Annotated in this window: 47 protein-coding genes, 1 pseudogene and 1 riboswitch (2 of these 49 running past the window's edge); of the genes and pseudogenes, 35 read left to right on the top strand and 13 right to left on the bottom strand. The window is 64.8% G+C overall.

Annotated elements, in window-relative coordinates:
- The 3 genes from aceA to BLU88_RS00700 form a co-directional block, all read left to right on the top strand.
- Positions 1 to 248: the 3' portion of an isocitrate lyase gene (gene aceA / locus BLU88_RS00710; RefSeq protein ID WP_092009125.1), read on the top strand. 1,063 nt of this gene lie to the left of the window's left edge; 248 of the gene's 1,311 nt are visible here — the last part of the coding sequence; its start codon lies beyond the left edge, outside the window; its stop codon occupies positions 246 to 248.
- Positions 249 to 493: 245 nt separating this feature from the next.
- Positions 494 to 2,101, top strand: coding sequence for a malate synthase A (aceB, locus tag BLU88_RS00705; protein ID WP_092009123.1), 1,608 nt, complete (start codon positions 494 to 496; stop codon positions 2,099 to 2,101).
- Positions 2,102 to 2,249: 148 nt separating this feature from the next.
- Positions 2,250 to 2,639 (top strand): universal stress protein, encoded by a 390-nt coding sequence (locus BLU88_RS00700; RefSeq protein ID WP_092009121.1) that lies wholly within the window; start codon positions 2,250 to 2,252, stop codon positions 2,637 to 2,639.
- A gap of 86 nt (positions 2,640 to 2,725) precedes the next feature.
- Here the strand turns inward: BLU88_RS00700 and BLU88_RS00695 are convergent, their stop codons facing one another.
- Positions 2,726 to 5,725, bottom strand: a complete 3,000-nt coding sequence (locus BLU88_RS00695; protein ID WP_092016979.1) for an FAD-binding and (Fe-S)-binding domain-containing protein — start codon at positions 5,723 to 5,725, stop codon at positions 2,726 to 2,728.
- Positions 5,726 to 6,084: 359 nt separating this feature from the next.
- Between BLU88_RS00695 and BLU88_RS18255 the strand changes: the two genes are divergently transcribed.
- The 6 genes from BLU88_RS18255 (at position 6,085) to BLU88_RS00665 (ending at position 11,878) form a co-directional block, all read left to right on the top strand.
- Entirely contained in the window at positions 6,085 to 6,237 is a 153-nt protein-coding gene (locus tag BLU88_RS18255) for a hypothetical protein (protein WP_167356841.1), read from the top strand.
- 526 nt (positions 6,238 to 6,763) lie between these two features.
- Complete coding sequence (locus BLU88_RS00685; protein WP_092009116.1) at positions 6,764 to 7,786, top strand: inositol monophosphatase family protein; 1,023 nt, start codon at positions 6,764 to 6,766, stop codon at positions 7,784 to 7,786.
- Positions 7,787 to 7,953: 167 nt separating this feature from the next.
- Complete coding sequence (locus BLU88_RS00680) at positions 7,954 to 8,943, top strand: siderophore ABC transporter substrate-binding protein (RefSeq protein ID WP_092009114.1); 990 nt, start codon at positions 7,954 to 7,956, stop codon at positions 8,941 to 8,943.
- On the top strand, positions 8,943 to 9,977 hold the full coding sequence (locus BLU88_RS00675; RefSeq protein ID WP_092009112.1) for an ABC transporter permease: 1,035 nt from the start codon (positions 8,943 to 8,945) through the stop codon (positions 9,975 to 9,977). The genes BLU88_RS00680 and BLU88_RS00675 overlap by 1 nt, the downstream gene beginning before the upstream one ends.
- 6 nt (positions 9,978 to 9,983) lie before the next feature.
- On the top strand, positions 9,984 to 11,126 hold the full coding sequence (locus tag BLU88_RS00670; RefSeq protein ID WP_092009110.1) for an iron chelate uptake ABC transporter family permease subunit: 1,143 nt from the start codon (positions 9,984 to 9,986) through the stop codon (positions 11,124 to 11,126).
- Positions 11,123 to 11,878, top strand: coding sequence for an iron ABC transporter ATP-binding protein (locus tag BLU88_RS00665; protein WP_092009108.1), 756 nt, complete (start codon positions 11,123 to 11,125; stop codon positions 11,876 to 11,878). Before BLU88_RS00670 ends, BLU88_RS00665 begins: the two co-directional genes overlap by 4 nt.
- Before the next feature lie 271 nt (positions 11,879 to 12,149).
- On the opposite strand, the gene BLU88_RS00660 is transcribed toward BLU88_RS00665, so the two are convergent.
- Positions 12,150 to 12,602, bottom strand: a complete 453-nt coding sequence (locus tag BLU88_RS00660; RefSeq protein WP_157688908.1) for a MarR family winged helix-turn-helix transcriptional regulator — start codon at positions 12,600 to 12,602, stop codon at positions 12,150 to 12,152.
- A 98-nt stretch (positions 12,603 to 12,700) separates the two neighbouring features.
- On the opposite strand from BLU88_RS00660, the gene BLU88_RS00655 reads away from it, so the two are divergent.
- The 15 genes and pseudogenes from BLU88_RS00655 to BLU88_RS00585 all read left to right on the top strand — a co-directional run bounded on the left by BLU88_RS00655 (position 12,701) and on the right by BLU88_RS00585 (position 27,824).
- Positions 12,701 to 13,801 (top strand): substrate-binding domain-containing protein, encoded by a 1,101-nt coding sequence (locus tag BLU88_RS00655; protein ID WP_092016976.1) that lies wholly within the window; start codon positions 12,701 to 12,703, stop codon positions 13,799 to 13,801.
- An 88-nt stretch (positions 13,802 to 13,889) separates the two neighbouring features.
- A complete protein-coding gene (locus tag BLU88_RS19090) occupies positions 13,890 to 14,153 on the top strand; it encodes an FmdB family zinc ribbon protein (protein ID WP_092009106.1) in 264 nt (87 codons plus the stop codon).
- Positions 14,154 to 14,273: 120 nt separating this feature from the next.
- Positions 14,274 to 15,520: pseudogene (fmdA, locus tag BLU88_RS00645) on the top strand (formamidase).
- Positions 15,521 to 16,089: 569 nt separating this feature from the next.
- A complete protein-coding gene (locus BLU88_RS00640) occupies positions 16,090 to 17,145 on the top strand; it encodes a hypothetical protein (RefSeq protein WP_092009104.1) in 1,056 nt (351 codons plus the stop codon).
- Positions 17,146 to 17,738: 593 nt separating this feature from the next.
- Complete coding sequence (locus tag BLU88_RS00635; protein ID WP_092009102.1) at positions 17,739 to 18,041, top strand: urease subunit gamma; 303 nt, start codon at positions 17,739 to 17,741, stop codon at positions 18,039 to 18,041.
- Positions 18,041 to 18,658: an urease subunit beta gene (locus BLU88_RS00630; protein ID WP_092009100.1), complete on the top strand. Its 618-nt coding sequence runs from the start codon at positions 18,041 to 18,043 to the stop codon at positions 18,656 to 18,658. Before BLU88_RS00635 ends, BLU88_RS00630 begins: the two co-directional genes overlap by 1 nt.
- Complete coding sequence (locus BLU88_RS00625) at positions 18,651 to 20,363, top strand: urease subunit alpha (RefSeq protein WP_092009098.1); 1,713 nt, start codon at positions 18,651 to 18,653, stop codon at positions 20,361 to 20,363. The genes BLU88_RS00630 and BLU88_RS00625 overlap by 8 nt, the downstream gene beginning before the upstream one ends.
- 8 nt (positions 20,364 to 20,371) lie before the next feature.
- Positions 20,372 to 21,109, top strand: a complete 738-nt coding sequence (locus BLU88_RS00620; RefSeq protein WP_092009096.1) for an urease accessory protein UreF — start codon at positions 20,372 to 20,374, stop codon at positions 21,107 to 21,109.
- Positions 21,087 to 21,968, top strand: coding sequence for an urease accessory protein UreD (locus BLU88_RS00615; protein ID WP_092009094.1), 882 nt, complete (start codon positions 21,087 to 21,089; stop codon positions 21,966 to 21,968). Before BLU88_RS00620 ends, BLU88_RS00615 begins: the two co-directional genes overlap by 23 nt.
- Positions 21,969 to 22,081: 113 nt before the next feature.
- Positions 22,082 to 22,819, top strand: a complete 738-nt coding sequence (gene ureG / locus BLU88_RS00610) for an urease accessory protein UreG (protein ID WP_092009093.1) — start codon at positions 22,082 to 22,084, stop codon at positions 22,817 to 22,819.
- A 95-nt stretch (positions 22,820 to 22,914) separates the two neighbouring features.
- A complete protein-coding gene (locus tag BLU88_RS00605) occupies positions 22,915 to 24,507 on the top strand; it encodes an ABC transporter substrate-binding protein (protein WP_157688906.1) in 1,593 nt (530 codons plus the stop codon).
- Complete coding sequence (locus tag BLU88_RS00600; RefSeq protein ID WP_092009089.1) at positions 24,474 to 25,502, top strand: ABC transporter permease subunit; 1,029 nt, start codon at positions 24,474 to 24,476, stop codon at positions 25,500 to 25,502. The genes BLU88_RS00605 and BLU88_RS00600 overlap by 34 nt, the downstream gene beginning before the upstream one ends.
- A complete protein-coding gene (locus BLU88_RS00595; RefSeq protein ID WP_092009087.1) occupies positions 25,499 to 26,281 on the top strand; it encodes an ABC transporter permease in 783 nt (260 codons plus the stop codon). The genes BLU88_RS00600 and BLU88_RS00595 overlap by 4 nt, the downstream gene beginning before the upstream one ends.
- Positions 26,278 to 27,204, top strand: coding sequence for an ATP-binding cassette domain-containing protein (locus tag BLU88_RS00590; protein WP_092009085.1), 927 nt, complete (start codon positions 26,278 to 26,280; stop codon positions 27,202 to 27,204). Before BLU88_RS00595 ends, BLU88_RS00590 begins: the two co-directional genes overlap by 4 nt.
- The gene (locus BLU88_RS00585; RefSeq protein ID WP_157688904.1) at positions 27,201 to 27,824 is read left to right on the top strand and encodes an ATP-binding cassette domain-containing protein; all 624 of its coding nucleotides are present in this window, start codon (positions 27,201 to 27,203) and stop codon (positions 27,822 to 27,824) included. The genes BLU88_RS00590 and BLU88_RS00585 overlap by 4 nt, the downstream gene beginning before the upstream one ends.
- Here the strand turns inward: BLU88_RS00585 and BLU88_RS00580 are convergent.
- On the bottom strand, positions 27,803 to 28,309 hold the full coding sequence (locus BLU88_RS00580) for a hypothetical protein (protein ID WP_092009081.1): 507 nt from the start codon (positions 28,307 to 28,309) through the stop codon (positions 27,803 to 27,805). The two genes, BLU88_RS00585 and BLU88_RS00580, sit on opposite strands and share 22 nt — an antisense overlap.
- Positions 28,310 to 28,490: 181 nt before the next feature.
- Between BLU88_RS00580 and BLU88_RS00575 the strand changes: the two genes are divergently transcribed.
- Positions 28,491 to 30,368: an amidohydrolase gene (locus BLU88_RS00575; protein WP_092016974.1), complete on the top strand. Its 1,878-nt coding sequence runs from the start codon at positions 28,491 to 28,493 to the stop codon at positions 30,366 to 30,368.
- 282 nt (positions 30,369 to 30,650) lie between these two features.
- Here the strand turns inward: BLU88_RS00575 and fabG are convergent, their stop codons facing one another.
- The 4 genes from fabG to BLU88_RS00555 all read right to left on the bottom strand — a co-directional run bounded on the left by fabG (position 30,651) and on the right by BLU88_RS00555 (position 35,624).
- Entirely contained in the window at positions 30,651 to 31,460 is an 810-nt protein-coding gene (fabG, locus tag BLU88_RS00570) for a 3-oxoacyl-ACP reductase FabG (RefSeq protein WP_092009079.1), read from the bottom strand.
- Between the two features lie 30 nt (positions 31,461 to 31,490).
- Positions 31,491 to 32,654 (bottom strand): acyl-CoA dehydrogenase family protein, encoded by a 1,164-nt coding sequence (locus tag BLU88_RS00565; RefSeq protein ID WP_092009077.1) that lies wholly within the window; start codon positions 32,652 to 32,654, stop codon positions 31,491 to 31,493.
- Between the two features lie 109 nt (positions 32,655 to 32,763).
- Positions 32,764 to 33,978 (bottom strand): CaiB/BaiF CoA transferase family protein, encoded by a 1,215-nt coding sequence (locus BLU88_RS00560; protein ID WP_092009074.1) that lies wholly within the window; start codon positions 33,976 to 33,978, stop codon positions 32,764 to 32,766.
- 347 nt (positions 33,979 to 34,325) lie between these two features.
- Complete coding sequence (locus BLU88_RS00555) at positions 34,326 to 35,624, bottom strand: DUF1990 family protein (protein ID WP_092009072.1); 1,299 nt, start codon at positions 35,622 to 35,624, stop codon at positions 34,326 to 34,328.
- 182 nt (positions 35,625 to 35,806) lie between these two features.
- On the opposite strand from BLU88_RS00555, the gene BLU88_RS00550 reads away from it, so the two are divergent.
- The 8 genes from BLU88_RS00550 to BLU88_RS00515 all read left to right on the top strand — a co-directional run bounded on the left by BLU88_RS00550 (position 35,807) and on the right by BLU88_RS00515 (position 46,581).
- Positions 35,807 to 36,625 (top strand): SDR family oxidoreductase, encoded by an 819-nt coding sequence (locus tag BLU88_RS00550; protein ID WP_092016972.1) that lies wholly within the window; start codon positions 35,807 to 35,809, stop codon positions 36,623 to 36,625.
- A gap of 133 nt (positions 36,626 to 36,758) precedes the next feature.
- A riboswitch (glycine riboswitch) is annotated at positions 36,759 to 36,878 on the top strand.
- A gap of 162 nt (positions 36,879 to 37,040) precedes the next feature.
- The gene (gene gcvP / locus BLU88_RS00545) at positions 37,041 to 39,974 is read left to right on the top strand and encodes an aminomethyl-transferring glycine dehydrogenase (RefSeq protein WP_092009070.1); all 2,934 of its coding nucleotides are present in this window, start codon (positions 37,041 to 37,043) and stop codon (positions 39,972 to 39,974) included.
- Entirely contained in the window at positions 39,974 to 41,236 is a 1,263-nt protein-coding gene (locus BLU88_RS00540; RefSeq protein WP_092009068.1) for a glycine cleavage system aminomethyltransferase GcvT, read from the top strand. Before gcvP ends, BLU88_RS00540 begins: the two co-directional genes overlap by 1 nt.
- A gap of 111 nt (positions 41,237 to 41,347) precedes the next feature.
- On the top strand, positions 41,348 to 41,746 hold the full coding sequence (gcvH, locus tag BLU88_RS00535) for a glycine cleavage system protein GcvH (RefSeq protein WP_197678158.1): 399 nt from the start codon (positions 41,348 to 41,350) through the stop codon (positions 41,744 to 41,746).
- A 237-nt stretch (positions 41,747 to 41,983) separates the two neighbouring features.
- On the top strand, positions 41,984 to 43,456 hold the full coding sequence (locus BLU88_RS00530) for an L-serine ammonia-lyase (RefSeq protein WP_092009066.1): 1,473 nt from the start codon (positions 41,984 to 41,986) through the stop codon (positions 43,454 to 43,456).
- A gap of 695 nt (positions 43,457 to 44,151) precedes the next feature.
- Positions 44,152 to 44,547 (top strand): diaminobutyrate acetyltransferase, encoded by a 396-nt coding sequence (gene ectA / locus BLU88_RS00525; protein ID WP_231939510.1) that lies wholly within the window; start codon positions 44,152 to 44,154, stop codon positions 44,545 to 44,547.
- Positions 44,548 to 44,708: 161 nt separating this feature from the next.
- Entirely contained in the window at positions 44,709 to 46,001 is a 1,293-nt protein-coding gene (gene ectB, locus BLU88_RS00520) for a diaminobutyrate--2-oxoglutarate transaminase (RefSeq protein WP_092009064.1), read from the top strand.
- Positions 46,002 to 46,173: 172 nt separating this feature from the next.
- Positions 46,174 to 46,581, top strand: coding sequence for an ectoine synthase (locus BLU88_RS00515; RefSeq protein WP_039206215.1), 408 nt, complete (start codon positions 46,174 to 46,176; stop codon positions 46,579 to 46,581).
- A gap of 187 nt (positions 46,582 to 46,768) precedes the next feature.
- Here BLU88_RS00515 and BLU88_RS00510 read toward each other — a convergent pair whose 3' ends face one another.
- Together BLU88_RS00510 and BLU88_RS00505 are read right to left on the bottom strand one after the other, a co-directional pair.
- Positions 46,769 to 47,068, bottom strand: a complete 300-nt coding sequence (locus tag BLU88_RS00510) for a hypothetical protein (RefSeq protein WP_092009062.1) — start codon at positions 47,066 to 47,068, stop codon at positions 46,769 to 46,771.
- A 114-nt stretch (positions 47,069 to 47,182) separates the two neighbouring features.
- Entirely contained in the window at positions 47,183 to 48,676 is a 1,494-nt protein-coding gene (locus tag BLU88_RS00505) for an alanine/glycine:cation symporter family protein (protein WP_092009060.1), read from the bottom strand.
- A gap of 339 nt (positions 48,677 to 49,015) precedes the next feature.
- On the opposite strand from BLU88_RS00505, the gene BLU88_RS00500 reads away from it, so the two are divergent.
- On the top strand, positions 49,016 to 49,876 hold the full coding sequence (locus BLU88_RS00500; protein ID WP_092009058.1) for a glycerophosphodiester phosphodiesterase: 861 nt from the start codon (positions 49,016 to 49,018) through the stop codon (positions 49,874 to 49,876).
- A gap of 26 nt (positions 49,877 to 49,902) precedes the next feature.
- Here the strand turns inward: BLU88_RS00500 and BLU88_RS00495 are convergent, their stop codons facing one another.
- Positions 49,903 to 50,901 carry a hypothetical protein gene (locus BLU88_RS00495; RefSeq protein WP_092009056.1) on the bottom strand — a complete coding sequence of 333 codons (999 nt, stop codon included), beginning with the start codon at positions 50,899 to 50,901 and terminating at the stop codon, positions 49,903 to 49,905.
- Positions 50,902 to 50,989: 88 nt separating this feature from the next.
- Here BLU88_RS00495 and BLU88_RS00490 point away from each other — a divergent pair, with 88 nt between their 5' ends.
- A complete protein-coding gene (locus BLU88_RS00490; RefSeq protein WP_092009054.1) occupies positions 50,990 to 53,407 on the top strand; it encodes a thioredoxin domain-containing protein in 2,418 nt (805 codons plus the stop codon).
- Positions 53,408 to 53,453: 46 nt separating this feature from the next.
- Here BLU88_RS00490 and BLU88_RS00485 read toward each other — a convergent pair whose 3' ends face one another.
- The 3 genes in view from BLU88_RS00485 to thiC are tightly spaced (at most 48 nt apart) and all read right to left on the bottom strand, a layout consistent with a single transcriptional unit that may run on beyond the window.
- Entirely contained in the window at positions 53,454 to 55,235 is a 1,782-nt protein-coding gene (locus BLU88_RS00485; protein ID WP_092009052.1) for an ABC-ATPase domain-containing protein, read from the bottom strand.
- 44 nt (positions 55,236 to 55,279) lie between these two features.
- Positions 55,280 to 56,056: an amidohydrolase family protein gene (locus tag BLU88_RS00480; protein ID WP_092009050.1), complete on the bottom strand. Its 777-nt coding sequence runs from the start codon at positions 56,054 to 56,056 to the stop codon at positions 55,280 to 55,282.
- Positions 56,057 to 56,104: 48 nt separating this feature from the next.
- Positions 56,105 to 57,671, bottom strand: partial view of a phosphomethylpyrimidine synthase ThiC gene (thiC, locus tag BLU88_RS00475; protein WP_092009048.1) — the 3' portion only. It continues 242 nt past the right edge of the window; 1,567 of the gene's 1,809 nt are visible here — the last part of the coding sequence; its start codon lies off the right edge, out of view; it ends in the stop codon at positions 56,105 to 56,107.

Raw genomic sequence — 57,671 nt, 5'->3', positions numbered from 1 at the left:
CCCTGGCCGGCTTCCATGCTCTCAACTACTCGATGTTCGATCTGGCCCACGGCTACGCCCGCGAGCAGATGACCGCCTACGTCGACCTGCAGGAGCGCGAGTTCGCTGCCGAGGAGCGCGGATACACCGCGACCCGTCACCAGCGTGAGGTGGGCACCGGCTACTTCGATCTGGTGTCGACCGCGCTCAACCCCGAGTCGTCGACCACCGCGTTGGCCGGCTCCACCGAAACCGCTCAGTTCAACTGAGCCGCACCGGGTTCTCACCCCGCTGACCAGCGGGGATGAGTCCGCCAGAGACCCGGGGCGGATCGGCGATGTTTTCACGGGGTTTACATCGCCGATCCGCTCCGTCACACCACAGACGATTCGAAGGACCCCGCCGCGATCCCACCGGAGCGCTCACGATCACGGATGAGCCGCCTCGGCGAGGATCACCCACAGACCCAAGCCACACATTCCAGGCACACACTACGACGGGTGAGGAGAAGCCCATGTCTTACATCAAGATCAACGCGCCGCTCGAAACCGGCTTCGGCACCGTCCTTTCGGAGCCTGCTCTGACGTTCATCGCCAAGCTCCACGACGAGTTCGCCGGCACCATCTGCGACGTGCTGCGCACGCGCCGGGCCCGAGCCGCCGAGATGAACGGCGGAACCCTCCCCCGTTTCAAGCCTGAGACCGCCCGCATCCGTGCCGACCGCTCCTGGTCGGTCGCAGGATCCGCCGGCGCGCCCGGCCTGGAAGACCGCCGTGTGGAACTCACCGGCCCGGTCACCGAAGACGAAGTCGTGGCAGCGCTGAACTCGCAGGCCAAGGTGTGGCTGGCCGACCTCGAAGACGCCACGAGCCCCACCTGGGCCAACGTCATCGGCGGACAGGTCAACCTCTTTCGCGCCATCCGCGGCCAGCTGCCCGGAATCACCAACGACAATCAGCCGACCATCGGACTGCGTCCCCGCGGTTGGCACCTGCCCGAGAAGCACCTGATCTACGTCGATGACAACGGAGCCGAGTTCTCGGCCTCCGGTGCCCTGGTCGACTTCGGTCTGTACTTCTTCCATAATGCCCGCTACCTCATCGACAACGGCTCCGGCCCGTACTTCTACCTGCCGAAGCTCGAGTCCTCGCAGGAAGCACGCCTGTGGAACAAGATCTTCGTCACCGCGCAGAATATGCTCGGCATCGAGAAGGGCACCATCCGCGCCACCGCTCATATCGAGACGATCACCGCAGTGTTCCAGATGGAGGAGATCCTCTTCGAGTTGCGCGAGCACTGCGCCGGACTCGAAGCCGCCGGCTGGGACTACCTGTTCTCCGTGGTGAAGAACCTGCGCAACACCACCGAGTACGTTCTGCCCGACCGCGAGCGTCTGACGATGGACCTGCCGCTGATGAAGGCCTTCACCGACCGTCTCGTGGCCACCTGCCACCGTCGCGGAGCACACGCGATCGGCACCATGTCCAACCTCATGGCCGATCACCCGGATCAGGGGTTCGTGGCCGCCGAGTTCGAGCGCATGCGTGAGGACAAGGCCCGCGAGGCCTGGCAGGGCTTCGATGGCACCTGGGTGGCCGATCCGGCACTGGTTCCGGCCGCTCTGGCAGTGTTCGACGCCGCTCTGGGATCGCAGCCGCACCAGCTGGAGAACAAGCGCCCCGATGTGCAGGTGACCAGTGAGAACATCCTCGACATCACCGGCCTCGAACCGGTCGTGACCGAAGAGGGCGTTCGGGTGAACATCCGCGTGGCCATCGGATACATGAACGAATGGCTCGGCGGCAATGGGCATGTGGCTCTGGAAAACCAGCTCGAAGACGTGTCGACGGCCGAGATCTGCCGCTCGCAGATCTGGCAGTGGATCCGCCACGAGGTGACCCTGGACAACGGTCAGCAGCTGACCGCGCGTCTGGTTGAGCGCTACCTCGGCGAGGAGCTGGCAGGCATGGAGCGCCGTGCCGATGACCACTTCGACGAGGCCGTGGAGATCTTCCGCGAGACGGCACTGGGCGAGGAATTCGCCGAGTTCCTCACCATGCCGGCCTACACCGACCATCTGGTCGACCGGGTGTCCAAGGCCACGGAAGCCTTCGTCGCCTAACAATTGCTACCTGACGGCGGCCCAGCAACCTCGCGCGAGGTTGCTGGGCCGCCGTCACGTAGTTCTGGGGCAATGGGAGTTGCTGCTACCTGACCGCTGCGTGATCCCGAAGTGAACGAATCATCGGGGAGTCCATATACTGGGGGCCATGACGATTCTCATTGGCTACCTACCCGCTCCCGAGGGTGAGGCTGCTCTGCGTGCGGGTTTCGCAGAGGCCAAACTGCGGTCGAGCGCTGCCGTCGTGATCAACTCACAGCGACGAGGTGCCAGTGGAGCCCCGACCGAGATCGGTGAGGACGAGATCAAGCGGATCGTCGACCTCGGCAAGGAATCGGACGTCGAGGTCGAGGTGCTCCAACCCGATCACGAAGACGATCTGCCCGGCACGCTCAACGACCTTGCCGTGGAATACGAAGCCCAGCTCATCGTCATCGGACTGCGCAAACGCTCGGCGATCGGGAAGTTCATCCTCGGCTCGCAGGCACAGCGCATCCTCCTCGAAGCCGAGGTCCCGGTCCTCACGGCCAAGGCCTGAAAAGACGGCCAAGACCTGAATCGACGGCCAAAACCAAAGCCGATGGCAAGGCCCGGAACCTCGCCGAGGCGGCCCTGACCTTGGCCTCATCGCCGGGGTTCCAGCCCCCATCCCCACGCGAGGAGCTCGGCCAGCGACACGCCCTCGGCGTCGCTGAGGTCCGTGATCTGGGTGCGGCACGAATACCCGTCGGCAAGAACGACCTGCAGTCGCTCGCCTGCGTCGGACTCCACCGCGCCGGTCGTCGAAGCATCTGCGCCGACTTCCGTCGCGCGAGCCGGAGAGGCTCCTGAACCGGATCCATTCCGAGACTCCACGCCAGTGACCCGTCCCCGTTTGCGCAGAGCCGGCAGCAGAGCCACCTCGGCGACGGCGACCGAGGTCTCGAAATGACCGTCTTCGACACCGAAGTTCCCGGCCAGACCGCAGCACCCGCCGAGGAACTCCGTGCTCGCTCCGGCCCTGGCCAGCAGTTCCTTATCGGCGGCATTGCCGAAGATCGCCGACTGGTGGCAGTGGGGCTGCACGAGCGCTTCGGCTCCGGACAGGTCCGGCAGTTCGGCGCCGATGCTCAGTAAGTATTGGGCAAGGGTCTGCACTCGGTCGGCCACTCGGTTCGAGGCCTCATCGGCGACGAGCTTGCGCGAATCGTCCTTGAGCGTGGCCAAGCACGATGGTTCGACGCCGATGATCGGCACATCGCCGGTGGCATCGAGAGCGGTGATCGTCTCTGACAGATTCGCCTTCGCAGCGTCGAGCTGACCGGTGGAGATGAGCGGCAGGCCGCAGCACACGGTCTGATCGACCACCCGCACGCGCACACCGGCCTGCTCGAGCACGGCGACGGCCGCGGCGAGGATGCGCGGAGCGAAATGGTTCGACCAGGAATCGGCGAACAGCACGACTTCGGCGTTCGCGCGCGACCGCGGTGCCGCCTCGGTGGTGGTGGTCCACCATTTCCGGAAGGTCGTGGACGCGAACTGCGGGATCGAACGGCGGACGTCGATTCCGGCCATCTTCTTCGCCAGCGTCGTCAGCCCGGGCAGCCCGGAGACCCGGTTGACGGCTGGCGCGAGCGGGGTGATCAGGCGTGCGAGCTGCGGGAGAAAGCCGAGCGAATAGTGCTTCATCGGCCGCAGCCTGCCCTTATAGGACTGGTGCAGGACCTCGGCCTTGTACGTGGACATGTCCGTGCCGGTCGGGCACTCGGTCCCGCACGCCTTGCACGACAGGCACAGATCGAGGGCTTCGTGGACCTCGGGGGAGTCCCAGCGCGGCTCGAGCAGATCCCCGGACACCATCTCCTGCAGCACCCGGGCCCGGCCCCGCGTCGAATGCCGCTCATCCCGGGTGGCCTGGTACGACGGGCACATGATGCCGCCGCCGGCCGCCGAATCCGCACGGCACTTGCCGACTCCGGTGCACCGGTGCACCGCCGAGGCGAAACCCGCGGACTCGCCCTCGTAAGCCATCGCCAAGGTTCCGGGCAGCTCCTGACGCAGCGGCAGCTGAGTCAGACGGACAGACTCGTCGAGGGCATCCGGATCGACGATGACACCGGGATTGAGCAGATGCTGAGGATCGAAGAGCCGCTTGACCTGGGCAAACAGATCGAGCGCGGCCGGGGTGTACATGAGCCGCAACAGTTCGGAACGAGCCCGACCGTCCCCGTGTTCCCCGGAGACCGACCCACCGTAGCGGGCGACGAGCTTCGTAGCCGCGACCATGAAATCGCGCATCACCTGCCCACCGTTCGGGTCCTCGAGCGGGAAGTCCACGCGCATGTGCAGACAGCCGTCACCGAAATGCCCATAGGGAATGGCCCACAGCCCGTGCTCATCGAGCAGCTCCATGAGGTCATGCAGATAATCGCCGAGGTGATCCACCGGAACCGCCGAATCCTCCCACCCCGCGTGGGCGTCTCGCCCATCGGGGGTGCGTGAGACCAGGCCGGCGCCATCGGCGCGGATCGACCACACCTCGGCGGCCGCCTTGGCATCGAGGACGGCGGAGTCGAGTGAATTCGATTCGGTGATGAGCCGCTGTGTCTCCGTATCCAGATCGGTCTCGTCCTCGCCAGTGAGTTCGACGACGAGCCAGCCCGCACCCTCGGGCAAGTGTGGGACCGCCTCGGCGCCCTTGGTGTCGATGACCCGGTCGAGCATGCGCGAATCGAGGCCCTCGCAGGCGGCGACGGGAAAGTCTTTCAGCAGCGGCGCGTCGTGGGCGGCGGCGACCATGTCCGCATAGCCGAGTACGACCGCCGAGGTGAAGCTCGGATCCTTGACCAGGCGCATCTTCGCCGCGAGGATGACTCCCCAGGTGCCCTCAGTGCCGGCGAAGGCCCGGCGGACGTCGAAACCGTTCTCCGGCAGCAGGGACTCGAGTCCATACCCGGAGACCTGGCGGGAGAACGTGCCGAAGTTCGTGCGGATGGTGCCGAGATTCTGTGCGACGAGTTCGTGCAGCCGAGGGAACGTCGCGGAGGCGTCCGAGTCGTCGAGGATGACGATTGTGCCGTCGATGAGCATGACCTTCAGCGCCAGGATGTTGTCTCCCGTGCGTCCATAGCCCAATGCCCGTGGGCCGCAGGCATTGTTGCCGATCATTCCGCCGATCGTGCAACGAGTGTGAGTAGAGGGGTCCGGGCCGAAGCGCAGACCGTGCGGTTTGGCCTGTTTCTGCAGGTGTGCATGGACGCAACCGGACTGCACCCAAGCCGACTGCTCGTCCGGGTCGAGGTCGAGGACCGCATTCATATGGAGGGAGAAGTCGAAGACGATGCCGCGACCGATGGCGTTTCCGGCGATCGAGGTGCCGGCGCCGCGGCTGGTGACGGGCACCCCGAAGCGGCGCGCAACGGACAGGACTCGCGCCACCTCTTCTTCATCGTGAGGGAAGACGATGGCGGCGGGGACGAGTCGGAAGAGCGAGGCGTCGGAGGAGTACGCGGCACGGTCGGTGTCGTCGATGCTGAAATCACGGATGCCCGCTGCGCGGAATTCTTCGGCAAGAGCGGTGGAAAGCGCTGTCTGGGACTCGTCTTCGTCGACGGTCGCCCGATTCGCTCCAGTGGGATGGGCCATAGTCGTCATGTCCGCATTGTGCCACTTGGGTTGCCGGAACATCGATACCTTCCACGACGTGGAGTTGCGAGCGAGAGCCATCTTCGAGACCCTTGGAGCGTTATACGTTCGTTATCATACGTGCTCAGAACGGTGCTGCACAGTAGCCTGAGTTCCTATATCCGGGAATTCTTGGCGTCTTGACATATTCGTGGTATCTAATGGGACTACACCAATTCGTGGCAACGGGCCACTACACGAATGCAAGGGAAGAGAACATGTCTCGTCGAGCTCGTGAATTGACAGTTGATCAGACTGCATTAGTCGGCGTCGTCCGAAAGGTCGCGCGGCAGCGTTCGAAAATCAACACCGACTATGTGATGGCGATTCTTCGTGCACGTGAAGAAGGTGCGACCTTCGGTGCGATCGCCGAGGCGGCGGGCACCTCATCGCAGGCCGTCCAGGAGATCGTTCGCAGGCACGGACCGGTCAAGCGCAGCGAGCCGAAGACCGGAGTCTCCGACCCAGGCTGATCCCAGGAATCGCAGGGGCAAGACGACATTCGCCGGTCTCCTCTGCGTCCATTCTTCCCACGCAGATACCAGGGTGGTGATCCATATTCGATATGGATCACCACTCTGGTGCGATTCATGGGCGTTTTCTGACTGTTTCGTGACTGATTCCTCAAGACACCGGATGCCGGATTTCCGTTCCGGAGACAATGCGGTTGATGGGCGGACAAATCCTGGAAGCGAATTCAGCTCGAGGTGTGGGAATTGCTTCAAGATTTCACCTCATCGACTGTTTGTGAAATCGCCTGAGCCGAGGTGTCGTGACGGCAACCGCAGGTGCGTTTCAGAAGAGTGAGAATAGTCGCGCGATCGGAGCCCCTGACCTCCCTGGGTGGCTTAGATACAAGAAGTACATATTCGCCGGTGTATTGCAGTCTTGTTACACAGGATGCGGACCAGGGCCGTTCGCAGTTGGCTGTGTGATTGCGCAGGTTTCCGCTTGCGGACACTCGGACGAGGGGTGCAAAGGGTTGTCTAGAGTGGCCGTATGAACTCCGAGCTCGAATCGCTGCCCGCTGAGATCGTCGACTTTCCTCTGATCCGCATCGCCTCAGACCTCTCGCTCATGGCATGGGAGCAGATGCTCGCGTGGAAGTCCCTGCTCGGCGCGAGCCTCGACGCCAGGATCGTCGATACGAAGACCTCGCCGAATGACCTCGTCACCCGCGCAGATGCTCAGATCGAAGCGCTCGTGCGCGGCTACCTCAATCGAGTCAGACCCCATGACGTCGTGGTCGGCGAAGAAGGATCTGAGGCCCTGGATCCGGTCGAATTCTTCCCGACGGACTTCCTGCTCAAACTCCACGCCTTCGACCAGGAGTCGGGACGACTCCTGGGGCTCGGCGACGATGAGCCGGGTGCTGGAACGCCCGGCTCCCCAGGGGTGGGCGCCGGAGAGGTGGACGCAGGTCCTCGCCTGGAATGGCATGTCGACCCGATCGACGGCACCGTCAACTATGTCCGCAACATCGAACACCACGCGTTCTCCGTGGGCGTCTGCGAGGCCGCAGATGACAAAGACGTCGGCCTCGGGCAAGGCGACTGGCAGATCGGTCTCGTCGCCTCGCCCGGACTCGACGCCACATGGTTGGCAGCTGCGGGACGCGGCGCCTTTCGCATCAACGGACGCTTGGCTGACCATCGAGGGAACAGCGCTGCCATTCCGTCACGACGGCTGCGCGGCACTCCACCCGGGCTGTCCGGAAGGCTCCTGGCCACGGGATTCGCTTACGCCCTGAGCAACCGCGGCGTCCAGTTAGCCAAACTCGAAGACCTCATGACCGGCTATGACGACATCCGCCGCTGCGGATCGGCCGCGCTCGACCTGTGCATGGTCGCCGAAGGCCGGGTCAACGGCTACGCCGAGCGTGGCCTGGGCATCTACGACTACGCCGGTGGGGCCGTGATCGTCGAAGAAGCCGGACTCAAGGTCAGCCGCGGAGGATCCGGCGGCCCGACCGCCGCTGCTGATACCCAGGAGGAAGTCGACCGCCTCATCGCCGCGATCTGACTCCAGGTCCATGCGATCTGACCCCGGGTTAGCTTCGAGGGTCCCACTTCAAGTGTGATGCAGATAACGTCACACTTCTTTGACTTTATTTTTGAAGCATAGGCTAAGCTTACTTTCAGTGTGCGCACACGCTTTTCTTATACGTTCATTTCTGAAAGTGGGACCCTATGGTTTCGACTCGCCTTCAACTGAGCGCCCTGGCAGGCGTCGTCGCTCTCACTCTGGCCGGCTGCGGCTCTGCAGACTCCGATTCGGCGAAGGCCGATGACTCCGGCTCCACCATCGAGGTCGAGGACAACAACGGCAAGCAGACCGTCGCCTCGCCTCCGAAATCCGTCGTCGCCACCGACAACCGTACGTTCCAGACGCTCAGCGACTGGGGCATCGAACTCAGCGGCGGCGCCGTCTCCCTGATGAGCGAGGACCTCGACTACGCGCAGGACGATTCGATCCTCGACCTGGGCAACCACCGCGAACCCGACCTCGAGAAGGTCGTCGAAGCGAAGCCCGACCTCATCGTCAATGGTCAGCGATTCGCCCAGTTCCACGACGATCTGGCCAAGCTAGCCCCCGACGCAACTGTGCTCGAACTCGATCCCCGCGACGATGAGGACTTCGACGCCGAGCTGCGCCGTCAGACCGAGGTGCTCGGCGAGGTCTTCGGCAAACAGGATGAAGCGAAGAAGCTCGTCGACGACTTCGACGCCTCCATCGATCGCGCTCAAGCGGCATACGACGACAGTGACAAAGCCATGGGCCTGATCACCTCGGCCGGCGACATCGGCTACGCCGCACCATCTGTCGGCCGCACCGTCGGCCCCGTCTTCGACATCCTCGACCTCGCCCCGGCCCTCGAAGTCGACAAGGGCAGCGAGGACCACCAGGGAGACGACATCTCCGTCGAAGCCATCGCGAAGTCGAACCCGGACCTCATGATCGTCCTCGACCGCGACGCCTCCTTCGCACCCGAAGATCGTGACGAAGGCTCGGCCCCCGCCGCCGAAGTCCTCGAAGACTCCGAAGCTCTCAAAGACGTGCCTGCGATCAAGGACGACAAGATCGTCTACTTCCCCGAGGATACCTACCTCAACGAAGGCATCCAGACGTACACCGAGTTCTTCAACGACTTCGCCGACACACTCGAAGATCAGAAGTGATGACCCTCGCCGAGGCGGCCCGACGTCGGAGCGAAGCCCGACGTGACCGGACGGGGCAGGCCCCACGCGGGGCCGCCTCGGCGAAGGCGCCCCTGTTCGGGTGGCCGCTTCTGCTGGGCATCGTCGGGGTCGCCATCCTCCTCGCGGTCTCGCTGCTCACCGGCGTCTACGACGTCTTCGGCGGTGACGGCGGGGCCGAGATGTTCCAGATCACGCGGATCCCGCGCACGATCGCCCTCGTCCTGGCCGGCGCCGCCATGGCGATGTGCGGACTGGTCATGCAGCTGCTGACCCAGAACCGCTTCGTCGAACCGACGACGACGGGCACCACGGAATGGGCGGGGCTCGGCCTCATGCTCACCGTCATCATCTACCCCGACGCCTCGATTGTGGCACGGATGGTCGGTGCGATCATCGCGGCGTTCATCGGCACACTGGTCTTCTTCGTCTTCCTCCGCCGCGTCTCGCTGAAATCCTCGCTCATCGTGCCCATCGTCGGCATCATGCTCGGCGCCGTCGTCGGCGCCGTCTCGACGTTCATCGCGGTGCAGACGGACATGCTGCAGTCCCTGGGCATCTGGTTCGCCGGCAGCTTCACCTCGATCCTGCGCGGCCAGTACGAGACGCTGTGGATCGTCGCGGCAGTCGTCGTGGCCATCTTCGTCCTTGCCGACCGGTTCACAGTCGCAGGTCTCGGCAAGGAGATCGCGACCAACGTCGGACTCAACTACAACCAGATCGTCCTGCTGGGCACCGTATTCGTGGCCATCGCGACCGGAGTCGTCACCGTCGTCGTCGGCAACCTGCCGTTCCTCGGCCTCATCGTGCCGAACATCGTCTCGCTCATCCGCGGCGACGACCTGCGCTCGAACCTGCCCTGGGTGTGCCTGCTCGGCATCGCGATCGTCACCATCTGCGACCTCATCGGCAGGATCATCGTCATGCCCTTCGAAGTGCCCGTCTCCCTCATCCTCGGCGTCGTCGGCGCGCCCGTGTTCGTCGCTCTGCTGCTGCGTCAGCGAAAGGTTGGGTGAGTTCGGATGCGCGCAAACGACGAAACCGAATCGACCGTGACCGGCAGCGAGGCGGCCCCCAACCTGAGTGCCCGCCTGAGCGAGGGCATTCGGAAGTCCACACACATCCGGGACGGTCAGCCGCCTCGGCGACGGTCTGCCCCTGTTCATCGGTCGTCCGGACCGCTGCCGACGGTGAACTCGGTGCGTCGCTACTGGACGATGATCATCGTGCTGGCGCTCGCCTCGGCGGGGATCGCTCTGGGCATCCTGGCCTGGGACAACCCGATGCCGATCACGGACCCGGGGTTCTGGCGGATCGCGAAGCTGCGGCTGACGAACCTCGTCGTCATCGCCATGGTGGCGCTGTGTCAGTCATTCGGCACGGTCGCCTTCCAGACGGTGACGAACAACCGGATCATCACTCCCTCGATCATGGGATTCGAATCCCTCTACGTGGCGATCCAGACCTCGGCGATGTACTTCTTCGGGGTCACCGCGATCGTCGAACTCAAGGGGCTCGTTCCCTTCGTCGTTCAACTGGTTCTCATGGTCGGGCTGTCACTGGCGCTCTACGGGTGGCTGCTGTCCGGACGGCATTCCTCGGTGGCGCTCATGCTGCTCATCGGCGTCGTCATCGGCGGTGGGCTCGGCTCGGTTGCGACGTTCATGCAGCGGACGCTGACCCCGAGTGAGTTCGACGTCCTCTCCGCTCGGCTTTTCGGGTCGATCTCGAATTCGGACTCGAGCTACCTGCCGGTGTCGATCCCGCTGTGCGTGCTGGCCTGCCTCGGGCTCTACCTCTGTTCCTTGCGGCTGAATGTGATGGCTCTGGGGCGGGACATGACGAGCAACCTGGGGCTCAACTTCAAGGGCGAACTGCTCAAGGTCCTCTTCTTCGTCTCCATCCTCATGGCGGTGTCCGTGTCGATGATCGGACCGATGGTCTTCCTCGGTTTCCTCGTCGCGATGCTCGCTTACCAGTTCGCCGACACCTACGACCACAAGCGTCTCTTCCCGATGGCCGCGCTCATCGGATTCGTCGTTCTCGGCGGGGCGTACTTCGTCATGAAGAACATCTTCTACGCCGAGGGGGTCGTGTCGATCATCATCGAGATCGTCGGCGGCGGCGCCTTCCTGCTCGTCATCCTGAGAAAGGGGCGCCTGTGATCACGCTCGAATCGGTCCGCAAATCCTACGACGACGAAGTGTCGATCGGGCCCGTCGATCTGCAGATCCCGGCGGGGGGCGTCACTGCTCTGGTCGGGCCGAACGGTGCCGGTAAGTCGACGCTGCTGACGATGATCGGGCGGCTGCTCGGGATGGATTCCGGTGCGATATCGATAGCCGGCTATGACATCAGCTCGACGAAGTCGAAAGATCTCGCGAAGATCGTGTCCATTCTGCGGCAGGAGAACCACTTCATCACTCGGCTGACGGTCCGCCAGCTCGTCGGCTTCGGACGGTTCCCGCATTCGAAGGGGCGACTGACGACCGCCGATGAGGAGGTCATTTCGCAGGCGATCGACTTCCTCGAACTCGGTGAGCTGGAGAATCGGTTCATCGACGAGCTCTCCGGCGGCCAGCGGCAGCGCGCCTATGTGGCAATGGTGTTGGCGCAGGACACAGACTACGTTCTGCTCGACGAGCCGCTCAACAACCTCGACATGAAGAGGTCGGTGCAGATGATGCAGCATCTGCACCGGGCCGCCGCCGAGATGGGGAGGACCATCGTCATCGTTCTCCATGACATCAACTTCGCCGGTCACTACGCCGACCACATCTGTGCGGTCAAGGACGGCGCCGTCACCGAGTTCGGCACACCTGAGGAGATCATGACCGGAGAGGTGCTGTCCAGGGTGTTCGACACCCCGGTCGATGTCATCGACGGTCCCCGCGGACCCTTGGCGGTGTATTTCTGACGCGTCGCGGGCGGCGCGGGCTTCATACCGGGTGGATTCAGCACAGCGGGCAGGTGGCCGCCCGGACTTCCAAAACAGATCTCGTCCAAACCATCAGGACGCGAACAGATGCCAGGCACCAAATGTGTTCGGTGGTGCACTTATTGTGATTGCGCGTGCAAGAAATGTGGTCGCCCGCGCACTAAATGTGATGGCCAGAATTGTCGGATGTGGCTTCGGGTGCGGGATTTGAGTGCGCCTTACCGTTGTGGAGCCCAACAGCGGGCGTTTCTCAAGCTGAGGTGGGGCCGGGATGAGTGAAGATGCGGGAAAGCAGTTCCGTCAGCTGAGCTTTCTCGGATGGGGAGAGCTCTGCAAGCAGATGGTCTTCAGCTTGGTCGACTGACGGTCGGAGTTCGTCGACCTGGCGGATGCCGCGTTGTGCTAGGCGGACCAATACTCGCCGTCGATCGGCAGCGTCGCTTGTCCGATACACCAATGAGCGCGTGACCAGTCGGTCGACGACACGAGTGAGTGTGGCACTGCTTGTGCCGACAGCATCGGCAAGAACGGACATTGTGCAGCCGTCGAATTCGTACAGGGCCTCGAGCACTCGCCATTGGTCCAAGGACAGATCCGTGTCAGACAGTGCGGCCAGAATATGACGTTCGACTGCATTCGCGGAGCGCGACAGAAGGCGCATGTTTGCACCCGTGGAGGTGTGTTCAATAAGTTCTGAGTCCACGAGATCTTTCCTTTTCTGTCCGATCGCCCTAGATTGAGAAGCAATCCTTTCATATGAAAGTACCATCTCCGATGACGCGAGGAGGCGACGTGGGGCGGATGCCTGCATTTCACGAGGCTCGGTCTGGTCACGTGCTGAAGGTGGGGTTGGCCATTCCGCTGCAAGGCCCCGGAGGTATTTTCGGGCCATCCTGTGAAGCGGTGGCTGAGCTGTATGCGCGGCAGTCGAATGCTGCATCGGGAGTGATCGGTCGGCAGATCGAACTGGAGATCATCGATGCGGGAGCGCCACCTGCACTAGTGGCGGCTGAGGTGGGCCGCCTCATTGATGGTGGGCAGATCGATGCACTCACCGGGTGGCACATCTCGTCGGTTCGAGAAGCACTGACTCCGGTGACGACAGGGAGGATCCCCTACGTCTATACTCCGCTGTATGAAGGCGGGGAGCGTGAACCAGGGGTCTTCTGCACTGGCGAAACTCCCGAGAGGCAGATTGCTCCGGCGTTGGAGTGGTTTCGTGCTGAGCTGGGATTGAGGCGCTGGCATATCGTCGGCTCAGACTACGTCTGGCCGAAGAGATCCGCCCGAGCCGCACAGGATTTCGCGCGCGACCTCGACCTGGACGTGCTCTCAACGAGTTTCATTCGTTTCGGACATGCTGATTACAGCTCCGTTCTCGACGAGTTGGAGGCCTCGACATCCGGCGACGGCGTGCTGATGCTCCTTGTCGGGCAGGATGCCGTGGAGTTCAACCGCGAGTTCTTCGCACGAGGCCTGCAGCGGCATTTGGTGAGGTTTGCACCCCTGATGGAAGAGAACATGCTTTTGGCCTCAGGCGGAGGAGCCTGCGAGAACATGTACGTGGCCGCCGGATACTTCCGATCTTTGACCACGGAGAGTTCATTGGACCTTGTCGGAGCATATGCGTCCGAATTCGGCGCTGCCGCACCGCCGCTGAACAACCAGGCAGAGTCTTGCCTTGAAGGTATCACCCTGTTGGCCGAGTTGATCACTGCCGCCGGCAGCACCGAGCTGGGCGACATCTTCACGGTGACGGACGGGTTCGGATACGAGAGCCCCCGCGGAAGTCTGGAGTTCCGAGGCGGCCACGTGCATCAGCAGATCCACCTGGCCCAGGCTGAGTGGGCAGACTTCGATGTTCTCACCACTTTCCAGCAGCGCAATCGTGCTCTGCGCTAGCGACTGACTGCGTATCGGCAGGAGGGCCGCCTCTTGACTATTGTTTTCAAGTGAAACTATTGTGATTGAAAGCACATGGAGGTGCCCAATGCCGACATACTCGTATGCCTGCACCCGATGCGGGCCGTTTTCCCTCTTCCGTCCGATGTCTCAGAGTTCTCTTCCTGGAGACTGTCCAACCTGCGATGAACAGAGTCGCAGGAGTTATGAGGTTCCTCATCTGAGTGAGTTGAACCCTTCGCTTGACCGAGCAGTAGCTCAATCCGAACGCAGCGCCGAAGCTCCGCAAGTCACCCGCAGTATTCCACCCGCGCGTGGTGTTACCGGAACTGGACGCGTGGCCATGAGGTGACTGCAGGGTGCTGCGTCCTCTGATAGCCGATGTGGACTCTCACCTGTGGCGAAATCCTGATGGACTTATCCCAAACTGACCCGTAGACACAGTTGTTCTCTCTATCAAAGGAGCAAAGCAATGCCTGAAGTTGTGTTCAGTGTCGATCACGACAAGTCGATGCGCGATCAAGCAGTCCCCGGCCATAATCGTTGGCATCCTGATATTCCATCTGCCGCAACCATCAAGCCGGGAAGTCTCGTCCGCATCGATAGCAAGGAATGGACTGACGGACAGATCGGCAACAATGACTCGGCAAATGATGTCCGGGATGTCGATCTCGACCATAACCACATGCTGTCGGGTCCGTTCGACATCGAAGGTGCTGAACCGGGAGACCTGCTCGTCGTCGACATCGTCGATCTCGGACCTGCCACTCAGACTCCGGGTGACAACTGCGGCGAGGGTTGGGGGTACTCGGGCATCTTTGCGAAAGTCAACGGCGGAGGTTTCCTCACCGACTACTTCCCCGGCGCGTACAAAGCCGTGTGGGACTTCCGCGGGCAGGAATGCACCTCACGCCACATCCCCGGAGTTCGATATACGGGAATCCAACACCCGGGACTTGCCGGAACGGCTCCCTCGCCTGAGCTGCTGTCGCGGTGGAACAAACGTGAGCAGGCGCTGATTAATACGAACCCGAGCGGGTGCCTCCGTTGGCGATTCCGCCCACGGTCGCCTCGGCGCTGGCGGGAACAGCCGACGCCGAGATTGCGGAACGGGTCGCGCAGGAGGGCGCGCGGACGGTTCCTCCTCGCGAACACGGCGGCAATATGGACGTCATGAACCTCACCCGAGGTTCCCGCGTGTACTACCCGGTGTACGTGGACGGCGCGAAGTACTCGGTCGGTGATCTGCACTTCAGCCAGGGAGATGGTGAGATCAACTTCTGTGGAGCTATCGAAATGGGCGGATTCATCGATCTGAACTTCGAGGTGATCAAGGGAGGAATGGAGACGTACGGGGTAACCCACAACCCCATATTCCAGCCCAGCCGCGTGGAACCGACGTACTCTGAGTGGCTGACGTTCACGGGAATCTCGGTCGATCACAGAGACGATACGAACCTGTACATGGATGCGACCGAAGCGTACCGGAACGCCTGTCTCAACGCTATCGAGTACCTCAAGAAGTGGGGCTATACCGGCGAACAGGCGTACCTCATCTTGGGCACTGCGCCGATCCAGGGGAGGTTGAGTTCTGTGGTCGACATTCCGAATGCGTGCTGCTCACTGTTCCTGCCGACGGAGATCTTCGACTTCGACATTCGGCCAGGCGGGGATGGCCCAGTCAAAACTGATCGCGGTCAGGTCGCAGTGATGACCTGACGTTTCGACCCGCTGCAAGTCAGCATCAGGCAGGACTCGCATGGGTTTGAATGAGACGCGGGGCGCTCATCAGTGCGTGCGAGTGGTGAGGCCGGGCGGATCTGGGTCCATTCGGTGACCAGGCCCGCCAAATCACAGTTCGTCCAATCCATCAGGACGCAGACTGGTGTCAGGCACTGGATGTGACGCAGAGGCGCGGCTGAAGAAGTGACACGCGTACGGAAAGTGGTGACATGCGCACGGAACGTGATGCTTGGCTTCACCGAATACATACGTGTGGCCAACGACAGGTTCGCATCAGGAGGCCGACTCGAACGCTCAAGTCTGTGGACCGTCGCATAATGTCACGGCGCGCGATCTGGCATAACGCTGCCCCTATATGTGGAATTGCCTGACTGCGCTGGTGCATTTTTGACGACCGGCGAGCCGGCCTGGAGCTGACACTCGACGTCACACGCCTGTGGATTTCCCGGCCACTCGACCACTGGAGGCCAGTGGATAACTGTTTCATTTACACAGGGCCGGCCTGAAGGCTCGTCTAGAGGTAGGACGTCGCACAGACTCACTATATGAAGAACGTTGTCTATCGCCAAGAGTTCATTGCCGCTGGGATCGCTTCCCGCACGATCAAACAGGCTTTGAGCTGTTGCCTACTCAGACTCTGTGCTGGAGTGTATTCGATCATTCGGAACTGTCGAGTGCCTGCTCATCGGCGTATCGCCGCGTTCATCGACGACCGAGACTGGGTCGAATTCCACGCCGGAAAGTCTTCGGCTGACCTGCAACATGACTTCAAGTATCAGAATGTCCTGCGCGCGCTGACGGTTCGCAGCTATCGTCGCTACCGGCCCGATGACACAATTTCCGGCATCTCGGCAGCTTTCCTCCATGGCATCCCCCTCTATAAGGAACCCGAGGGACCTATTACGGTGGTGCATCCGAGCAGCAACTCCCGATCAAACGAAATCGTCCGATCTCGGTCTTCCCTCGATGATGAGGACCGAACTGAATTCGGTCGCCTGCGAGCCACCTCGGCGATTCGCACGAGTCTGGATCTGATTGGGATTCGAGGTCAGCCAACGGCGTTCGCTGGGATGGAGTGGGTGCTGCGGCAGTCGGTGATTCGAACGACTCCGGGATTCAATCCACGTTTCGGCTATTCGCAGAAGTTCCGTGAGCTGGGGCAGAAGCATATAGACGAGTATTTCCTGCCAGCAGTCGGAAGACTCAGAAAAGGGCATGTGACGGCGCAGAGCATGGCCGAGTCGCTGAGCCCAGTGTCCGAGAGCATCGCTGAAAGCTATTGCTCGTTGAACTTCAAAGCACTGCGGCTGACGGGAGTCGAACAGCAGGTGAGGATCGATGACGAACGAGGGTTCATCGCCCGGGTGGACTTTCTACATCGAGAAACCCGCACAATCATTGCTGTTGACGGCAGCGAAAAGTACGCGCTGATGGGAGCCGGCCTCTTGCGCAGCGAGGGAGAACAGCAGAACAGGCTCCTCGGATTAGGGTACAGAATCGTCCACTTCACTTTCCAAGAACTGCTGCACCTCGACGATTTCTCGGCGAAGCTGTTCGCGCAGTCGCCTGAGTTGAAGAACTTCGCTGGTGCGCGGAAGTGACAGCGCGGTCAACGGGAGCGTCAGCGCAGACTAACGAAGTGGCAAACAGCATGTAAATGGCCGTACGCAGATGAGAAAAGTGTGTCTGCGGGGACGGCGATGGCGTGAAGGGGCGGGTGGCGATTGCGGCAGTTTCCACAAAAGGTGCACGGGAAACCACGTGCGGTGCAGTGCACCAGTTCGCGTCCTGATGGTTTGGACGGCGAGTGGCCGGGACTGCGCGAAATGTGGTGGAGCGTGGACGAAATGTGGTTGCGGGCGGCAGAATCGAGCTGTGGACGGGGCCTGGGTGTGTGCGTCGGGTTCGGGGTGCACGCGTGGTTGAGTGCGTCTGTGCGCCGATTCAGAGAGGTCATCTTGTCGCCGTTCCGGTGGTGTTCGTCACCGACCGGAACCGGCGCGTACGTCGGGCTTGACTGGCCCCGACCGATGGGTAGAGTAGCGAGCATGAGCGCATTCTCGCGGGTGAGAGGCCGAATTCCGGCATAGGTGATGCCGGTCGCGAATCGGGTCCGAAGCACCCGGGACGACGCAGGCATTCCACTCCATCCGAGCGAATCGACGCTGACCAGCCGACGTCACCGGGAGTAGCAGTGTTTCTCAGTCTTTACGAACAAGAGCGGTTGATGATCTACACCGCCGGAAAGCTCGCGCTCGAGCGCAAAGAACGTGGCCTCAAGCTCAACCTTCCCGAGGCGACCGCGATCATCACCTCTTATCTGCTCGAAGGAGCCCGTGACGGCAAGTCTGTCGCCGACCTCATGGAATCCGGTCGCCACGTGCTGGCCAAAGAAGATGTCATGGAAGGGGTACCCGAAATGCTCACACAGGTTCAGGTGGAGGCGACGTTCCCAGACGGAACGAAGCTCGTGACGGTGACGGGGCCGCTGCAATGATGAGCAACGAGAACGCTCCCGGCGAGCAGAACGAAGACAGCAAGCCTCTCGACGGCAACCCGTTCGAGAACGAAGAGCTCCAGCCCGAGGACCGCAAGCTCGAAACAGAGCATGCCACCGATGACCCCGGCCGCGAGTACGACGAGGCCGAGACCACCGTCATCGACGAACCCGGCATCGACGCCGACCGTGAACGCCACCCGTCCTCCGGCCAGAGCAGCCCGTCGAGCCCCCGCCGTCCCGGCTCGGGCACACGCCAGGCGCCCCGACAGGAACACGACGCCCCGGTCACCTCGGCCGATCGCGTCATCCCCGGCGAGATCTTCCTCAAGGACGAACCGGTCGAGATCAACGCCGGACTGGCCGTGACCGCTCTGCGCGTGGCCAACACCTCGGACCGTCCGATCCAGATCGGATCCCACTTCCATTTCGCCGAGGTCAACCCCGGCCTCGAGTTCGACCGCGCCCGTGCCTGGGGCAAACGCCTCAACGTGCTGTCCGGCGGCGCCATGCGCTTCGAGCCGGGAGCCGATGAAGAAGTCGAACTGATCCCGATCCAGGGTGCGCGCATCGCACTGGGATTCCGCGGAGAATGCAGAGGAGAGCTGGATGGCTGAGATTTCGCGTTCGGAATACGTCGCGTCGTTCGGACCGACGGTCGGTGACCGGGTGCGCCTGGCCGATACCGACATCGTCATCGAGATCGAGAAGGACTACTGCGTCGGCGGCGACGAGGTCGTCTTCGGCGGCGGCAAGTCCGCCCGCGAGTCGATGGCGCAGTCCTCGCGCACCCGCGCCGAGGGCACCCCCGACCTCATCATCACCGGAGCGATCATCCTCGACCACTGGGGCGTCGTGAAGGCTGATGTGGGCATCCGCGACGGCAAGTTCGTCGCCATCGGCAAGTCCGGCAACCCGGACACGATGAATGGAGTCCACCCGGACCTCGTCGTCGGCCCCAACACCGAGGTGGCCAGCGGCAATGGTCTGATCATGACACCCGGCACCATCGACACCCACATCCACTTCGTCGGCCCCGACCAGTTCGAGGTCGGTCTCATGGCCGGCACCACGACGATGGTCGGCGGCGGCACCGGACCCACCGAGGGTTCGAAGGCCACTCTGGCCACGCCCGGCCCCTGGTGGCTGGCCCGGATGTTCGAGTCGATGGACCCGTGGCCGGTCAACGTCCTCTTCCTCGGCCGCGGCAACACGATGAATGAAGAGGCCCTGTACGAGCAGCTGCGCGGCGGAGCCGCCGGCTTCAAGATCCACGAGGACTGGGGCGCGACCCCGGCCGTCATCGACAAGGCCTTGTCCGTGGCCGATGACACCGGCGTCCAGGTCGCCATCCACTCGGACACCCTCAACGAGGCGGGCTTCGTCGAAGACATGCTCAAAGCGGTCGCCGGCCGGACCTTCCACTCCTTCCACACCGAGGGTGCCGGAGGCGGTCACGCCCCCGACATCATCAAGATCGCCTCGGAGCTCAACGTGCTCCCGGCCTCGACGAACCCGACCCGCCCGTTCACGGTCAACACCGTCGACGAGCACCTCGACATGGTCATGGTCGCCCACCACCTCAACCCGCAGGTGCCCAACGACCTCGCCTTCGCCGAGTCCCGCGTCCGCGCCGGCACCATCGAAGCCGAAGACGTGCTCCAGGATCTCGGCGCCCTGTCGATCATGTCCTCGGACGCGCAGGCGATGGGCCGCATCGGCGAGGTCGCCATGCGCACCTGGCAGACCGCGCACCAGATGAAGAAGCTGCGCGGACCCTTGGCCGGCGACGACCGGGCCGACAACAACCGTGCTCGCCGCTATATCGCGAAGTACACGGTCAACCCGGCCATCGCGCACGGAATCGACTCCTACGTCGGGTCGATCGAACCGGGCAAACTCGCCGACTTCGTGCTCTGGCAGCCGTCCATGTTCGCCGTCCGTCCGCACACCGTGTTCAAGGGCGGAATGGCCGCCGTTGCCGCCCTCGGCGACCCGAATGCGTCGATTCCGACCCCGCAGCCGGTGTCCGAACGTCTCGGATTCAACTACCGGTCCGCCTCGGCGGCGGCCACGAGCCTCGCCTTCGTGTCCGAGCAGGCCATCGACGACGACATCGCCGGCAAGCTCGATAAGGTCCAGCGCTCGTTCGTGCCGATCACCTCGACCCGCAAGGTCACGAAGGACGACATGATCGAAAACTCCGCCCGGCCCGACATCGAGGTCAATACGGACACCTACGCGGTCAAGATCGACGGGGAGCTCGTCGAACACCGTCCCGCAGACTTCGTGCCCATGTCCCAGCGCTACTTCCTGTTCTGAGGCAGCGTTTGAGATCTCGTTCCGCACTGCTCGTCCTCGCCGACGGGCGCCTGCCGACCGGCGGGTACGCCCATTCGGCGGGGCTCGAACAGGCCATCCGTCAAGGCTGGGTGACCGACATCGACGGGCTGCGCGATTTCCTGCGCGGCCGCCTGCACACGACGGGGCTGATGAACGCGGCCTTCGCCGTGGCCGCGTGGAATGCCGTGGATGAGCACACCCTCCCCGAGGGGTCCCTCAGTTCCCCGTCGAACACAGGGTCAACCGCGGGGACGGCGACCCCCACTGAGGCGACCCTGCGTGACCTCGATGCCGAGATCATCGGCCGCACCCCGTCCCCGGCGCTGCGCCGAATCGGGGCCTGGCTGGGCACGCTCATGCTCCGATCGATGCGCAGCATCCACCCGCACCCGCTGCTCGACACCCTGCCGAAGGACCTCCAACAGCCGCTCGTCTACGGTGCGGTCGGCAGGGTGCTGGGACTGAGCGACGCGGACACGGCCGCGACCATCCTCCACGAGGCGGTCACAGGGCCGGCGACGGCAGCGGTCAAACTCATGCACATCGACCCATTCCAAGCCCACGGCGCGATCTTCGACCTCGCCGCCGACCTCGACGAAGCGGCCGACCGTGCCGCGGACTTCGGTCGCGGCGATCCGGCCGAGATTCCGGCACTGAGCGCGCCGCTGTCGGACTTCGCCGCGGAACTGCACGAGGGGGACAATGTTCGACTCTTCGCTTCCTGAGACCTGGGCACTCAATCCGAACGGCTCGGCCAGCGGGATGACCTGCCGAGCCTCGGTCGCGACGACCACGGACGGCACCGGCCCGAGCGGCCGCACCCGCTCCCGCATCGACGGTCTGCGGCGCCAGGCTCCGCTCGTGCCGCGACCCACCGGAGCCAGCGGCTTCGAACCCTACGTCGACGGTGACCCGGACATCGCCCGGGTGGCGCTGACGACCGCGGCAGCCGGTCCGCTCGGCGGGGACCATTACATCTTCGACGTGCACGTCGGCGCCGGGTCGACCCTGCTGCTGCGCGAGGTCTCTGCGACCCTGGTCCTGCCCGGAGCCCACGGCGACCCCTCTCTCATGCACAACCGAGTCACCGTCGAAGCCGGCGGCACCCTCATCTGGGTGCCCGAACCCGTCATCGCCGCCCAAGGCTGCCATCACACCCACCGCGTCGACATCGATCTCGCCGAGGATGCCCGACTGTTCTTCCGCGAAGAGCTGCTGCTCGGCCGCCACGGTGAGGAACCGGGAAACTTGAGTTCCCGGCTCAATGTCCGCCGAGGCGGGCGTCCCCTGAGCATCCAACGCTTCGACCTCGGCCCCGCAGGGAAGGGCTTCGACACACCATCCGTGGTCGGAGGGTCCCTCGGCGTCGGCTCGGTGGTCATCGTCGAACCCGATGGGGGACTGCCGACCGCGACCGCCATCGCCGACCCGAAATCGGCTCTGCTGCCTATCGACGAGACCTGCGTGCAGGTCAACTCGCTCGGTGACGACGGGCTCGCCCTGCGCAAACGCCTCGACGCAGCACTCGCCGCACTCGGCGAACCTTGGGGTCGAGAGACCGGCTGGTCCGCGGTGCCCCGGTGACGGGGCACTGGCCAACCACCACAGGCCGCCCACCTGGGCGGACACGGGAACGTAGAGCCGCCTCGGCGAGTGAATGAGACCATCCCAACGCCCACGACAAACTGGAGGAGAACATGAGCAACGGAAAGCGCGCACTGCGCCTGGGAATCGCCGGACCCGTCGGGACCGGCAAATCCTCGTCGATCGCGAACATCTGCACGGCCCTGGCCGATGAGTTCCGCATCGGCGTCATCACCAACGACATCTACACCGACGAGGACGCCCGCTTCCTCAAGGCCGCAGGCGTCCTGCCCGAAGAGCGCATCCGCGCCGTCGAAACCGGAGCCTGCCCGCACACCGCGATCCGCGATGACGTGAGCATGAACCTGCTCGCCGTCGAGGCTCTGGAAGAGGACTTCGACCCGCTCGACATCGTCCTCGTCGAGTCCGGCGGCGACAATCTCACCGCCACGTTCTCCCCGGCACTCGTCGACGCTCAGCTCTTCGTTCTCGACGTCGCCGGCGGCGGCGACGTGGCACGCAAGGGCGGACCGGGAATCGGCCGCGCCGATCTGCTCGTCATCAACAAGATCGACTTAGGCGTTCACGTCGACGTCGACGTCGAGCAGATGCTCGCCGACGCGAAGGAAGCTCGCGATGGCCAGCCCGTGCTCGGTGTCTCGCGGAAGATCCCGGAGACCGTCGAGGCCCTGGCCGCCTGGGTCCGCGAGGTCCATGCCCGCTTCGTCAAAGGCGACCACACCCCCGTCGACCCGGGCCCGATGGCCCCGCATTTCCACGCCGACGAGACGGGCGAAGGCGGCGGATACATGCACACCCACGACGAGGGCGAAGCCGCACACAGCCACTGATGACACCATCACCGAGGCGGGGGTCGGGACCCGGCCCCCACCGCGGTGTGCAGACACGACAAGGAAGGACGGCCGCCTCGGCGGTCGAATCACGGATGAGAACGAGGACGGCGACGGTTTGGACGGCCGGGATCGGGGCAGTGGCCCTGGTGCTCAGCGGCTGCGAAGCACCCAGCGGGGGAGATTCGGAGCTGGTCATCGGCACGGAGAACCTCGGCGGGTACAACCCCGTCAACGGCTACTCGGTCGACGGCAACTCACCCTTCTACGACGGGCTGCTGCGGCTGCAGGAGGACTCCAGAACCGGAGAGATGCCCCAACTCGCGCCGGCGCTGGCCGCAGAGGATCCGCAGCCGAACGACGATTCGACCGAGTGGACGGTGAAGCTGCGCGACGACGTGACCTTCTCCGACGGATCGGACTTCGATGCGCAGGACGTCGCCGCCACCTATGAGGCCATCGTCGACCCCGAAGTCGCCTCCGAATCCGTCGACGCCTTCCGCATGATCAAAACGGTGAAGACCCCCGATGACCACACGGTCGTCTTCGAACTCGACGAACCGACTCCCACTTTCACCTCGCGTCTGGCCGTCGGCATCCTGCCCTCCGAAGCCATCGAAGAAGACACACCTGCCGCGGATTGGAAGGTCAATGCCGAACCAGTGGGCACCGGTGCCTATACCCTCGACTCGCTCACCGAGGACACAGCCGTGCTCAAGGCCCGCGACGACTACTGGCGGACGACGCCGGAGCTGAAGTCCGTGACCCTGCAGGCCTATGCCGACACCTCCGCATTGGCCGCCGCGGTCAAGGACGGCAAGGTCTCCGGAGCCGCTGTGCCGCCGCGCTCGGTCGACCAGGTCAAGGGTGACGGGCAGGAGATCTACACCGCCCGCACCGCCGACTGGCGCGGCCTCACTCTGCCCAGCGACAACCCCTTCACCAAGGAGGCGACAGTCCGCAAGGCACTCAATCTCGCCATCGACCGGGAGAAACTCGTCGACGAGGTGCTCGCCGGCCACGGCACACCCGCCTCGACCCCGGTCGGCGAGTTCTATGGCGACGCCTATGACCCAGAGGCTGAGTTCGACTTTGACCTCGAAGCCGCGAAGAAGCTGCTCGACGAAGCCGGGTGGAAAGCCGGATCCGATGGAGTGAGGGCCAAGGACGGGAAGAAAGCCGTCATTGCAGTCACCTACCCGGCCGGAGACACCGTGCGCGGTGACATCGCCGCCGAGATCTCCGCACAGCTGGAACAGCTGGGCGTGACGCTTGATATCAAGGGTCAGGAATGGGACGAGATCGAAAAGGACCTCGCCGGACAGGCCATCGTCTACGCCGGCGGTGAACAGCCGTACAACATCGACCACCAGATCCGAGCCTCACTGCACACGCAGACCAAGACCTCCGGAGTCTTCGACAACCCCGCGAATATGGCGATCCCCGGCGGGGATGAGCTGCTCGACCATGCCGCCGTCGAAACCGACGAAGCCAAGGCCGATGCCGACTACCGTGACGTGCAGGCGAAGTACATGGAGGCGCCGAGCTACCTCATCGCCGCCTTCCTCGAACACACCTACGTCGCCGACACCGAAGGCTGGGACATCCCCGACACGACCTTCGAACCCCACGTCCACGGATCCGACTGGGGACCATGGTGGAACCTGGCCGACTGGAAGAAGAACTGACATCGCACCCGACCGGTTCCGGGTCATCCCGGTTCCGGCACATCGTGGCCCGAGGCGCCATCGTCCTCGGCGGAATGATCCTTGCCGGTCTGGCCGGCGGGGCAGGGGTGTTCGCCCTGTCCGCGGCCTCCCCGTCCAATCCTTTGGCCCACACCGTCGCGGGGTGGGAGTTCGCGTCTGCCGAGGCCCGAGAGAACCTCGCGGCCGCCTATGGCACAGGAGGCTGGCTGGGCGCGTGGTGGCAGTGGCTGCTGACCACGGTCACGACCGGCGACCTCGGGTATTCGCGGCTGCTGCACACGACCGTGGCCGAGGTGGTGCTCGGCAGAGGTCTCAACACCGTGGCCGCGACACTGTCTGCCGTGGTGATCACCGCCGTCATCGTGGGCATCGCCTCCGTGCTGTTGGCCAGATTCCCCGGGCTCGCCCACAATTCGGCGACCTCGGGACTCATAGGCGCCTGGCTGGCCGTGCCCTCCTTTCTCATCGCGCTCATCATCGTGGTCCTCTTCGGCAGCCGGCTGCCGAATCCGGCCACGAGCGCTCCCATCACTCAAATTCCCTCAGTGGCGGTGACGATCGCTCTGGCGTGGTCGGCGATGCTCATCGCCGCCGCCCGGTCGGCGGCCGCCGAGGTGTGGTCGACGCCGTGGGCGCGTGCCCTCATCGGCCGCGGATTCTCCCCGCTTGCACGGGTGCGCACCATGCTGCCGCCGATCGTGGCAGCCGTGCGGGCACCCGCAGTCATCTACGTGCCGGTCGTCATCCTCGGCGAGGCCGCCGTTGAAGCGGTCCTGTCCTATCCGGGGCTCGGCAATGCCCTCGTCGAGGCGGCCGCCGGTGCCGATCTGCCGCTGTTGGCCACGGTGACGGCGATCGCCGCTGCCGTGACGACCGGGCTGGTGCTCGGCGTGCGGTCCTTCGGGGCCGGCGGTGACGATCGGTTCCTGGCCGCCGGTGCGGGTGCCGGTGTGCTCGGGAAGGGGTACGCATGAACCGGCGGGTGTGGGGAGTCGTCATCCTCGGTATCGTCCTCGTTCTGCTCATCTGCGGGCGGTTCATGCCCGGCGAGGGCACGGATTTCTCGCGTGCCCTCCTGCCGCCCGGCGAAGGCGGCCTGTTGGGAACCGACCATTTCGGTCGCAGTGTCGCCGTGACCGCCTGGGATGCGGCCGGCGGTTCGGCTCTGGCCGCGCTCCTCACTGCAGTCGTGACCACGGCGATCGGTGCGGGATTCGGTGTCGTCTCGACTCTGTCGAACGGACTGTCGAAGGTGTCGACGGGTCTGCTCATCGCAACTTTGGTCGTGCCGTCGATGCTGTTCACGCTCATCGTCGTCGGCATCCTCGGCGGTGGTCGCACTGCGATCATGGTGACAGTCGCGCTCACGCACTGGCCGTTGGCGGCTCAGCTCATCGGGCCGAAGGTGCGGGAGGAATGGGACTCCGGGTGGGTGCGGTTCGATCGCCGCCTCGGTGCGGGCCGGTGGCAGATCCTCAAGTGGCATGTGCTGCCGGCGGCCGGGGGACGGGTGGCGGCAGCGATGGCCGTGATCTTCCCGTCGGCGGTCGTGCATGAGGCGACGACGGCGTTCCTCGGGATCGGCGTCGATCCGGCCGAGGTGTCGTTGGGGCCGCTCATCGCCTGGGGGCAGTCGGACATGACGGTCGGAGCGTGGTGGACGTTGGTCGTGCCGACGTGTGCGCTGATGGTGCTGCTTCTGCCGCCGACGATCCTCGCCCGCCGGCTGGGAGAGAGGCCGAGATCGCTGTGACTGCTCTTCATCTCCAAGACACCACCCTGAGCCTGCCGGGCGTCGGCGAGGTGCTGTCCGCGCTCGACCTCGAGATGCCGATCGGCGGGATCACCTGGCTCGTCGGCGAATCGGGGTCCGGAAAGTCCACCTTGTGCAATCTGCTCGCGGGCCTCAGCCCCAACGACGCGAAAGTCAGCGGAGTGCTGGATCTCAGTGAGATCGTCGGGACCCGTGGTGGATCTGGTGGTGCCGGCCTCGCCGAGGCGGCTGTCCCCGGAGATGGTCGCATCGACCTCGGAACCGGGCGAGGCCGTCGGGCGATAGGGAAGATGTGTCGTGCCGGAGTGATCTCCTGGGCTCCGCAGAATGCCATGGACACCTTCCCACCGAGGATGCGCCTTCACGAGTGGTTCGCTCGGGCGGGGATCGAGAGGCCCGATCTGGCAGCCTACGGATTGGAGAATTCGATCCTTCGCAGGCTGCCGCATCAGGTCTCCGGAGGGCAGATCTCCCGCATCTCCTTGGCCGCGGCCGTGGCGAAGTCCCCACGGCTGCTCGTCTGCGACGAGCCGACTGCGGGGCTCGACCCAGATCAAGCCGACGCCGTGGTGGACGTGCTCAATGAACAGGCAGCGGCAGGCAGTTGTGCGGTGCTCGCGGTGACGCACGACCTCTCGGGTCTGCAGCGCAATGCCCGTCCCGACGATCGGGTGGCCGTGGTCTTCGACGGACATATCGTCGAGGACTGCTCGGTCGAGGACTTCTTCGCCGGCCGCGCCGCAAATGCCTATGCGCGGGCGTTGGCCGCGGCCGCACCTGCCGCCGGTGCGCATCCGCTGCCGCTGGCCGACGGTGCTCGCCCGAAGCCTTGGGTGTACCGGGACGGGGACGAACTGCGTCGCCTCGGCGAGGGCGCGGTCGACGGGGGAGGGCCGGAGTGAGACTGACAGATGTGGTCATCGACTATGGCTCCACCCGAGTCGGTCCGGTTGATGCAGACGTCTCCGCGGGAACGGTGACGGTGCTGCAGGGGCCATCGGGCAGCGGCAAGACCAGCCTGTGCTTGGCGATGACGGGGTTCCTCAGCCCGAGCCGCGGGCAGATCGAGGGGGGCCTCGGAGTGCTCGTTCCGCAGAACCCGCGCGAATGGCTCAACCCCCGACTCACAGTCGCCGATGTCATCGACCACACCCGGGCCGTGCGTGGTGGCGGAGGGAGCGGTGCCGAGCGGGGTCGTGAAGCTGCCGGAGTTGTTGGGGACGGTCTTGACCTGGAGACTCTGCTCGACCGGGCGCTGCTCAGTCCGGAACTGGCTCACCATCGTTGCGGTGAACTCTCGGGCGGTCAGGCAGCCCGCGTGTGTATTGCCCGGGCGCTGGCCAGTGGAATCGACACCATCGTCTGCGACGAGCCGACGGCCGCTCTCGACTCGTCGAATGCAGCCCGGATCGCTTGGCTCATCAACGATCTCGCCGAGGCGGGGAAGACGATCGTCTGGGCGACCCACGACCGAGACCTCGTCGCTGCCACCGACGTCGGCTATTCCTTCGTCACACTCTGAGCCCCCGGCCCGACGGCAGGTCGAATCGTCACCCAGCGGCGCACCGCAAGCACGAGTGCTGCGATGAGTCCGACGATGAGGAGCCCGTCCGCGGCGACATAGAGCAGATGCAGCGAAGACCCGCCCTCATCGACACCGGCAAGAACAGCATCCGTGCGCTGATTGAGCAGCGGCCGAATGACGATGACCTTGATGATGAGCACCGCAATGAGCCCGCAGGCCACGCTGCGGTAGGTGCGGTCGACTCCCGACTTGAGCAGCGCCCACAACAGGATCACGGCGATGACCAGCTCGACCCAGTTCATCACGCCGAACACCAGCCGGCCGATGCCCAGCCCCAGCGGGATCGTGATGCCCGGGGCCGTGAATTTCAGCGGCGCCTCGATGAGCGAGATGCCGATGATGAGCCCGAGCCAGATGGCGGGCAGGAGGATCCGAGCGCTCGCCGCCAGCCGCGAGTCATCGGTGCTGAAGAAGTGAGTCATGATCCCGATTCTACTCCTCGTAGAAAACTATCTGCCGCGCCCGATCCGCACCCACCAATTACTACCTGACGGCGGCGCAGCAACCTCGCGCGAGGTATCTGGGCCGCCGTCGGGTAGCAATGAGGGGGTGGTGATCGGGTCCACCCAGCGACTCCGTCGCACCGGCTCTAGACTGGTGCTCATGCGTCTGTTCTCCAACGCCGTCGTGCGCACGTTCGCACCCCGGGCCGCCTCGAACACCCCCGCCTCGAACACCTCCGATCCGAGCACATCGAACTCAGACACCTCCGCCGAGAGCGTCGACCTCACGCGGCCGGCCCCCGACGCGATCCTCGTCGACGGGGAGACCATCGTCGCCGTCGGCACTCGGGCCGAACTCCTCGATATCGCTGCCGCGCAGTCGTCGACGACGGTGGCGCTCGCCTCGGCGGGTGGGGTCGGTGCAACCACGGTCATCCCCGGACTCGAGATCGACGAGGTCGACTGCAGCGGACAGGTCATCCTGCCCGGGTTCGTCGACGGTCACATCCACTCGATCATGTATGCCGACTCCCTGACCGACCTCGACCTGTCGCAGACGAAATCGCTGGCCGAGGCGGTCGCGGCCATCCGTGACCGTGCCGATTCCCTCCCGGTGGGCACGTGGGTGGTCGGCTCCGGGTGGGACCTCAACAAATGGGAGGACCCGTCCTATCCGGACCGAGCGCTGCTCGACGCCGAGGTTCCAGACCATCCCGTGGCGATGTGGTCACTCGACCTGCACACTCTGTGGGTCAACGCCCACGCCCTCGAGATCGCCGGAATCGACGAGACGACCCCCGACCCCGCGGGCGGCGGCTTCGTCCGCGACGACGACGGGACGCTTACTGGTCTGGTGCGCGAGGACGCCACCGACCTCGTTGCCCGCTTCATCCCCGAGCCCAGCCGCGAGGAGCAGGTCGAGCGCCTCGCCACCACTCAGGAGCTCTTCCTATCCCAGGGGCTGACCGGGATCCACGACTTCGACGGCATCTCCGCGACACTGGGCTGGAACGACCTGCACGAAGCCGGTCGACAAGACATGCGGGTCACGCTGTACCTGCGCTCACCCGAAGTGCCGTGGGCGATCGAGACCGGGTGGCACACCGGCGACGGAGACGACTGGCTGCAGTGCGGAGGGCTGAAGCTGTTCTCCGACGGAGCACTCGGCTCACACACCTCGCACATGTCCTCACCGTTCCCCGAAACCGACGGTGAGACCGAGAACTTCGGCATCGCGCAGATGACCGAGGACGAACTCTTCGACCAGGCGCACATCGCCACCGAGGCGGGCATCTCCGTGGCCATCCACGCCATCGGCGATCAGGCGAACCACCATGTGCTCGCCGTCTATGAGCGGCTGCGCGACATCACGCGGGCCGCGGAGGAGAAGTTCGACCGGCCCATGCGCCACCGCGTCGAACACGCCCAGTTCATCCAACCCTCCGACGTCGTCCGCTTCGCCGAGCTCGGGGTGCTTGCGTCTATGCAGCCACGCCACTGCATCTCCGACCTGCACCTGCTCCACCTCATCGACGAGTCCGCGCAGCTGGCCGCCTACGCCTGGCCCGACCTGCTCGACGCGGGAGCGAACGTCGTCTTCGGCTCCGACGGACCTGTCGAACCCGCCAACCCCTTCGCCGCGATCTATGCGGCGATGACCAGAGCGAACATCTCCGGGGACGTGTCGACGACGTTCCAGCCGCATCGTCGCCTGAGCGCGGTCGAAGCGATCCGCCTGCACACTCAGGGTCCGGCTTTCGCTGCCGGACTCGATGGTCGGCGCGGATATCTGGCGCCGGGCATGGACGCCGACTTCATCGTCGTCGACACCGATCCGTGCGCAGCCGAAGGGCTCGACACGGAAACACTGACCACCGAGGCGGCCGCAGAGATGAGCGACCCGAACGCCTCACCCACGCCGACAGACGGCCTCCTCGGCTACGCTTCCGAAGAAGCCCTCTTCGCTCACGCCGAGGCGATCCGCGACACGCGAGTCGCGCTCACCGTCGTCGGCGGCGAAATCAAATACAGGGCCTGACCTCGCCGAGGTGGACGACCACCTCGGCGAGGGTTGAGCCCCACCCCGACCGACATCCCCTCTGGCACCCAAGCGACAAGGACGTCCCCGCATGCCCTGCTCGTTCCTGGCCCAGGCCCGCAAGGTCGATGAGGCCGACCCCGGACACTCGCAGCCGCGAAGTCGATTTCCTCCGTGTCGAGGCGGCGTCGTCCGCTGCACGGAGGAATTCGGAGGGAGGGAAGTGTTGAATTCTCTGCCCGAATTCACCATTCTTCTCCCTCCGAATCGACCTGCGCCGGATCAGATGTGGCGGCCGCCCGAGATCTCGGTGACGGTGCCGGTGAGGTAGCTCGAGAGTCCGGAGGCGAGGAACAGCACCACGGAGGCGACCTCTTCGGGTTCGCCGGCCCGGCCGAGCGGGATGTCTGCGAGCTTCGAATCGATCGCGTGCTGCGGCATGGCCGCGGTCATCGCGGTGTTGATGAAGCCGGGCTGGATCGCGTTGACGCGGATGTTCTTGAACGCGACCTCCTTCGACACGGCCTTCGTCATGCCGACGATGCCCGCCTTCGCCGCCGAGTAGTTCGACTGTCCGGCGTTGCCGACCTTGCCGCTGATGGATGACACATTGATGATCGAGCCGCCGCGGTCCTGTTCGCGCATGAGTGCTGTGGCGACCTTGAGCCCGTTCCAAGTGCCGCGCAGGTGCACGGAGATGACGTCGTCGAACTGCTGCTCGGACATCTTCCGGATCGTCGCATCGCGGGTGATGCCGGCGTTGTTGACCCAGATGTCGACACCGCCGAAGGCCTTGGTGGCCTCCTCGGCGAGCTTCTCGACGGCTGGGAGATCGGAGACGTTGCACACGACGCCGGCTGCGGTGCTTTCGCCGCCGAGTTCGGCCACGGCCGCCTGCAGGCTCTCCTCGTTCATATCGGCGACAACGACCTTGGCTCCGGAGTCGACGAGGCTGCGCGCCATTGCCAGGCCGAGTCCCTGACCGCCGCCGGTGACGACGGCGACCTTGCCATTCAACAGGCCGGGAACGGCAGTGACTCCGCCGGTTTCGGTTATGGTGATGCCGGTGTTCGCGGTCGTGGATTCAGTCATGTGATGCCTTTCGTTCGTGGTCGGATGATCTCAGAGGTTGAACTGAGGCTTATGCGCGCCACCCAGCAGCTGCTTGGCGACGACGACGCGCTGGACCTCGGAGGTGCCTTCGTAGATGCGGAAGAGGCGGGCGTGACGGTAGAACCGTTCGACCGCAGATTCGCGCATATAGCCCATTCCGCCCTGGATCTGCACGCCCTTGTCGGCGATGCGCGCGAGTGCCTCGGAGGCGAAGAGCTTCGCCGAGGAGGGGCCGAGCTTGCGATCGGTCTCGGCGTCCCAGCGTTGAGCTGCGGAAAGGACGAGCGACTTGGCGGCGGCGACATCGGTGTAGATGTCGGCGAGCATCGCCTGGACGAGCTGGAACCGGGCGATCGGCTCCCCGCCCTGTTTGGCTTCAGCGGCGAAGCGCACGGATTCGTCGAGGATGCGGATCGACTGGCCGACGCAGATCGCTGCGATGTGCAGCCGTCCCTTGTTCAGGGAGGCCATGGCCGCGTAGAAGCCCTTCTCCTCCTCGCCGCCGATGAGGTTGGCTGCGGGCACGCGGACGTCGTCGAAGAAGATCTCCGAGGTCCAGGCGCCGGCCTGGCCCATCTTGTGGTCGTGCGGTCCGACGGTCACGCCCTCGGACTTCGTGGGCACGAGGAAGACCGAGATGCCCTTCGAACCGGTGGCGCTCGGGTCGGTGCGGGCGAAGACCATGAGGACGTCCGAGGCCTCGGCGTTGGTGATGAACCGCTTGGAGCCGTTGATGATGTAGTCATCGCCGTCGCGGGTGGCTTTCGTCCGCAGGCCCGACGGATCGGAACCAGCTTCGGATTCGGTGAGGGCGAAGGAGGCGACGACCTCGCCGGAGGCCAGCCGTGGCAGCCATTCGGACTTCTGATCATCGGTGCCGTAGTTGACGAGCACCTGTCCGGCAATGCCATTGTTCGTGCCGAACAGCGAGCGGAACGACGGGGTCGTATAGCCGAGTTCCATGGCCAGGAGTGCGTCCTGTTCCGCGCCCAGCCCGAGGCCGCCGTACTCCTCGGGCAGGGCCCAGCCGAAGAGTCCCATCTCGGCGGATTCCGTGATGATGGCTTCGGGGAAGGCATCCTCGTCCTCGACCTGGGTCTCGAGGGGGACGACCTTCTCGCGGACGAATTCGCGGACGGCCGTGAGGATGTCGTCGAGTTCTGAGTTGTCCATGGTTGTGTCTCCTTCAGGTGGATGCTGTGCAGGTGGCTGCGGCCGAGCGTTGGGGGTTGAGCTTCTGAGCGGAAGAGGTTCGAACTGTACGGAGCCGATCCGGTGCGGTCTAGAGGCTGTCGAGCCAGGCGCGGACCCGATCGGAATCGGCGCCGAGCTCCGGGGGAGCGAGGTCGTAGGAGACCTGCGACCTCGACAGAGTGATCGGGTTACGGATGGTCGGGATGATGCGTTCGCCGCTGCCGGTATCGACGACCGGTGACAGGCCTAGGCTCTTGGCGTGTTCGACGCCTTCGGCGATCGTATTGATCGGAGCGCAGGGGAGACCGGCTGCCGAGAGCTTGTCGAACCATTCCTGTGCGGTGTGTGCTTGGAGGGCCTCGAGCAGTTCGGGTTCGAGGGCGTGCCGGTTGGCATTGCGGTTCTTCGCGGCGGCGAATCGCTCGTCATCGCACCAATCGGGACGTCCGACCACCTCGGCGAGGATCCGGAACTGGCCGTCATTGGCGGCGGCGACGATGATCTCACCGGACTTCGTGGCCATCGGCTGGTAGGGGTAGAGGCTCGGGTGGGCGTTGCCCATCCGGGTCGGATTGACGCCTGCGGCCGCGTAGGCACCGGACTGGTTGGCCAGGCCGGACATCGCCGATGACATGAGGTTGGTTTCGACCAGCTGGCCCTCGCCGGTGAGCGTGCGGTGCTGGACCGCGGCGAGGATGCCGATCGTCGTGTGCAGTCCGGTCATGACGTCGAAGACGGCGACTCCGGCGCGGTACGGCGAGCCGTCGGGGCTGCCGGTGACCGACATGAAACCGGACAGCGCCTGCATGAGGAGGTCGTATCCGGGCAGAGGATTCTCCCGTCCGAAGCCGGTCACCGAGGCGTAGACGACCGTCGGGTTGGCTGCAGAGACGCTGTCGTAGTCGAGGCCGTACTTGACCAGACCGCCCGGTTTGAAGTTCTCGACGACGATATCGGCTTCGGCCGCGAGCCTCTGCGCCGTGGCGAGGTCCTCGGGATCGGTGAAATCGAGGACGATGTCGTACTTGTTGCGGTTGATCGACAGATAGTAGGTGGCATCCTCGTCGCGCACCGGCGGCGCCCAGTGCCGGGTGTCATCGCCCTTGGGTCCTTCGACCTTAATGACGGTGGCGCCGAGATCGGCAAGCATCATCGTCGAGTACGGTCCGGCGAGGACGCGGGAGAAGTCGACGACGACTAGTCCAGACAGCGGACCTGCACCCGCGCGGGGAAGGAATTCGGAGAGGCGGTCATGGGCCGGCGACCGGTGGTGGTCGTGCTCAGAAGTGGTCGACTGCTTCATCGTCGAATGTCTTCCTCTCGTCGGGTCGGCGGCGCTGCTGTGCGCTGTCGTTCTCGGCACCCTGGGCCCGATGCATGTGCGCCAGGCGTATGACGCTTCCCACTATATAGCGGAAGCGGTAATAATGTACACGTATTATTACGCAAACAGGTATCGGCAGGGGAGCCGACGGGGAATCGGGAAAGCGCGGTCGATGGAGATCCAGCAGGTCAAGGCGTTTATCTGTTCCGGCGCACGACCCGCAATGTCGCGCTGACCGCGGCGGGGGAGGCACTGGTGGAGCCGGTGCGGATGGGGCAGGAGTGGCGTGCCTGGTCAGGCGGCAAAGTTTCGTCGTTCCGCTGCGGTCATAGTGCCGCGTTCCACGTGTCGAGGCGGTGGCGGAGATCCTCGGCGGTCATGTCAGTGAGTCCGATCCCGTGGTAGTTGGGCAGCCAGGTCTCCACGCGGTCATGGGCGCGTGCCGCGGCCTGGACGTCCCACGCTGCGATGTCGGGAATGCGTCGGCCGAGAAGACGTTCGTACTCGTCGAGGAAGATCCCGGCTGCCTCGGGGGAGCCGAGGAGGACGAGATCCTGCCGGCACCAGGCGAGGTCGACTCCTCGTGGTCCGCGGCTCGCGCCCGACCAGTCGACGACTCCGGTGAGGCGTCCCTGCGCCCACAGGGCATTGCCGGCCCAGAAGTCCGTATGGGTGAGGACCTCTTCGTCGCGGTCGAGGTTCGCCCACTCCTGTTGTGCCCGAACCGCGATGGCGGAGTCTCCCGGCGGCGGGGACTGCGGAGTCAGAGGCAGACCGGTGCCGTCGAGTGAGTGGATGCGAATCAGGGCTGCTGCCATTTCTCGAGCGATGGTAGTCAGCGGTGTGGCCGGATCCGGTGGCGAACCGGGGACACGGGTCGTGACGATGACCGGGTCGTGCAGGTCGGTGCTGTGGGCGATGAGACGAGGAACGAGATCGCCGAGCGGAGTCAGCCGATCGAGCACCATGGACTCTCGGATCGCCGCATCGTGGCCGAAGGGGAACGCGCGGACGATGAGTTCGGCGTCTCCGTCTCGAACCGCCACCGTCACTGCGTGCTGACCGCCGGCAAGGGCCTCTGTGAACCTCAGCTCTCGGCCGAGCAGTGCTGAGGCCGAGGCGAGGGGGCCCGCATGCTGTCTGCCGCCGGCGATCCTGAGCTGTCTCTTCAGCCCTTTCGCATAGCGCCCGGCCATCATCTCCTGTCCGACCACCGTCGCCGGTTCGGCCAGACGCAGCAGCGGGTGGGCCGGAACGGAGGCGGCGCTGATGGTCACGCCGAGGCGGCCGTCTGCGCCGATGGAGACGAGGAAGGTCTCCTCTCCGTCCTCGAAGTGACCCGGCAGGGTGCGATAGGTGAATCCGGCGCGATCTTCCTCATCGATCACCCGCGTCACGACGTACGAACCCACGGGTACGAGCAGATCGCGACCGCGCAGCCGCCTCGGCGAGGCCGGCCATCCGGGGTTGAGTCCCAGAGAGACGATCTGGCCCTCGGCAACTCGGCGAGCGGGGCGGACGACCACGCCGGCGAGTTCCTGCAGCGTCCAGGAGAAGATCGCCTCCCGGGCGAGAGGGAACTGCTCGGCCGGGCCGAGGTCGAGGTGGAACTCGAGATGATTCATGTCTTCATTCTCACCCGATGTCGGTCGACCGCCATCCTCGCCTGCTGATGGCACAGCTCTTGTCTTCCTCCGACGCGTGTGCCTACGATGAGAGCCGATCGCTGAACGAACGCTCGCTTCGCGGCGTTCGGCAGGCTCGGCACCGAATGATCACGTCACCGCACGAACACTGGAGTTCATCTATGTCAGACGACACCTCACCCACCCAGTCCAAGGCCTCCTCGTCGGTTCCGAAATCCGGTCGCCGCTTCGAAGGGCAGGTGGCCGTCATCACCGGCGCCAGCCGTGGCATCGGACTCGGAATCGCCCGGAGGCTCAATGCGGAGGGGGCCACTGTGGTCCTCACCGCACGCAAACCCGAAGCGCTGAGCGAGGCGGTCGCTGAGTTCCCGGACGGCACGGCGCTCGCCATCGCCGGCAAGGCCGACGACCCGGCCCACCGGGCAGATGTATTCGACACGATCGCGGAGAAATTCGGCCGCCTCGACGTGCTGGTGGCGAATGCGGGAATCAACCCGGTCTACGGCCCGCTCGTCGATATGGAGCTCGACGCTGCGCGGAAGATCTTCGAGGTCAACGTGCTCGGAACACTGGCCTGGGTGCAGGACGCCGTCCACCACGATGGCTTGAAGTTTCGTGAGAACAAGGGGCGCGTGGTGACGCTGTCCTCCGTCGCCGGTCAGGTCCCGAGCGAGGGGATCGGCTTCTACGGCATTTCGAAAGCGGCGGTCTCGCATCTGACGAAGACCCTCGCCGTGGAGCTCGGCCCGGATATCCGTGTCAACGCCGTCGCCCCGGCAGTCGTGAAGACGAAATTCGCGACCGCCCTCTACGAAGGCAGGGAAGAGCAGGTCGCCTCCGCGTACCCGGCCAAGCGCCTCGGCACTCCCGAGGACATTGCCGGTGCCGTCGCCTATCTCGCCTCCGACGACGCCGACTGGATCACCGCCCAGGTGCTCACCGCCGATGGCGGCGTCGTCACCGCCGGAGGCGGTGCCTGAGGCCGAGTGCCATCGGGGCACCCGCTGAGCCGCCGACCAGCACCTGAACCCGGGGTTTGTCGGGGGTGATGTCATTCACTAGAATCAGAGGCGCAGTTCCACGCGGTACTGCACACAACTTCATACGCCGCTAAGACAAGACGTGGGAGAGCTGCTCGCCGTCGCAACGACCGGTTGCGATGCACCGTGAAGCAGCGCCGTAGGTGCAATTCCCTCCCCGGGAAACTCTCAGGCCCAGTACCACCGATTGCAGGCATATCTGAAGGACAGCGAGTCCCGACCGCCATCGAATCCACGCGCCAGTGCGCACGATCCGGAGGCAGGGCAGGCCGCAGCTCCGACAGATCGGGGAGGACACTCAGTGATCGCTGCGTCCTCCCCATCGGTGGGCGCGACACCGACCCTAGGACGGCAATTGACCAGTTCACTCGCCCATACGACGCAGGCAACAGGGGACACCGCACGCCCCTTCTCCGACCGCCACATCGGCCCCCGCGCCGACGATGTCCAGGCCATGCTCGCCGAACTCGGCTTTGACTCCCTGGAAGCACTCTCGAACGCTGCGGTCCCCGAATCCATCCAGAACGACGAGCTCCACCTGCCCGCGGGTCGCTCCGAATTCGACGTGCTGAACGACCTGCGCGAGCTCGCCGGCCAGAACGTCATGCGCACCCAGCTCATCGGTCAGGGCTACTATGACACGATCACTCCGGCCGTCATCCGCCGCAACCTCGTCGAAAACCCTGCCTGGTACACCGCCTATACCCCCTACCAGCCCGAGATCTCCCAGGGCCGACTCGAAGCGCTGCTGAACTTCCAGCAGGTCGTCCAGGACCTCACCGGCCTCGACATCGCCAATGCCTCCCTCCTCGATGAGGCCACCGCCGTCGCCGAGGCGGTCCTGCTCATGCGTCGGGCCGTGAAGAAGGGGACCACCGTCGTCCTCGACTCCGAGCTCCACCCGCAGACCATCGCCGTCGTCCGCGCCCGCGCCAAGGCCATGGACTTCCGCGTCTCCGTCGCCGACCTCGCCGAAGGCCTCGTCGGCGAAGACATCTTCGGCATCGTCTGCGCCCAGCCCGGCACCACCGGCGCCATCCGCGACTTCACCGAAGCCGTCGACGGAGCACACGACCGCGGCGCCCTGGTCACCTTCGACGCCGATCTGCTGGCCCTGACCCTGCTCAAGGACTGCGCCTCCCAGGGTGCGGACATCGCCGTGGGCTCGGCCCAGCGCTTCGGTGTCCCGCTGTTCTTCGGCGGACCCCACGCCGGCTTCATGGCCGTGAAGTCCGGACTCCAGCGTCAGCTGCCCGGACGCCTCGTCGGAGTGTCCAAGGATGCTCAGGGCAAGCCCGGCTACCGCCTGGCCCTGCAGACTCGCGAACAGCACATCCGTCGCCAGAAGGCGACATCGAACATCTGCACCGCGCAGGCTCTGCTCGCCAATGTCGCCTCCATGTACGCCGTCTACCACGGCCCGGTCGGCCTGACTCGCATCGCCTCCCGCATCCACCGCCTCGCCCACGCGTTCGCTGGTGCCGCGGACACCGCTCCCGGCGCCGAGGTGGTCAACTGGGAATTCTTCGACACCGTGGCACTGCGCGTGGCCGACGCCGAAGCCGCCCGCCTCGTCGCCGACCAAGCCGGATTCAACATCCGCGTCATCGACGACTCCACCGTCGGCGTTTCCTTCGGCGAACCCCACACGGTCGCCGATGCCAACGGTCTGCTCGAAGCCCTCGGCATCTACGCCCGGGTCGAAGCGGACGACTTCGACGCCGCCTCGGCGGGGACCTTCGGAGCCAACGCCGTACCGGAACCCGCATTCGCGGCGTCGTTCCACCGCGACACCGAATTCCTCACCCACCCCGTCTTCAGCGCCCACGGCTCCGAGACCTCGATGATGCGCTACCTGCGCACCCTGGCCGACCGTGACCTCGCACTGGACCGGACGATGATTCCGCTGGGCTCGTGCACGATGAAGCTCAACGCCGCCGCCGAGATGGAACCCATCACCTGGCCGGAATTCGCCTCCATCCACCCCTTCGCCCCGGCCGAACAGACCGAAGGCTGGCGCGCACTCATCGGTCGCCTCGAGGATTCGCTGACCGAGGTCACCGGCTACGACCGCGTGTCCCTGCAGCCCAACGCCGGCTCGCAGGGTGAGCTGGCCGGACTGCTCGCCATCCGCGCCTACCATGTGGCGGGCGGCGACGACGCCCGCACCGTCGTGCTCATCCCGCAGTCCGCACACGGCACGAACGCCGCCTCTGCGGTGCTCGCCGGACTCCAGGTCCAGGTCGTCGGCACCGCCGATGACGGCTCCGTGGACATGGACGACCTCGACGCGAAGATCGCCAAGCACGAAGGCAAGATCGCCGGCATCATGATCACCTACCCGTCGACCCACGGTGTGTTCGAACCGCAGGTCCGCGAGGTCTGCGACAAGGTCCACGCCGCCGGCGGACAGGTCTACGTCGACGGTGCGAACCTCAACGCCATGGTCGGACTCGCCAAGCCCGGCGAATTCGGCGGCGACGTCTCCCACCTCAACCTGCACAAGACCTTCTGCATCCCCCACGGCGGAGGCGGCCCCGGCGTCGGTCCCGTCGCGGTGCGTGAGCACCTCGCCCCGTACCTGCCTGGCGATGCCACACTGCCGGAGCTCGTCGCCGGTGACCCCGACGCCCACGAGCTGCCGATCTCCGGATCGATGTTCGGCTCCGCCGGTGTCCTGCCCATCAGCTTCGCCTACCTCGAACTCATGGGCGCCGAAGGACTTCGCGAAGCCTCGCGCTCGGCCCTGCTGGGTGCGAACTACCTGGCGAAGAAGCTCGGCGACGTCTTTCCCGTCCTCTACTCGGGTGAGAACGGGCTCGTCGGCCACGAGACGATTCTCGATCTGCGTGCGATCACCTCGGCGACGGGAGTCACCGCGGAAGATGTCGCCAAGCGCCTCATCGACTTCGGCTTCCACGCCCCGACCCTGGCCTTCCCGGTGCCCGGCACCCTCATGGTCGAACCCACCGAGTCCGAGGACAAGGACGAGCTCGACCGCTTCATCGAAGCCATGCGCACCATCCGCGCCGAGATCGACGAGATCGGCGAATCGTACTCCTACGAAGAGTCGCCGCTGGCCCTCGCGCCGCACCCGGCGACCGTAGTGATGGATGACTGGGACGGCAAGTACAGCCGCGAGACCGCGGTGTTCCCCGTTCCCGGACTGCGCTTGACGAAGTACTTCCCGCCGGTCAGCCGCATCGACGGAGCTTACGGCGACCGCAACCTGGTGTGCTCCTGCCCGCCGCCAGAGGCCTTCGAAGAGTTCGAGGAAGAGGACAAGTGATGACCGATACGACCGGAAACACGCCCAAGGAGACCCCGCTGCACGGCATCCACGCCGACCTCGGTGCCTCGTTCACCGACTTCGGCGGGTGGGACATGCCGCTGAAGTACGGTTCGGAACTCGCCGAACACCGTGCCGTGCGTGAGGCCGCCGGCCTCTTCGACCTCTCCCATATGGGTGAGGTGCGCATCAGCGGAACCGACGCCGCGGCCTTCCTCGACTACGCGCTCGTCGCGAAGTACTCGAAGATGAAGATCGGCAAGGCCAAGTACGGAGTCATCGTCAATGAGTCAGGAGGCCTGCTCGACGACCTCATCACCTACCGCATCGGCGACGAAGAGTTCCTCATCGTCCCCAACGCCTCGAACACGCCCACCGTGGTCGCCGCGCTCAAAGACCGCGTGCAGCACTTCGTCCAGGACGTCGCCCCCGGCTCCGATGTGCACCTGACCGACGAATCCGATGCCACCGCACTCATCGCAGTGCAGGGGCCGAACTCGGAGGCGATCATCCTGCGCGCCCTCGACGAGTCCGGCCACGGCGAATTCGGCCCCCGCACCGGTGCCGGTGACCAGGCGAAGGCCCAGGTCACAGACGATGCCAACGGGGGAGCCACCTCGGCGGGGAATGACGCGATCACCATCGGTGAGGCGGTGCGCGAACTGGGGTACTACGCGTGGATGCCGCTGACGATCGCCGGTATCGACCTCATGCTCGCCCGCACCGGATACACCGGTGAGGACGGGTTCGAGCTCTACACTCCGAACATCGGCGCCACCCGCCTGTGGGACACACTCGTGACCTCGGGTGCGGACTACGGACTCGTGCCCTGCGGCCTGGCCGCACGCGATTCGCTGCGCCTCGAAGCGGGAATGCCGCTCTACGGCAACGAACTCGATCAGAACACCACTCCCTACGATGCGGGACTCGGCCGGATGATCGGGTTCAGGACGAAGGAGGAATTCTTCGCCCGCGAGACCTTGGCGAAGCTCGGTGAGACCGAACCGCCGCGCGTGCTCGTCGGTCTGACATCGGAGGGACGCCGCGCCGCCCGGTCCGGAGCCGCCGTGTCCGTCGACGGCACAGAGGTCGGCACCGTCACCTCCGGCCAGCCCTCGCCGACTCTCGGCCATCCGATCGCCCTGGCCTACATCGACCGGGATCGCGCCGAGGTGGGCACCGACGTGACCGTGGACATCCGCGGTAAGGCCCATGACTTCACCGTCACGCAGCTGCCGTTCTACAAGCGCCAGGCCGACTGAAGTCCTCACCCGCAGTTCATCCCGGTGGAACCGGTGACTCGTACACTGGTCTCACCTGGCACAACAACGTCGCGGTCGTCGTCCTCGGACCGGCCGCAGTAAGGAAGACACATGGCACAGCTGCCCCCGCTCCCAGACAACTACACCTACTCCGCCGAACACGAATGGGTCGACGGCGCTGCCGATGAACTCGTCGGCAAGACCGTCAAGGTCGGCATCACCGCCGTCGCCGCCGACGCCCTCGGCGAGGTCGTCTACGTCGACCTGCCCGAGGTCGGCGACACGATCACCGCAGGTGAGACCTGCGGTGAGGTCGAGTCCACGAAGTCCGTGTCCGACCTCTACACCCCGGTGACCGGTGAGGTCGTCACCATCAACGAGGCGGCCGTGGACTCACCCGGACTGCTCAACTCCGACCCCTACGGTGAGGGCTGGCTGTTCGAGGTCGCCGTGACCGAGGTCGGCGAAGTCATGGACGCCGCCGGCTACGCCGAAGCGAACTCCCTCTGAGACTCGCTGTGAGGCTCACATGAGTCTCGCTCCTCCCAGCGAGGGACAGCCCCGCACGGGGTGTTCTTCGCGGGTGCCGCTCTTCGGGGCGGGACTTCCAGATGGAGGCAACAAACCCTGAAGCGGGGTCGGTCGAGGTCGATGCCGACGCAATGTCAGCATCGACTCGCCCTGCACGTGAGTGCATGGCTGCTCGGTCGGCCCCGTCGTCATCTCATCAGAAACGAAGTGATTGCCATGCCATTGAGTGTCTTCGACCTCTTCACGGTCGGCATCGGACCGTCGAGTTCCCACACCGTCGGACCGATGCGTGCCGGCGCGAGCTTCATCGACCTCCTCGGCGAAGAGCTCAGATCCGTGGCGGATCTGCGCGTCGACGTGTTCGGTTCCCTGGCTGCCACCGGCGCCGGTCACGGAACCTTCGACGCCATCCTCATCGGCCTCGAAGGCTGCCGTCCCGACCTCATCGAAGCCAACGAACTCACCGCCCGGCGGACGCGGATGTCCGAGACCGGGACGATCATCCTCGGCGACTCGACCGGCAACGGCGTCGAACTCGCGTTCACCGAGGATGACATGGTCAAACGACCCTTGACCGTCCTGCCGCGCCATACGAACGCCATGACCGTGACCGCCTTCGACGTGGCGGGGGAGACCCTCGCCGAGGAGACCTACTATTCCGTGGGCGGCGGATTCGTGACCTCCGAGACCGAATTCCTCGACAAGGAGAAGACCGCCGAGGCGGACGCCGGAAACGGCAGCGATGCCGAGTTCGCGGTTGCCGACTCCGTCGTCGATGCCGAGCTCGAATCCTATGACGAAGAGCTGCCCTATCCGTTCCACTCCGGCGTCGAGCTGCTCGAGCGCTGCCGTGAGAACGACCTGTCGATTGCCGAGATCATGCGCGCCAACGAACTGTCGATGCGTGACGAGGACGAGATTCGGCATGGGCTGCTCCACATCTATTCGGTGATGGAGGAATGCGCTTCAGCGTCCCTGGACCGCTCGGGGTATCTGCCCGGTGGACTCAAGGTCCGCCGTCGCGCTCACGACTGGTACCTCAAGCTCAAGGCCGAGGATCCCGACCGGGATCCCGGCTACTACCTCGAATGGGTCAACCTCATCGCGATGGCCGTCAATGAGGAGAACGCGTCGGGCGGTCGCGTCGTAACGGCGCCGACCAACGGGGCGGCCGGAATCATCCCGGCAGTGCTGCACTATGCGCTCAACTACGTTCCCGCAGTGATGGAAGGAGGCGAGGCTGCGAAGCACCGGGCCATCGTCGATTTCCTGCTCACTGCGGCGGCAATCGGGGTCCTGTATAAGGAGCGGGCGTCGATCTCCGGCGCCGAGGTGGGTTGCCAGGGCGAGGTCGGATCCGCCTCGTCGATGGCCGCTGGGGGATTGGCCGCTGTGATGGGTGGGACGCCTGAGCAGGTGGAGAATGCTGCCGAGATCGCCATGGAGCACAACCTCGGCCTGACCTGTGATCCGATCTCCGGACTCGTGCAGGTGCCGTGCATCGAACGCAATGCGATCGCCGCCGGAAAAGCCATCAACGCCTCCCGCATGGCGCTGTGGGGCGATGGCCAGCACCGCGTCAGCCTCGACGAGGTGATCGAGACGATGCGCCAGACCGGCGCGGACATGTCGTCGAAGTACAAGGAGACGGCGATGGGCGGCCTCGCCGTCAACGTCGTCGAGTGCTGAGGCTCATCGGCTGGTTGAAAGGCGTCGACCGCTGAGGCAGCTGAAGTTGTTGCAGGGCGAGGGTGGCCGCTCACCTGCCGTGGAACGGGGCGTCTGCTGCGCGTGAACCGGCCCGCGGTGCGTGAACCCGCGTTCATAGTGGCGAAGAGTCTGAATCCAATGCGAAATTCAGACTCTTCGCCACTTTGAATTTCGGTTCACCGGGGGCTGCGACCTGTCGAGCCGTCGGTATGACGGTCGAGGTCAGAGGTCGAGGCCCTGTCCGTATCTCCTTCCGCGGCTCCGCAGCCGTCGCGAAGCCGCTCATAGAGCCTCAGCAGCCACATCCGAGCAACAGGATTCCTTGCTGTCCCAATTCGACCGAAGTGACATGGAACACGTGGAACCCTTGTTCCAACTCCACCTAAATGTAACGAAACGATAACGAACATCTGGCGCGGTATGAGCGCGAAGGAGTGCCCCGTCACATCCCAACGATGCCATGGGGAAAGCCGGGTCAGTTACATAGCAGTAGGTCGGGGCGATCGTTGCGGAAGTGCCCCGAAATCGACGGTTTCGAGGTTGACGCTCATTCTCATCCCGCTAGGTTTATTGGCGTGATTAACGCACTCGCTGAACCGAAGACGCAAATCGACGTCCGGACTCCCGAGCTGGAGGACGGGCAACATCTATGGCGGCTCGCGAAAGATACAGCCGTGCTCGACCTGAACTCCTCGTATTCGTACCTGCTGTGGTGCCGCGACTTCGCGGACACCTCGGTGATTGCGCGAATCGACGGAGAGCCCGCCGGTTTCATCACCGGGTACACCCGTCCGGAGAATCCGGACACCCTGATGATCTGGCAGGTCGCCGTCGACGAGAACTTCCGCGGTCACGGACTCGCGTCGACCATGCTCCACGAGCTGGCCGATCGGACCGGCGCTCTCCGCATGGAGACGACGATCACCGATGACAATGCGGCGTCCAATCGTCTGTTCCAGGCGTTCGCGGAAAAGCGCGGAGCCGGTTTCGACCGTCGTCCGCTGTTCACCCCGGACCTGTACCCGGACGGCCACGACACCGAGTACCTCTACGAGATCGCACCTCTGTAACGAGCTCCACACCGGCGCCGCGCGGCCCCCTGCTTGACGGGAGCGGACGCGGCAGGTGCCTGGAGGCGGAAGAGATCGCCCGCGCTGAGCGGCAGCGGTCACCGCCTCGGCGACTGCACACGATGCAGCCGCACAATCAAGAAGTCGAAAGGACTCCCAAGATGACCGAAACACCTTCTGACAAGCCCGACATCTTCGAAACTCGCGAGTCTGCTGTGCGCAGCTACTGCCGTTCCTGGCCCGCCACCTTCGCCCGTTCGCAGGGTGCGAAGCAGTGGGACGAAGACGGCAACGAGTACCTTGACTTCTTCTCTGGAGCCGGTGCCCTCAACTACGGCCACAACAACCCGGCCGTGATGGGCCCGCTCATCGAATACCTGCAGTCGGGTGCCGTGCTGCACTCGATGGACATGAAGACCCCGGCCAAGCGTGAGTTCCTGCAGACCTTCCAGGATCTCATCCTCAAGCCGCGCGGACTCGACTACTCCGTGATGTTCCCCGGACCGACGGGAACCAATACCGTTGAGGCGGCCCTCAAGCTCGCCCGCAAGGTGACCGGTCGTCAGCACATGCTCTCGTTCACCAACGCCTTCCACGGCATGACGTTGGGATCACTGTCGGTGACCGGCAACTCGATGAAGCGCGAAGGCGCGGGCATCCCGCTGACCAACAGCTCGAAGATTCCCTACGATGACTACTTCGACGGTGAGGTCCCGGACTTCCTGTGGCTGGAGCGGGTCCTTGAGGACTCCGGTTCGGGCGTCGATAAGCCCGCCGCCGTCATCGTTGAGACCGTGCAGGGTGAGGGCGGACTCCGTGCCGCTCGCGCCGAATGGCTGCGTGCCCTGTCGGACCTGTGCAAGAAGCACGACATCCTGCTCATCGTCGATGACGTGCAGGCAGGCTGCGGCCGCACCGGCTCGTTCTTCAGCTTCGAAGAGGCCGGCATCGAGCCTGATATCGTCTGCCTGTCGAAGTCGATCTCCGGTTCGGGTCTGCCGCTGGCACTGACCCTGTTCCGCCCCGAGCTCGACGTCTGGGAGCCCGGCGAGCACAACGGCACCTTCCGCGGAAACAACCCCGCGTTCGTCACCGCGACGGCTGCGCTCAAGACCTTCTGGGCCGACAATGAGTTCCAGAATCAGCTGGCCGACACCATCGCCGCTCTGCACCAGCGCCTCGATGGAATCGCTGAGAAGGCCGAAGGCGCCTCGATCCGCGGACGCGGCCTGTTGGCCGGCCTCTGCTTCGAAGACCTCGAGGTGGCCGAGAAGGTTGCCGCCTACGCCTTCGAGAACGGTCTCCTGCTTGAGACCTCGGGTGCCGATGACGAAGTCATCAAGATCATGCCGCCGCTGACGATCGACTCGCGCGATCTGCAGGCTGGCCTGGATATCATCGAGGCCGGAGTGGCCAAGTTCGCTCCCGCCGCAGCCAAGGCCGCACTGGCCTGACCCTCCTCTGCCCGGGCCGGCGTCGCAGCAGTGGCGCCGGCCCGAGCTTTGGGCCGAACCGAGCTCACCCGCTCGATCGCCCAGTAGGGCTGATGGATTCCGTCGATGAGAAGCGGATGTCCGCGGCCCGCCCCTTGAACACTTTCACCGACCTTTTGCGAAGGGACCACAAATGTACGTAGTCAACCGCGATGACCTCAACGACACCGACCGCGATGTGAAGTCCGAGACCTGGCGCAGCCGCCGCATGGTGCTCGGCAAGGAACGCGTCGGATTCTCGTTCCACGACACCGTGATCTACGCCGGAACCACCTCGACCTTCCACTACCAGAATCACGTCGAAGCCGTGTACTGCGTGCAGGGCAAGGGAACGCTGACCGATCAGGAGACCGGTAAGGAATACCCGCTCCATGATGGTGTCATGTACCTCCTCGACGGACACGAGAAGCACACCGTCGTGGCCGAGGAAGAGCTGCGCATGGCCTGCGTGTTCAACCCGCCGGTCACCGGCCGTGAGGTCCACGACGAGAACGGCGTGTACCCGCTCATCCTCGAGGATGAAGCCGCACCCGCGAACTGATTCAGTTCCCCTGGAAGGTTGAGTCGGCGAATGCCGACTGGGCTTCACTCGCCGAGGCGGCCCGAGCGTTTTCGCTCGGGCCGCCTTTTGCGTGTGGTCGAGTTGTGGGATTGAGGGGTGCGGTTGAGTCGGAGCCACCTCGAAATCAGTCAAGCGCTGAGAATCGGCTTTCCTGCCTGGCTCGACATCACTCGTGAACGGTCACGTCTGTCCCGTCCATATATCCTCGGGATCCGTCGAACGGGCCCAGCGCTTCCGTGAGGAGAAGCCACAAGGCACCTGGATCTGCAGTTCTCTTGCCTCCGTGACCCTGGGCACGGCGATTCTCGTTATACATCAGCTGACCGATATCGGAATCGGTGACGGTCCAGATGACCACCTGTGGCGGATCATCATTCGTGAACGTCACTCGGTGGGGATCGGCCGTGACCGACCAGCCGGTCGCCTCGGCGAGGGCGTTCGCCAACTCAGCGCGGTCGATACTCATCGGTACCTCCTCCGGGGCAGGGGACTGTTTCTGGATTCTGGGGAATGAAAACACATCGGGCGCTCCGGTGAAGGGAGCGCCCGAAGTGTCTGTGAATCCAGAATGATCGCGGAATCACTCGTTGTCGGGACGGACCTTCTTCCCGCGGTCCTGCCAGAACTTCGCAGTGGTCACCTCGTCGGTGCCGTCCCAGGCGTCGACCTCGGTGTTGATGCGCTTGAACGTGGGCAGATCGCCGCGGCGGAAGATCGGTTCGAAGCCGTCTCGGCGCTGCTGCTGGTAGTTCTTCAGCAGCGAGAACACCAGTGGCGAGAGCATCAGCAGGGCGAAGAGGTTGATGAGCGCCATGATCGCCATGAAGATGTCCGCTGCAGTCCAGACCAGGTCGAGGGCTGCGATCGCGCCGATGAACACGGCGAGCATGACGATGACCTGATACACCCGCAATGCGACGCGGTTCGTCGTCAGGTGCTCGATGTTCGCCTCGCCGTAGTAGTAGTTGCCGAGGATCGACGAGAACGCGAAGAGGAAGATCGCCAGTGTAAGGAAGTGGATCGCCCACTGTCCGAGCTGACCGCTCAGCGCCGTCTGCGTGAGCTGGATGCCCTCGGCGGAGCTGCCGTACTCCGGGTTCGACAGCAGGATGATGAACGCGGTGATAGAGCAGACGAGGATCGTATCGAAGTACACACCCAGTGCCTGCACGAAGCCCTGCTTGGCCGGGTGCGACGCCGATGCGGTGGCCGCCGCGTTCGGCACTGAACCGATACCGGCTTCATTGGAGAACAAGCCGCGCTGAACACCGATGAGCATGATCGATCCCAGCGTTCCGCCGGCGATCGAATCCATGCTGAACGCGTCGGTGATGATCGTCGCGATCATCGACGGCACGGCACCGATGTTCATCACCACGACGATGATGCCGACGATGAGGTAGAGGCCGGCCATGATCGGCACCAGATAGGCCGAGATGTTCGAGATGCGCTTGGCGCCGCCTGCGAAGATCGCGAAGGCGGCGACGGCGATGATCGCACCGGCCACGGCAGCGAAGACGCCGTTCGAACTCTCGACTCCGAATGATGCCCCGACGGCGTCGACGATCGAATTCGACTGCACCGAATTGAACACGATGCCGTAGGTGATGGCGACGATCACGGCGAAGACCAATCCGAGCCACTTCATGTTCAGCCCGTGCTTGATGTAGTACGCGGGACCGCCGCGGAAGTTCGGGCCGTCCTTGAGCTTGTACAGCTGGCCGAGGGCTGACTCGGCGAAGGCCGTGGCTCCGCCGACGATCGCCGTCAGCCACATCCAGAACATTGCGCCCGGGCCACCGAGCGAGATCGCCAAAGCGACACCGGCGATGTTCGCCGTTCCCACGCGCGAGGCCGCGGAGATTGAGAAGGCGCGGAACGGGGAGATATTCCTGTTGCCCTCGGAATCCCGTCCGCCCGGCTCGACGAGCGTGCGGAACATCTCGGGCAGCAGGCGGACCTGAACGATGCCCGTGCGGATGGTGAAATACAGACCTGTGGGGATGAGAACAGCGACGAGGACGTATGACGACACTCCGCTGACACTGTCAAACACACTTTGGAGCAACTCCATCGAACTGCGCCTCCTTCGGCAATCGTGCTGGAGAGGATCGGAGGTGCGGAACGCGAGAACTCCGTCCGTGGTTAACTCCAGTCTGCCACCTCCGCTACCGGTGTTGTGGCAGTGCCCCCTGCCCGGAGGCCGCTAGTCCGTTGCGGCCGAGTCAGCGCCGGCCCAGGTGATAGCCAGTGTCGACACCGTCAGGATTCATGTTCCGTCCACTCTCGCATCATCCGGAACTTGCTCGGGCCGCCTAATCTGGGCGGCCTAGTACTTCATCGTTCGGTCACTGCGCAGCAGCTGGCTCCGACGTCCGAACGCCACCCGCAGTCTCCGTGGAGGAGTTCTGAAATGCCCATCACCCTCGCCACCCCCACCTTCACTCCCTCGCCCCGCGACCTCAGCATCGGCGCTGCAGATGCTGAGGTCGACCCTGCGCGAGTTCGAGTCCCGCCCCTGGTCATCGCACACCGAGGTGCGTCTGCCGAATGGCCGGAGAACACGATCCCCGCGTTCATCGCCGGCATCGATCAGGGCGCGGACATGATCGAAACCGACGTCCACATGAGTGCCGACGGTGAGCTCGTGATCATGCACGACACCACCGTCGATCGCACCACCGACGTCCGCGCTCTGTACCCGAATCGCGAAGACCGCAGCATCGCCGGCATGAACTCCGCCCAGATCGCCACGCTCGATGCCGGAAGCTGGAAAGGTGAGGAATTCTCCGGCGTCCGCGTGCCCCGCCTCGCCGAGGTGCTCACCCTCGCTCACGACACTCGCACCGGTCTGCTGCTCGAGGTCAAGCATCCCGAGATCTATCCCGGAATCGCCGAAGCGATCGTGACCGCACTGCGCGCCCTGCCGAACTATCTCGACCGGGCTCTGGCCGCAGGCATGCTCGTCGTCCAGTCCGCGAACTGGGCGTTCGTCGAAGAGTTCCACGGGCTCGCCCCCGAGATCCCGGTTGGTGTGCTCGGTCGTCCGTGCCCGGACGAACTCCAGGACTTCGCCGAATGGGTCGACCAGATCAACCCCGAATTCTGCGCCGCTGACGAGGACTTCCTCACCGCCATCCACGAGCTCGGGATGACGAGCCTGGTGTGGACCGTCGACGACCTCGGTGAGATGGAACGGGCCATCGACGCCGGCGCCGATGGCATCATCACCAACACCCCCGACCGCCTCGTCGAGGTTGTCGAAGCCCTATAGGGGCTGAGGGTGGGCCCGGCGTCGGCTCAGTCGTGGGCAGGCCGGTGCATCGCGTGGTCATGGGGCATGTCGATCTCCTCGTCGCCGGTTCGGGCAGCGTCGTCGGTCGGGGCGCAGCTGAGTGTCCGGACTGCGAGCACGAGGCTGCCGAGGGCAAGGTCGAACACGCTCACGACCCAACCCGGGTATCCCAGAGTGAAGTTCGCTGGGTAGCCGACCGCCAGCACGGTCGATGTCATGCACAGGAACAGTCCGCAGGCGATGACGACGAAGGCCAGAGTGCGAGCAGACCGGGGTGTGGTGCCGGCGGGAGACGAACCGACTGCGGGTGCATCGGTCGGCAGTGACCGGGATTCGGCGATGACCCGCAGGGCGAAGATCGCGGAGATGAATCCCACGGCGGCGCCAAGAGCAGTGAACACATCACCGTATTCGAGGAAGAACATGACCTCGACGAACAGGGTGCGCAGCAGCCAGACGAGGATCATGATCCCGGCCGCAGCGAACAACCCGGTGGCGGCGGTACGCGAACGGCGGCGGAGGGCGGTGGGGGCGGCCGCCTCGGCGACGGGGACGAGGCGGGCCGTGCCCGCGGCCAGGGCGAGGGCCACGGTGATCGGGAAGACCATCGCCACGATGAGATTCAGGATGCCGAGCACCGAGGGGAGCGTGGACCCGTCGGCCAGGTCGCCGGCACTCGTGCTGTACGTGTCGATGGTGAAGATCGACTTCAACGCTTCGACGGCGCAGAGGACTGCAGTCACGACGATGAACACGCTGCGTGGGATCGAGCGGAGGCCTCGGCCGATGGTGATCGCGGCGGCGCCGGAAACGGCGATGAGTGCCAGGTGCAGGAGGCTCGGTCCCGGGGACGACACATAAGAGTCCTGCGTCATGACCTCGACGAGTCCGGCGGCGATCCACGTGACGAGGACGACGATGGCGGCAACGACGGTGATGGCCATCCTGCGGGCGTCGAGGCCGATTCTCGGGTCGCGGGTCTCGGGGTTCGGTGCGTTGGTCATGGCCCTATGCTCCCATAAAAACCAGCTTCCTTGTCGATTCCGGGAAGAGAGTCTCGCACGTGACCGCCCGAAGTGAGACGCTGGGGGCATGCCGAACGAACTCGCCGACTCGACAAGCCCCTACCTGCGCGCGCACGCCGACAATCCCGTGGACTGGCGGATGTGGACGAAGGAAACCCTCGCCGAGGCGGCCCGCCGTGACGTCCCCCTACTCATCTCGATCGGCTATTCCACCTGCCATTGGTGCCACGTCATGGCCCACGAATCCTTCGAGGACGAAGCGGTCGCGGCGCTGATGAACGACCGGTTCGTGCCCGTGAAGATCGACCGCGAGGAACTGCCGGACATCGACGCCTATTACATGAACGCTCTGCAGGCGATGACCGGTCAAGGCGGCTGGCCGATGACTATCTTCGCGACCCCGAGCGGCAGTCCCTTCTACGCCGGCACCTACTTCCCGTCCGCGCCGCGAGGCAATCTGCCCGCGTTCACGCAGGTCCTCTCGGCCGTGTCTGCGACATGGACGGACCGCCGCGACGAGGTCAATCAGATGACGTCCCGGATGGACCGCGGGCTGGCCGAAATGGCCGATGCCGTGACCAGCGCACTCCCCGCCGAGGCGGCCGCCGAGTCTCTGACGCCCGACGAACTCGATTCCGCCGCCGCAGCGCTGCTCGATTCCTACGATCCGGCGTGGGGCGGGTTCGGCGGAGCCCCGAAGTTCCCGCCGATGATGAACGTCCTTCAGCTCTTGGCCGCGTTCGTGCGGTTGGGCGGAACCGCCTCGGCGAGTCCGGGAACCGGTGGGGCCGCTTCGGCGAACGGAGGAGCAGCCGAGGGGCACCCGGTGGATCGGGTCAGAGCCGAAGGCCGGCTCGGCTGGCTCGGCGCCGACGGCCACCTGACCGGAGAACTCGTACTCGACTGCCTCATCGCGGTGCGGTCGACGCTCGCCCGGATCGCCAGCGGCGGCATGCGCGACCAGATTCGCGGCGGGATCGCCCGCTACAGCGTCGATCGGCAGTGGTTCGTGCCGCACTTCGAGAAGATGCTCTACGACAACGCCCTCTACCTGCGCGCCGTCGTCGCATGGGCGAAGGTCGAACGTGCCCTCGACCCGGGATCGAAATGGCTCGTCCTGGCCGAACGTGAGATCGCAGATACCGCGAACTTCCTGATCAGCGACCTGTCGACCGACGACGGGTTCATTGCCGCACTGGATGCGGATTCGCTCAATGCGTCGGGAGTCTCTGAAGAGGGCGCGGCCTACGTCTTCACTCCCGAGGAATTCGCGGAGGCCGGGCAGGCTGGTCTGCTCGGGCTCGTCGATTCTCCGGCTGGGGGCGAACTGTCGGGCCAGGTGGTTGCGGCTGTGCGCATCATCGACTGGCTCGGCATGGAAGATGTGCCCTTCGATGCCGAGCACCCGGCACCTTGGGACATCGACGCCACGAGGCGTCAGTGCGAGGTGCTCGACTCTCTGCGCGCTCGGCGTTCGCAGCCGGCCCGTGACGAGAAGATCATCACCGAATGGAATGCCCTGGCCATCACGGCCCTCGCTGAGGCGGCCCTGTATAAGGGCGTCGATGTTGATGATTCGGGTGGGGCAGCCCGTGGAGACCTGGATGGTGCGGATTCGGCGGGTGCGAGACCGGTCGGCGCGAAGTCCGCCGGTGTGCCTTCTGCTGAGTGGGGGAAGACCGCGGTGCGGTTCTGGCAGGCGATGCACGACCGATTCGAGCGGGTGGGAGCATCCGAGTCGGTGGACGCAGCCGGACCGGATGGATTCGACGTGCGGCGCTCCTTCACCGACGGTGTGGCCGGCCCCGGTCAGGGCGGACTCGCCGATTGGGCTCAACTCATCACCGCAGGGATCACGGTTCGGCAGCTGTCGGATGGGGTCGCCTTGGTGAGGGTGGATGATCTGGTCGACCTCAGTGCGACGATGCTCAACCTCTTCACCTCCGAACGGGGGGACGGGGTGCTTGACGCGGTCGATTCGCTTGGTGACGGGATCATCGATGTGAAGTCCGCGGACCCCGTCGACAACACCGTGCCGTCGGGACGATCGGCGGCCGCCGAGGCGGTGCTGCTGCTCGCCGAGCTCGGCGTCGAGGCTGGGACTTCCGGAGGTTCGGGAACGGATGCGGCAGAGACCTCGGGTGAAGAAGCCGAGCTGGGTACCGAACGGCTGTTGGAGGTCCGAGATCGGCTGCTCGGTGTCTATCGGGCCCTCGCCGGTCAGGCTCCGCGCGGGTGCGGCCACGCGCTGTGGCAGGCCGAGCGGGCCCTGTCGCCCGTGCGAGTCGCCACTGCTGAGGAGGCGTTGAGGGGGATCGCTGCCAAGCATCCGTCGCTCACTCTGCTCACGACCTCGACCGGGGTGCCGGGGCCGAACGGCCGGGAGGTCGAAGTCCCCGCGGGGACGGCGATCGTGTGCCGCGGGACCTCGTGTTCACTGCCGGTAGGCACGGCCTCTGAGCTGGTCGCGCTGCTGGGCAGGTAGGGCGAGGCTCAGTACTCTCGGTTCGGCTCAGCGTTTGAGGCTGACCTCAGCGTTCGAGGTTCAGGCCGCGGTAGCGGTTGAGTGCGGCGGCGATCTCCTGCCGACGCGGCCGGGTGAGATGACCCGGATGGTCGCGGTGTCCTGTGATTCCGTCGAGGCCCTGTGCATCGAGCATGTCCTCGACTTCCGTTAAAGCGTCGGTCAGGGCGGTGCGCCCATCGAAGATCTCAGCGAGGTATTCGAGGGCCTCGGCCACTCCCGAAGCCTGCTGAGTGTCGACGAGCTGAGCGACGGCGATGAGATCGATGAAGTCGCGGCCGAACTGGATCTTGTCAGACCCCTTCGCGCGAGCGGTCTTCGTCTTCGACACCGGTCGCAGCGCCTTGGCCGTCGGCACACGCGGTGCGGCGCTGAACGTGGGGGAGTCCGAACCAGGGACCGTGTCTCGGACGGGTTCAGCAACGGGATCGAGGTCGGGCGAAGCCGACTCGAGGTCGGCAGCGGTGACGCCGACGAGTTCGTGCGCCTGATTCGTGACCTCGCTGGGCACATAGGCGTCGAGGGCGATGACGTGGTCGGCGACTTCGAAGAACGCACTCGATCCGCCGGCGACGAGCACCGTGGACACACCCTGCCTGGTCAGCAGCGGGCGTACCCGGTCGACGAACGGTGTGATCGGCTCCCGCTCGGCGGGGATGAGCGCACGCATGCGTTCGTCGCGGATCATGAAGTTCGTCGCCGAGGTGTCCTCGTCGATGAGCAGAGTCTGTGCACCCGCTTCGATCGCTTCGACGAGGCTGGCCGCTTGCGAGGTCGATCCGCTGGCGTTGGTGGTGGAGAAGGATCTCGTGTCAGTGCCCGAAGGTAGGTTGTTGATGAACGCCGAGATGTCGTCGCCGGTGACGGCACGACCGTCCTCGGCTCGAATGGAGGTGGCAGTCGGGTCGCTGATGACCCATTCGCGCCCGTCGCCTGCGATATGCGGGTAGACGCCGCGTTCGAGCGCGCGCAGAATCGTCGACTTCCCGTGATAGCCGCCGCCGACGATGACGGTGACTCCGCGCGGGATGCCCATCCCGCTGACGCTGCGGCCGCTCGAGAGATCGATGGTGTGCTCGAGTTCCGGAGGGGAGGTGAAGGCAACCGCATCAGAGGATTTCATCGGCAGGTCCGAATCCCCGGACGTCCGCGGGAGAATCGCACCGTTGCCGACGAAGCCGATGAGTTCCGCCTCGCCGAGGTGGCTGCGAAGTTCCAGCTGATCCCGGTGCAGCTGGACGTGGTCGGTGAGTCCCCGGGGCGATGGGGCGTGAGCGTTCCCACCTTGGTTTGCTCGCGCGTCTGACCAGTGCTCGAAGAGGAAGAGCCGTTCGGCAAACTCGGGCAGATCGCGAGTGAGGATGTCCGCTGCCTGGTAGCCGAGGATGCGGCGGCCGCGGGCAGGCAGATTGACGAGCAGTCGTGCCTCGAACCCGGTGTCGTCGATGAGGATGTTCGTCCGCTCGAGGATCTCCTGCCCGGGACGGCCGAGGATGAGTGCGCGCTGATTGAGTTTCGCGAGCACCTCGTTGCCGGAGCGCAACAGGTAGTCGGAAGCAGCAATGCGATCAGCACGCTCGGTGGTGAGATCAAGTGGAAACTTCGCATCGGCACGGTCGACTCGGACCCGGACCTTCGACGGGGAGGCGAACGGATCGGCTTGGACTCGGTCGATGAACACGGTGGCCGGTCCGAAGGTGTAGCGGCCGCGGATCTGTTTGAGATTGCCGTAGCTGCGGCCGTCGAGGTTGTGCAGAGCGGAGGCGAGATTCGACTGACGTGAACTCATTTCACTCATGCTACTGGGCGGAGATGAAAGCCTACTCAGCGATCTCAGTCGATGCCGTAGAACTTCGCCGCGTTGGAATAGAACACGGCGTCGGCCTCGGCAGGGGTGAGCGTCTGACGGAGGAGCGTGAAATCAGCATCGGCGAAGGGGCGGCGTGCTCGCGTCGACGGCAGATCCGTGCCCACCATCAGCGCATTCGGGTCGGTATCGACGATGCGGCGGACCACCTCGGTGGGGTCGAGTTCCACACGACCGAAACCGGTCGCTTTGACCTTCACTCCGGCTTCGACGAGGCGCAGCAGCGTAGGCAGTCCGTCCTCGTGCATGCCCAGGTGGTCGATGCTCACCGCCGGCAGCGAGGCGATGCGGTCGGCGAGGTCCGCATCGATGGTGCTGGCATCGATATAGAGCTCGGCGTGCCATCCGACCAGGTCATGGACTCGTCGGGCAAAGCTGTCTAGGGCATCGAGGGCGGCCGAACCGCCGCGGGCGATATTGAATCGCAGTGCCTTGATGCCGGCTTCGTCGAGCTGCCGGATCAGATCATCGGTAGTCTCATCCGGCAGTTGAGTGACACCGACATAGCTGCCGCCGAGCTGACGCAGGGCCTCGATGAGGTAGCCCTGATCGAAGCCCTGGAACGAGCCGGACACGACGGCTCCACCTGCGATCTCTACTCCCACCTCGGGCAGACTCCTGAGCCTGGAGCGGTAGTCGGCGACCGTGAACGGATCGGGCAGGTAGCCGTTGTTCTCGATCAGCGGATGTGTCGGATCGATGATGTGCAGGTGCGCGTCGAAGGCACGCTGGAGTTCACTCATGCCATCAACCTACATCGCCTCCGCAATGCTCGTTCACGGCGTGGCACGTCAGTCGGCCTTGGAGCCGACCGTCGGATCGGGAAGGTAGACTTCGCCGCCCGAAGCGAGGAACTCGCGGCTCTTCTGCTGCATTCCCGCCAAGGCCTGTTGAGCCTCGGCGCTGCCGTAGGTGTCCCGGATGTCCTGCGAGATGCGCATCGAGCAGAACTTCGGCCCGCACATCGAACAGAAGTGAGCGGTCTTCGCCGGTTCGGCCGGCAGAGTCTCATCGTGGAATGCCTCGGCAGTCTCCGGATCGAGGCCGAGGGCGAACTGGTCTCGCCACCGGAACTCGAACCGAGCTTTCGACAGCGCATCGTCGCGGGCCGTCGCACCGGGGTGACCCTTCGCGAGGTCCGCGGCATGCGCGGCGATCTTGTACGTGATCACCCCGGTCTTGACGTCGTCGCGGTCGGGCAGGCCCAGATGCTCCTTCGGAGTGACATAGCAGAGCATCGCCGTGCCGTAACGTGCGATCTCGGTCGCCCCGATCGCCGAGGTGATGTGGTCGTATCCGGGCGCGATGTCCGTGACCAGCGGACCCAGAGTATAGAACGGTGCCCCGTGGCAGAGCTCCTGCTGGCGTTCGACGTTCTCACGCACGAGATGGAGCGGAATGTGCCCTGGCCCTTCGATCATCACCTGGACGTCGTGGGCCCAAGCGCGTTCCGTGAGCTCAGCGAGAGTATCGAGCTCAGCGAACTGGGCGGCATCGTTGGCATCGGCGATGGATCCCGGCCGCAGCCCGTCGCCGAGTGAGAACGCGACATCGTACCGGGCGAAGATCTCACAGAGTTCATCGAAATGGGTATAGAGAAAGTTCTCCTCGTGGTGAGCCAGACACCAGCCGGCCATGATGGACCCGCCGCGAGAGACCATCCCGGTGACCCGGTCGGCCGTGAGCGGAACGTAGCGCAGCAGCACACCGGCGTGGATGGTCATGTAGTCGACACCCTGCTCGCATTGCTCGATGACCGTGTCGCGAAAGATCTCCCAGGTCAGCGTGTTCGCATCCCCGTCGACTTTCTCCAGTGCCTGATAGATCGGAACGGTGCCGATGGGGATCGGCGAATTGCGGATGATCCATTCGCGAGTGGTGTGGATGTCATTGCCAGTCGACAGGTCCATCAGGGTGTCGGCACCCCACTTCGCGGCCCACCGCAGCTTCTGCACCTCCTCGGCGATGGAGCTGGTGACCGCGGAATTGCCGATGTTCGCGTTGATCTTGACGAGAAACGCCTTGCCGATGATCATCGGCTCGGATTCGGGGTGGTTGACGTTGTTCGGGATGATCGCACGACCGGCGGCGAGCTCGGCACGGACGAGCTCGACATCGCACTGCTCGCGAAGCGCTACGAAGCGCATCTCCGGGGTGATGATGCCCTGCCGGGCGTAGTGCATCTGGGTCACCGTGCGGCCGGCTTTGGCACGACGCGGAACCGGTTTGCGTCCCTTCCACTGCTGGGACGGGGCACCCCGGCGAACGGCCGCCCGACCGTCGTCGGCGATGCGGTGGCCGCGGGCCGCATACGTTTCGGTATCGAGGCGGTTCTCGATCCACGGAAATCGCAGAGCG

The organism is Brevibacterium siliguriense, from assembly GCF_900105315.1.
GTDB lineage: Bacteria > Actinomycetota > Actinomycetes > Actinomycetales > Brevibacteriaceae > Brevibacterium > Brevibacterium siliguriense.
This window is presented reverse-complemented; position numbering and strand designations above follow the sequence as displayed.

Coding starts and splice junctions, on each gene's coding strand:
- BLU88_RS00595 (WP_092009087.1), top strand. CDS start 25,499: ATGAACCGGCGGGTGTGGGGAGTCGTCATCCTCGGTATCGTCCTCGTT.
- BLU88_RS00630 (WP_092009100.1), top strand. CDS start 18,041: ATGAGCAACGAGAACGCTCCCGGCGAGCAGAACGAAGACAGCAAGCCT.
- BLU88_RS00680 (WP_092009114.1), top strand. CDS start 7,954: ATGGTTTCGACTCGCCTTCAACTGAGCGCCCTGGCAGGCGTCGTCGCT.
- BLU88_RS00640 (WP_092009104.1), top strand. CDS start 16,090: ATGAAGAACGTTGTCTATCGCCAAGAGTTCATTGCCGCTGGGATCGCT.
- BLU88_RS00510 (WP_092009062.1), bottom strand. CDS start 47,068: ATGAGTATCGACCGCGCTGAGTTGGCGAACGCCCTCGCCGAGGCGACC.
- BLU88_RS00605 (WP_157688906.1), top strand. CDS start 22,915: ATGAGAACGAGGACGGCGACGGTTTGGACGGCCGGGATCGGGGCAGTG.
- ectB (WP_092009064.1), top strand. CDS start 44,709: ATGACCGAAACACCTTCTGACAAGCCCGACATCTTCGAAACTCGCGAG.
- BLU88_RS00490 (WP_092009054.1), top strand. CDS start 50,990: ATGCCGAACGAACTCGCCGACTCGACAAGCCCCTACCTGCGCGCGCAC.
- BLU88_RS00485 (WP_092009052.1), bottom strand. CDS start 55,235: ATGAGTTCACGTCAGTCGAATCTCGCCTCCGCTCTGCACAACCTCGAC.
- ureG (WP_092009093.1), top strand. CDS start 22,082: ATGAGCAACGGAAAGCGCGCACTGCGCCTGGGAATCGCCGGACCCGTC.
- BLU88_RS00670 (WP_092009110.1), top strand. CDS start 9,984: ATGCGCGCAAACGACGAAACCGAATCGACCGTGACCGGCAGCGAGGCG.
- BLU88_RS00615 (WP_092009094.1), top strand. CDS start 21,087: ATGTTCGACTCTTCGCTTCCTGAGACCTGGGCACTCAATCCGAACGGC.
- BLU88_RS00675 (WP_092009112.1), top strand. CDS start 8,943: ATGACCCTCGCCGAGGCGGCCCGACGTCGGAGCGAAGCCCGACGTGAC.
- BLU88_RS00575 (WP_092016974.1), top strand. CDS start 28,491: ATGCGTCTGTTCTCCAACGCCGTCGTGCGCACGTTCGCACCCCGGGCC.
- fabG (WP_092009079.1), bottom strand. CDS start 31,460: ATGACTGAATCCACGACCGCGAACACCGGCATCACCATAACCGAAACC.
- BLU88_RS00495 (WP_092009056.1), bottom strand. CDS start 50,901: ATGACCAACGCACCGAACCCCGAGACCCGCGACCCGAGAATCGGCCTC.
- BLU88_RS19090 (WP_092009106.1), top strand. CDS start 13,890: ATGCCGACATACTCGTATGCCTGCACCCGATGCGGGCCGTTTTCCCTC.
- BLU88_RS00480 (WP_092009050.1), bottom strand. CDS start 56,056: ATGAGTGAACTCCAGCGTGCCTTCGACGCGCACCTGCACATCATCGAT.
- BLU88_RS00700 (WP_092009121.1), top strand. CDS start 2,250: ATGACGATTCTCATTGGCTACCTACCCGCTCCCGAGGGTGAGGCTGCT.
- BLU88_RS00565 (WP_092009077.1), bottom strand. CDS start 32,654: ATGGACAACTCAGAACTCGACGACATCCTCACGGCCGTCCGCGAATTC.
- BLU88_RS00655 (WP_092016976.1), top strand. CDS start 12,701: ATGCCTGCATTTCACGAGGCTCGGTCTGGTCACGTGCTGAAGGTGGGG.
- BLU88_RS00580 (WP_092009081.1), bottom strand. CDS start 28,309: ATGACTCACTTCTTCAGCACCGATGACTCGCGGCTGGCGGCGAGCGCT.
- BLU88_RS00515 (WP_039206215.1), top strand. CDS start 46,174: ATGTACGTAGTCAACCGCGATGACCTCAACGACACCGACCGCGATGTG.
- BLU88_RS00540 (WP_092009068.1), top strand. CDS start 39,974: ATGACCGATACGACCGGAAACACGCCCAAGGAGACCCCGCTGCACGGC.
- BLU88_RS00685 (WP_092009116.1), top strand. CDS start 6,764: ATGAACTCCGAGCTCGAATCGCTGCCCGCTGAGATCGTCGACTTTCCT.
- gcvH (WP_197678158.1), top strand. CDS start 41,348: ATGGCACAGCTGCCCCCGCTCCCAGACAACTACACCTACTCCGCCGAA.
- BLU88_RS18255 (WP_167356841.1), top strand. CDS start 6,085: ATGGCGATTCTTCGTGCACGTGAAGAAGGTGCGACCTTCGGTGCGATC.
- aceB (WP_092009123.1), top strand. CDS start 494: ATGTCTTACATCAAGATCAACGCGCCGCTCGAAACCGGCTTCGGCACC.
- BLU88_RS00505 (WP_092009060.1), bottom strand. CDS start 48,676: ATGGAGTTGCTCCAAAGTGTGTTTGACAGTGTCAGCGGAGTGTCGTCA.
- BLU88_RS00530 (WP_092009066.1), top strand. CDS start 41,984: ATGCCATTGAGTGTCTTCGACCTCTTCACGGTCGGCATCGGACCGTCG.
- BLU88_RS00560 (WP_092009074.1), bottom strand. CDS start 33,978: ATGAAGCAGTCGACCACTTCTGAGCACGACCACCACCGGTCGCCGGCC.
- BLU88_RS00550 (WP_092016972.1), top strand. CDS start 35,807: ATGTCAGACGACACCTCACCCACCCAGTCCAAGGCCTCCTCGTCGGTT.
- BLU88_RS00600 (WP_092009089.1), top strand. CDS start 24,474: ATGGTGGAACCTGGCCGACTGGAAGAAGAACTGACATCGCACCCGACC.
- BLU88_RS00695 (WP_092016979.1), bottom strand. CDS start 5,725: ATGGCCCATCCCACTGGAGCGAATCGGGCGACCGTCGACGAAGACGAG.
- BLU88_RS00555 (WP_092009072.1), bottom strand. CDS start 35,624: ATGAATCATCTCGAGTTCCACCTCGACCTCGGCCCGGCCGAGCAGTTC.
- BLU88_RS00500 (WP_092009058.1), top strand. CDS start 49,016: ATGCCCATCACCCTCGCCACCCCCACCTTCACTCCCTCGCCCCGCGAC.
- BLU88_RS00625 (WP_092009098.1), top strand. CDS start 18,651: ATGGCTGAGATTTCGCGTTCGGAATACGTCGCGTCGTTCGGACCGACG.